This window comes from Streptomyces wedmorensis (assembly GCF_000716445.1).
Taxonomy (GTDB): domain Bacteria; phylum Actinomycetota; class Actinomycetes; order Streptomycetales; family Streptomycetaceae; genus Streptomyces; species Streptomyces wedmorensis.
Window position 1 is genome coordinate 1 of record NZ_JNWK01000025.1, and the last position, 56,867, is coordinate 56,867.

Below are 56,867 nucleotides of genomic sequence, written 5' to 3' on the forward strand. Positions count from 1 at the left end.
CCTCGGTCTGCCAGGCGTGGTACACGCCGTCGGCGCCGGCCGCGAAGGCCTCGAGACGGCCGTCCGACGACCGTGCGGAGACCACCCGGCCGGAGGCGTACGGGTGCTTCGGGCCCTTGGCAGCGCCCGCCCACAGCGCGTCGGCGATGACGGTCGCGTCCGCCGCCTCGACGCCGTACAGGTGGCGCAGGTCCTCCCGCGGCCGCTGCACGTTCCAGCACACGTCGCCGATCGCCTCGTCGTTCCACGAGCCGCCCGGGTACTGCCGTTCCACCTCGTCGAAGAAGGCGTTGGTGGCGTGGACCGGGTCCAGGCGCTCCTCGCGCGAACCCCACCAGTCCTGCTGCTGGAACAGTCCGAGGCTGGTGTAGTCGACGGCCTGGGAGTAGTTGTTCATGCTGCTCTCCACGATGATCGTGGCGATGGCGATGGCGGCGGCCCTCGGGTTGAGCCCCCGGTCCCTGACCGCCTGCGTGACCATCCGCGCGCACGACATCTTGTACGCGTCGAGATAGCCGGCCATCTTCGCGTGCAGCTGCGGGTTGAGCTGGTCGGCCATGACGCCGTCGGTCGCCGACGGCCCGGCCGGATCACAGGGAACGGTCGGAATGGCGAACCCCTCCGGGCCGCCGAAGTACCGGGAGACGCCCGACCGGTCCTTGCCCGGCCCCGGTACCGGCGTGCGCTGGGCCAGGGCGGCCGGGGCGGTCATGCCGACGACCACCGCCCACACACCGGCCACGACGGCCAGCCTGGTGAGCGCGCGGCGCAGGACATCTCTTGCCATGGCGAGCCTTTCTGTCGCGAATGCGGAGGAACCCGGGTGGTCGGTGCGGCGGACGCCGTCGACACGGTAGGGGCGGGCCCGCCGGCCGAGGCATCCGGAACGATCCGGAGTGACACGCGGGGCGGTCGTCCACGGACCGTCGGTGCTCCGTCGAAAAGAACTCCGGCCGGAGGCGAATCCTCTGCGGGCCCCGGCGCCTCTTATCCGCGTACCGGCCGAAAGGGCCGACGGAACCGGGAGGACCCACCCATGATGATCACCGGCATCGTAGTGATCGGAGCCCTGCTCGTGGGCGCGTGCAGCTGGCACCTGACGCGCCGCTACAGGAGCCGAAGCTGACGAGTACCCGCGCGCGGAGCCTTCCGGATACGAGGAACACATGAACCCACGCTTTCGCTGGCCGGACGAGCGGCTGATCAAGGCCGCCCAGGACGGCGACGTCACCTCGCTGACCACCGTCGTCATGGAGTCGCAGCCCCATGTGCGCAAGTTCGCGCTGTCGTTGTGCGCCTCTCCGCAGGACGCGGAGGACGCGGCGCAGGAAGCGCTGATCATCCTCTACCGGAAGATCGGCACCCTTCGGGCATCCGGCGCGCTCGCCTCGTGGATGTTCCGGATCGTGCGCAACGAATGCCTCCGGCAGGTACGGCTGCTCGTGTCACGGGACGGCGGGACGCCCGACGAGCCGGAGGCGTCCGCGGAACCGTCCGCGGAGGAGGCCGTACTGCGCAGGCTGGAGGCGGAACGGATCGCGGCCGCGGTCGGTGCCCTCCCGCGCGAGCAGCGGCAGGTCCTGATCATGCGGGACGTACAGGGGCTGCCCGGCAGGACCGTCGCCCACGCGCTCGGTCTGAGCAACGCGGCGATGAAGTCGCGGCTGCACAGGGCGCGCGGCACGCTGCGCCGCTCCCTGGCGACGGCCGAGCCCGCACCCGTCCGAACCACCGACCGGACCGTCGAAGGAGACCCGTCCTCATGGACACCCTGAACACCATGGAACCCGTGACACCCGCGCGGGGCGCGAAGGTCCGCGCCGTCGCGCCCCCGACGCCCGGCCCGGACTTCGCCAGCAAGTCCGTCCCCCGTCACCTGGCGCGCGGCGCCGTCGGCTTCGGGCTGATCATCGGATCGATCGCCCTGGTGCCCGTCGCCGGCCCGGTCACCCTGCTCGCGGCCCCGCTGGCCCTGATCGCCTTCCGCGGCTGCCCCACCTGCTGGATGGTCGGCCTGGCGCAGACCGTCTCGCGCGGCCGGCTGGAGCGCCAGTGCGTGGACGGCGTCTGCACGCTGTCCAAGGCGCCCGTGGACTGACGCGCACTCACCTCACGGGTGCGACGTCCGCCCACAGGGCGGCGGCGTCGGGCGAGAGCGGTGCGACCGCTCGGCCCGGCGCTTCGTCGTCCGCGTCCCACCACACGCCCTGCCCGCCGGTCATGAGGCGCCCGTCGGCGCCCGCCCGCCACCGGCCGCGCAGCACGTAGAGCACTCCGGCGTGGCCGGCGGCCGGCGTGACGGTGCCGGTGACCCGCTTCACCCGGGCCGTACGGCTACCGCGTCGGACCATCAGGTTGAGCACCCGGCAGGCGCCGCCCGGCAGTTCGGCGCTCAGCGCCAGGTCGCCGGAGAACCCGAAGGGCTCGCCGACCTGGTCCAGGAGCCGGTCGAACGCGCCGGGCGAGGTCAGCCGGACGCCGTCGCCGGCCAGGAGGGTGAGCGTCCGGTCGACGCCGGGGAACGCCGAGAACGGCCCGTCCCGGTCGATGTCGGCGACGCTCGCACGCCACGCGAACCCCTCGGCGCCCACCGGCCACGACACGATCTCCCGGGTGGCGCCCCCGCCGTTGCGCCAGCGGCCGGCCGTCAGGGTCTCGACGTCGAAGGGGTGCATGCGCGGGCTCCTGAACTGGGGAGGGCGGTCCGGGTGCGGAGTCTATGCGGCCCTCCCGGACGGCCCGGTGACCGCACCCGGACGCGGAGCCGTTCCCCTCGGGTCGGAATACGGCCAACAGGAGGGGGCCGCTCCGCCCGCGGGGCCGCCGACCCCCGGAATCCGGGCGGGGGCGGCCCGGAAGCGCCGTCCGGCCCGCCCCGCGTGCGGCGCTGTCGCGGAAGGATCGCCCCGGCATCGCGGTGCCGTCACACCGCCGTCGTCGTCCCATCACACTCCGGGCCGCCAAGTTGGCCGGAAACCAGGTGAGTCGGCGCCTCAGGTCCGGACCTGCGTTGATCACCCCCTTCCCGCCTCACATACTGCGCTGACCGGCGGCGGGCGCCCCCGCGCCATCGCCCCGGAATCGACCACTCGACCTCATCCCAAGCTCCTGGGGGAGACTTGCGCGCACATGTGAAGCGAACACGCGCCTTCACCGTCACAGCGGCCGTCTCGGTGGCCCTCGTCGCAGGCATGACCGGCCCCGCGACGGCGATCCACGCGAACGCGGCGACGACACCGGACACCATGCGCCTCGACGGCGACCGGCGGATCCCGCTCGTCACCGGCGACCACGTGACCGTGGACGCCGAGGGCCGGATGGTGGGCTTCGAGCCCGCCAAGGGCCGTGAGCGGATACCCGTACAGGTGCAGCGCACCGGGAACAGGACCCTCGTGGTCCCCGCCGACGCGCAGAACCTGATCGCGACCGGCCGCCTCGACGAGCGGCTCTTCGACCTCGACGTGCTCACCGACCCGCGCCTGCGCAAGAGCCACCGCGCCGGGCTCAAACTGATCGTGCAGTACGAAGGGGGTGCCGCCGCCGCACGCGCCGAGGTGCGGGCGGCCGGCGACACCCAGGTGCGGCGCACCTTCCCGACGCTCAACGCCGATGCCGTCCGTACGTCCCCGGACGATGTGGCCCGCGTGTGGGAGGCGCTGACCAACGGGCAGAACACCGGCGCGCGCGTCGCCGCCACCGGCATCGCCACGGTGTGGCTGGACGGGGTGCGCGGCGCGCGCCTCGACCGCAGCGTCCGGCAGATCGGCGCCGACAAGGCGTGGGAGTCCGGCTTCGACGGCACGGGCGTGAAGATCGCCGTCCTCGACACCGGCGTCGACAAGACCCACGAGGACCTCCGGACGCAGGTCGTCGGCGAGAGGAACTTCTCCGCCGCCGCCGACGCCGTGGACCGCGTCGGGCACGGCACGCACGTCGCGTCGATCGCCGTCGGCACCGGCGCCAAGTCCGGCGGCCGGTTCAAGGGCGTCGCCCCCGGCGCCAAGGTGATCAGCGGGAAGGTCCTGGACGACGAGGGGTTCGGGGACGACTCCGCCGTCATCGCGGGCATGGAGTGGGCCGCCGCCGAGGGCGCGGACGTCGTCAACCTCAGCCTCGGCGGCCCCGACAGCCCCGGCGTCGACCCGCTGGAGGAGACGGTCGACCGGCTGACCGCCGAGAAGGGCATCCTGTTCGCCATCGCGGCGGGCAACGAGGGCGAGACCGGCCCGTCGTCCGTGGGTTCCCCGGGCAGCGCGGACTCGGCGCTGACCGTCGGCGCCGTGGACAAGGACGACAAGCTGGCGCCCTTCTCCAGCACCGGCCCGCGCGTCGGCGACGGAGCCGTCAAGCCGGACGTGACCGCGCCCGGCGTCGCCATCACGGCGGCCGCCGCTCCCGGCAGCGCCATCGACACGCGCCCGGGCACGCCGCACCCCGCTCCGGGCTACCTCCAGATCGACGGCACCTCCATGGCCACCCCGCACGTCGCGGGCGCCGCCGCCATCCTGAAGCAGCGGCACCCCGACTGGAAGTCCGCCGAGCTCAAGGGCGCGCTGACCGGCTCCGCCAAGGGCGGCGCCTACACCGCCTTCCAGCAGGGCACGGGCCGCGTCCAGGTCGACCAGGCTCTGAAGGTGAACGTCGTCGCCGAGCCGGTGTCGCTGAACTACGGCACGGCGCTCTGGCCGCACAACGACGACAAGCCCGTGACCAAGAAGGTCGCGTACCGCAACCTCGGGGACACGAACGTCACCCTGGACCTGTCGGTGTCCGCCCTGGACCCGTCGGGCAAGCCCGCCCCGGCCGGGTTCTTCTCGCTCGGCGCCTCGAAGGTGACCGTGCCCGCCGGCGGCACCGCCGAGGTCGACCTCGTCGCCGACACCAGCGTCGGCGAGGCCGACGGCACCTACTCGGGCTACGTCACCGCCACCGGCGCGGGCCAGTCCGTCCGTACGGCCGCGGTGGCGGTACGGGAGGCGGAGTCGTACGACCTCACCGTCCGGACCCTCGGCCGTGACGGCTCCGACGCCCGGAACTTCGCCACCACGCTGACCGGTGTCGGCGGTCCCGCGGCGAACTTCCAGGCCCGTGTCGACAACGAGCCGGGCGCCCACACGATCCGGGTGCCCAAGGGGTCGTACACGCTGAACACGGCCGTCTACCAGGACCCGTCGGACTACACGGCGGGCACCGACTGGATCTCCCAGCCGAAGCTGGAGATCACCGGCGACACCACGGTCGTCTCCGACGCCCGCACCACCAAGCCGGTGGACCTGACCGTGCCCGGCATCGACAAGGCCGACTACGCGGGCACGTACTACGAGGTCGCGACCGGCATCGGCCGCATCGGCAACGGCTGGGTCCTGCGGGGCTTCACCGGCTTCCGCACCGCCCACATGGGGCCGGCCGTCACCGACGGCTCCCTCCTGCAGACCTGGGACGCGCACTTCGTGAAGGACGCCACCAGCCAGTACTCGGTGGCCTTCGGCGGAAAGACGAGCACGGTCGCGACCGGCTACACCAAGCACGTGAAGGCGACCGAGCTGGCCACCCTCAAGGTCGGTCTCGGCGCCTCCGCGCCCGGCAAGACGGCGCTCGCCTCCCCGTACGCCCATCTGCCGGGCGCGCCGGAGGGCAACGGCTTCTCCGCGCCGCAGCCGGCGCCGGGCACGCGCACCTTCTACGTCTCCACCGGCGACGGCGCCAGGTGGCTCACCCGGTACAACCAGCTGGGCGACAAGGACGAGTGGGGCTACCCGGCGTTCGAGGGCGCCTGGGAGATGGTCGCGCCGAAGCGCTACGAGGCCGGCCGGACGTACCGCGAGACCTTCGACACGGGTGTCATGGGCCCGCTCCTGGGTGAGGGCATGGGCGTCTTCCGTACGGTCGACCCGGTGACGGGCGTGCAGCAGATCGCCGGCGCCGTGCCGCTCGCCTCCGACGGCAAGGGGCACGCCGGGATCGTCCCGTACACCTCGTCCACCTCGACGCTGTACCGCGACGGGGTGAAGGTCGCCGAGAGCACCGACCCGCTGAGCGGCTCCGAGCCGTTCGCGGTCGACGCCGCCGACGCCGAGTACCGGCTGACGGCGTCCGTGGAGCGCCCGGCGAAGGCGAGCGCGGTCTCCACCCGGATCGAGACCGGCTTCACCTTCCGTTCGCGGCAGGTCGCGGCCACCACGTCGCTTCCGGTCTCCACCGTCCGCTTCGCGGCCCCCGTCGACCTGTCCACGCGCGCCCCGGCGGGCCGGACGGTCCTCGTCCCGGTGACCGTGCAGGGCTCGGCGGCCGGCAGGAACCTCAAGTCGCTGACGGTGTACGTGAGTTACGACGACGGGAAGACCTGGCAGCCGGTTCAGGTGACGAACGGCGCCGTCTCCGTGCGGAACCCGGCGAAGGACAGCGCCGTGTCGCTGTCCGCCGAGGTCACGGACAAGCAGGGCAACACGTCCACCCTGAAGATCCACAACGCGTGGTTCGGCAAGTGACGCGACCCGTGTGAGAACACGGCGATGTGCCGGGAGGCGTTCGAGGACGCCTCCCGGCACGTTCCGTTTGCCGGGAGGTGTCCTACCGGTCCGGCGTGCTGGCCCGTACGACCGGCTCGGCCGGGAGCAGGAGCCCCGCCGCCGGGGCGGTGGCGGTGCCCTCGACCGCGCTGATCAGCCGGTCGACGAGCGCGTGGGCGATGCCGGACAGCGGCAGGCGCACGCTGGTGAGGGCCGGCTGGAGCAGCGTACAGAGCGGCAGGTCGTTGAAGCCGGTGACGGCGACGTCGGTGCCGACCGTGAGCCCGGCCGCGCGGACGGCCTGGTAGGCGGAGAGGGCGAGCCAGTCACTCGCGCAGACCAGGGCGGTCGGACGGTCGGGTCCCGTGAGCAGGCGCTCGACGGCGTAGGAGAGCGCGGCGGGGTCGTCGCCGGGGACGCCGACCTCGAAGGCTCCGTCGGGTGCGGCGGCCCCGGCCTGGAGGAAGCCCGCCCTGCGGTCGGCGAGCCACGGCAGGGACGCGGCGGAGTTGACGTAGCAGATCCGGCGGTGGCCCTGTGCGAGCAGGTGGCCGACCAGCTCGGCGGTGGCCGCTGCGGAGTCGATGTCCACCCAGTTCTGCGGGCGGCCGGGGGCCGTGCGGCCGAAGGCGACGAACGGGAAGGCGGCCTCGGTGAGGGCGTCGACCCGGGGGTCGTCGTGCACGACGTCGGAGAGGACGAACCCGTCGACCTGGCGGGCGGCGATCAGTCCGTTGAAGGACTTGGCGACCGCCCCGGCACCCCGCTGCGGGTCGCAGCGGAACAGCAGCACGCGGTGGCCCACGGCGTCGGCGGCGCTGACCAGCGCCTGGAGGAAACCGCCCATCAGCGGGTTGGGGTCGGCGGGATTGTCGGCCGGGGCGGGATAGCCGATGACCCTGCGGGTGCCGGTGCGCAGACTGCGGGCGGACTGGTCGGGCTGGTAGCCGAGCTCCTCGATGGCGGCGGTGACCCGGGCGAGGGTGGTCGCGCGCAGCCGTTGGGGGGCGTTGAGGGCGTTCGAGACGGTCTGGCGGGAGACTCCCGCCGTCCGTGCGACGTCCTCGATGGTCACCTGTCGAGCGGTCATCGTTCCTCTGGGCGGTGGTCGGCGGGCTGTGGGCGGCGGACGGCCGCCCACGGCCCCCGTCGTTCAGTGCTCGCGCGTCAGGGTGAGCAGGCCGCCGGTCGGCACGGTCACCGGGTTCACGCCGGCGACGAGGTCGAGCACGGTCTCGGACAGGATCTCACCACGGCAGTCCTGGACGCGGGCGAGGGCCCGTTCCGGCCGGTCCGCGACGAGCAGCACCACGGGGTCGGCGTCCGCGTTGGCGACGAGGAGGGTCCGTGGGCCGCCCCCGTGCCCGCGGTCCGACTCGTCCCGGCCCGGGGGATCGCCGTCCGTGAGGGCGACGGGCAGCGGCGCGTAGCGGGCGACCACCGTGGTGCGGTGGTCGCGGGCGCGGATCAGGGGGTAGCCGAGGTCCGGGCGCGCGGGTTCCAGGGCGCCGAGCTGGAGGACGTCGGCGTAGCGGCGGAACACGCCGAGCCAGAAGCCCAGGGCGGCGAGCTGGTCGGGGGTCTGGGCGCCGAGGTCGACGGAGATCTGCGGCACCGAGAACAGGGCGTTGACCAGGTGGACGGCGACGGCCTCTGGGGTCTCGGCCGCGTTCCACATGATCATGTCGGCGTGGACGGCGAGCGGGCCCGCGACGAGCCGGCAGTCGACGGTGCGCTGGCGGTTCTCGGCGGGGCTGAGCGGGCAGTCGGTGGCGCGGACCATGGTGGCGTACGGCCAGAGCCCGGGGCTGACGTACGGCTGGCGGTGCTCGACGATCACGTCGGGCCGGGCGCGGCGCAGCCGGGCGTCGAGGTCGGCGAGGAGTCGGCGTACGCCGTCGTGGACCGTGGCGTGGTCGGCGCCGGGCGGCGCGGGCGGCGGGTCGGCGACGGCGAAGCGGTCGATGAAGTCGAGCTTCACGCCGTCCATGCCCCACTCCTCGACGGCGCGGGAGACCCGTTCGATCAGGTGGGCGCGCACGTCGGGGTGGCGGGGGTCGAGCACGGCCGCGTCAAGGTGGGGTTCCTCGCGCAGGGTCAGGCCCTTGAAGCGGTCCCAGGCCTCGTTCCGCCGGCCGATGAACGGCAGCGCGTACCAGAGGAGGTGGGCGAGGCCGAGGCGGTGGACCTCGGCGACGTGGGCCGCGGGGTCGGGGAAGGCCTCGGGGTTGGGCTCCCAGTCGCCGCAGTGCCCGTATCCCCGCGTGCGGTCGGCGGTCTGCCAGCCGTCGTCGACGATGACGCTCTCGCACCCGAGGGCCGCGGCCAGGGAGGCCTGGCGTTCGACGGCGGCGGCGTCGACGTTCTGGTGGAGGCTGTACCAGGTGGAGTACGCGGGCATCCGCGCGGCGGGGGCGACGCCGGGGTGGTCGGTGCCCTCGGCCCACCAGGCGGTGACGTCCCGCAGGGTGGTGGCGAAGTGGCGCCCGCTGACGTCGATCCGCAGCCGCAACGGCGGTCCGTCCGGGGCGAGTTCCTGCTCGACGGTGAAGGCGAACTCGCCGCTCTCCTCGACCACTCCGGCGCCGACGCGCACGGGTGCGGCCGTCTCGCCGGCCGCGGCGGTGCACACGGCGCGGTCGCGGGAGCCGACCAGGCTGGCGACGGGGGCGCCCAGGGCGAGCGAGACGGTCCGGGGGGCGGTCCAGGAGGGCGGCAGCCAGCGGGAGGCGTCGGTGTTCGGGGTCCAGTAGGCGGTGGCCCCGACGCAGGGGACGCGCCATTCGGCGCGGACGGTGACGGTGTCCGTCGCGGTGACCTCGACGAGCGCCACGCCGTCGGCGATCCGGGTGACGGTGGGCTCCCACCGCGCGCTGCCGAGGCCGGTGAGGTGGACGACGAGCGGGGCTCCGGTCGGGTGGTGCAGCTCGGTGCGGAGCTGCCGGTGGACGACGCTGCCGGGGGCGTCCCCGGCCGTGTTCGGCCGCCAGGCGGGGACGGGCTGCTCCGCGGCGGTGTCCGGTGCGGTGGTCACGTGGGTCACTCCTTGGTGGCCCCGGCCAACAGGCCGGAGATGAACTGGCGTTGCAGGACGAGGAAGAGGGCCATCACCGGGACGGCGGCGATCGCCCCGGCGAGCAGTACCTGTGCGTAGTTCGTGGTCGACAGGCCCTGCAGGGTCGCGGTGGCCACGGGCAGGGTGTACATCTCGGGGCTGCGCAGGGCGATCAGCGGCCAGACGAACTGGTTCCAGCCGCCGAGGAAGACGAACAGCGCGAGCGCGGCGATGATCGGCCGGTTGACCGGGATGACGATCCGCCACAGCACCCGCAGTTCGCCGGCGCCGTCGACGCGGGCCGCGTCCAGGAGTTCGTCCGGCATGGACCGCAGCGCCTGCCGCATGAGGAAGATGCCGAACGGGGTGACCAGGCCCGGCAGGATGACGGACTGGTAGGTGTCGATGAGGCCCAGTTCCGTCATCATCTGGAAGATCGGGATCAGCATGACCGTGTCGGGGATGACCAGGGTGCTGAGCAGCAGGACGAAGAACAGGTTGCGTCCGCGGAAGTCGAACTTCGCGAAGGCGTAGCCCGCCAGGACCGAGACGACGACGGCGCCGACGGTCTGGACGCCCGCCACCAGGACGCTGTTGAGGAGGACGCGGGTGAGTCCGATGGACTCCTGGAGCCCTTGGAGGTTCTCCATGAGGTGGCCGCCGGGGAGCAGTTTCGGCGGCCAGGAGAACACGTCCTTGTCGTCCTGCGTGGCGGCCATGGCGAGCCAGTAGAACGGGCCGACGCAGAGCCCGAAGGCGCCCGCGAGCAGCAGGGTGAGGAGGGGGCCGCGGGCCTTCATCGGCGCTCTCCCATCAGGCGGACCTGGAGGATGCCGAGGACGGACACGATCGTCGCGAGGGCGTAGGCGAGGGCCGAGGCGTAGCCGAAGTCGAAGTACGTGAAGCCGTTGTCGTAGAGGTACATGGTGACCGTGAGGGTGGCGTTGTCGGGGCCGCCGCCGGTGAGGACGTACGGCTCGTCGAAGAGCTGGAGGGTGCCGATGGTGGAGAGCACGACCGTGAGGAGGAGGATGGGCCGCAGCTGGGGCAGGGTGATGGCGAAGAAGCGGCGGACCGGCCCCGCGCCGTCGACCATCGCGGCCTCGTACAGCTCCTTCGGGATGCCCTGCAGACCGGCGAGGTACATGACCGCGTTGTAGCCGGTGTAGTGCCAGGTGATCACGAGGACGATGCCGACGCGGGCCCAGAAGGGGCTGCCGAGCCAGTTCACCGGGTCGATGCCGACCAGGGAGAGGACCCAGTTCAGCAGTCCCGCGTCGCGGTTGAGGATCACCGAGAACATCACGCCGGCGGCGACCAGGCCGGTCAGCGAGGGGACGAAGACGCCGAGTCGCCAGAGCGGGCGCAGCCACACCTTGGCGGAGTTCAGTCCGAGTGCCACGAGCAGGGCGAGGCCGAGCATCAGCGGCACCTGGACGACCAGGATCAGTCCCGTGTTCCTGAGCGCGGTCCAGAACAGCGGGTCCGCCAGGAGGCGCCGGTAGTTGGCGAGTCCGGCGAACCGCTGGGCGTCGCCGTTGCCGGTGTTGAGGCTGATCCAGAACGAGGCGGCGATGGGGTACGCCTTGAAGACGGCGAAGCCCAGGACGGCGGGCATGATCAGCAGGTACGGGACGGAGGTACGGGTCAGCAGCCGGCGCCGGCCCGGCCGGTCGGGGCCGGCGGGGCGGCGGGCGCCGCGACCGGCGGAACCGGCGGGTGCGGTCGCGGCCCCGGTGGCGGGCGCGCGTTCGGGCGGGGCGAGGGACATGGGTCAGCCCGCCTGCTTCCGGCCGGTCTGGCGGGCCAGCTGCTCGGCCGCGGCCTTCAGCACTTCGGCCGGATCGGCGCCCTTGATCAGGACCTGGCTCTGTGCGTCGCTCGCCAGCTTCAGGGCGCGGCTGTAGTCGCCGGTGAAGTTGGTCGCGTCCGCCCCGGAGCCGAGCGTGTCGACGAAGGAGCGCAGCACGGCCTGGCCGCCGTAGAAGGGGTGCGGCGCGCTGAACTTCGGGTCGGTGTAAGCCGCCTTGAGGGCGGGGAAGACGCCGCCGGAGGCGAACATCCGGTTGATCTCGGCCGGCTTGGTGAGCGCGTACTCGACGAAGCGCCAGGCCGCCTTGCGGCGCTTGCTGGTCGCGGAGACGGTCAGGTAGGTGGAGTTGACGATGGCGCTGCGCCCTCCGCCGGGCACGGCGGCGGGCGGCTGCATCACACGCCACTTTCCGCTCTGGGCGGGGAACTTGGTGGCCAGGTACTCGACGGCCCAGGCGGGGTACGGCGCGGTGGCCAGCTTCCCCTGGCCGACCAGGCGCTTCCAGGTGCCCTGGCCGGCGGTGTCGGCGACGAGGCCGGCGTCGTCGAGCCGCTTGATGACGGTGAGGGCCTGGACGGCCTGCGGCGAGCCGAGCGTGACCCTGCCCTCGCCGTCGAAGTAGAAGGCGCCCTGGAGCTGCATCAGGTTCTGGAAGAAGTCCATGTCCTGGGTGGTGCCGGGCTTGTCGAGTCCGAGCAGCTGGGCGCCGGTGGCGGCGCGGATCCTCGGCCCCGCGGCGATCAGGTCGTCCCAGCTGCCGAGGGAGGCGGGGTCGACACCGGCCTTCTCGAAGTAGTCGTGCCGGTAGAACAGGCCGAGGGGGTTGACCTCCCACGGCATCGCGTGGACCGCGCCGTCCTTGCCCGTGACGGTCGGCCACAGGCCTTGCACGAAGGCGTCCTCGTACCGGTCGGCCCCGAGTCTGGACAGGTCGGCGAGGCCCGCGGGGAACTTCTCCAGGTAGCCGGGGAGGTAGTCGACGCCTATGTGGAGGACGTCGGCGAGACCCTTGCCGCCCGAGGCGAGCCCGACGGTGATCTTGTCCCAGATCGCCGGGTTGCCGAGGTCCTGCACGTCGACCTCGATCCCCGGGTTGTCCCGCTCGAAGGACGGGACGACCCCGCGCAGCGCCTCGGCCGCGGTGGTCCAGCTCCAGACGGTGATCGGACCGCTGTCGCCGTCGGCGCCCGACGCCCCGGCGCCCGATCCGCCGCCGCCGCAAGCGGCGAGGCCGAACCCGGCGGCGGAGGCGGAGGCGAGGTGCAGGATCTGACGTCGGCTCAGGTGGTGGGACATGTCGACTCCTGGGTGTGGGTGTGGGTGTGAGTGCGGGTGGTCGTACGGGTACGGGTGCGGGACGCGCCCCGGGCGAGGGCCTCCAGCACACCGGTGAACAGGTCCGCGGCCGCGCCCGTGGTGGAGGCGTGGGGGGAGAGCCGGATCCACTCGCCGCGGTGCGTGGTGATCACCCCGCCCGCCTCCAGCGCGCGGTGCACGGCTGCGGGGTCGTGGCCGGGCAGGCGGAAGGCCCCGATGCCGGCCCGCTCCCGCCGCCCGAGCCCGTCGAGCAGGACCTCGGCCCCCGCCCGCCGCGCCCGGTCGAGCAACTCGGCGAGCACGTCCCGGATTCGGGCGCCGACCGCGGCGGGACCGCCCCCCGCGAGCAGTCCGTCGACGGCCGCGCCGAGGGCCGCGGCCGCCGGGAAGTCCGGATTGGTCGCGAGATGCGCGGCGGCCCCGGGCAACGACGGCGCCGGATGCCGCTCCGCGAACGGCGCCGTGACGCCGGCCCAGCCTCCGAGCCCGGGCTCCAGCCGCTCCGCGCACCGGTCCCGGACGAGCAGCAGCGCCGCTCCCCAACCGGCTCGCAGCCACTTCTGTCCCCCGCTGACCAGGACGTCCGCGGCATCGGTCTCCAACGGCACGGCGCCGAGCCCCTGGATGGCGTCGACGATGAGCAGCCGGTCCGGCCCCAGCACCTCCTTGAGCGCCGCCAGGGGCGCCACGTGCCCGGAGAGCGAGTCGACGGCGCTGACGGCAAGCGCCCTGACCTCCGGCGTCAGGTGACGGCGCAGCAGTTCCGGAGTGACGTGGCGCCCCCGGTCCGGGTCGAAGCGCCGCACCTCCGGCCCTCCCCTGCCCGCGAACCGGAGCCACGGATAGACGTTGGCGGGGAACTCGTCCCTCGGTACCAGCACGACTCCCGGCCCCCGCAGGCCCGCGGCCACGCTGAACAGGCCGTTGCTGGTGGAGGGCGCGAGCGCGACTTCGTCGGACCGCGCCCCGAGGAGCCGAGCCGCCGACCCCCGTGCCGCGTCGCTGAGCTCGAACAGCCTCCCCAACTCCCCCGGCCCGCACCGCGCGGCCAGCCCCACCGCACCGACGAGTGCCCGGGCCGCCTCCCCCGTCACCGGCCCGACCCTCGCGTGGTCGAGGTAGCCGGGCATCGGCCCCTGACAAATTTGATCGTTCAAAACACATCCCCAACGAAGCCAGGAACAAGGATCTCCTGGGATTTGAAGGTTCACATTAGAGAGGTGACCCCACCCCGGCAAGAGTTCGCACCACCCGCATCCGACCGACCGCGGCGGTCACCGTGGGCGCCCGGGATGCGACGGACGCCGAAATCGACGACGCTGGTTATGAGCCCTGGGCGGATCCGCCCACCACCGTCGAACGCGGCTGCGCCGGCACGCGCCAGCCCAGCGTACGGAGGAGGCGCTGTGACATCCCTGACCCGAATTCCCCTGGAAGGCGGGGGCTCCCTCCTGGTCGAGGACCCGTCCGCGACGGGCGGACCGGTGAAGGCCGGCCGCATCGGCGACGCCATGCGCGAGCTGCCGTCGACGCTGCAGACCTCCCTGGAACCCGTGGCCGACGCCGCCCGCGCGACGCTTCAACAGCTGCGCAGGGCAAGGCCGGACGCGATCACGGTCGAGTTCGGAGTGGACCTGGCGGTCGAGGCCGGGGCGGTGATCACGAAGAGCCGGGCCGACGGCCATCTGAAGGTGACCGTTTCCTGGGAGCGCGAGGCCATCTACACGCCTCCACCCGCGGACGAGGACTGATGCACGATGCCCGGCAGCACGAAAGGGCTTCCCGGCTCCGTGGCCCAGATCCTCGGACCGGACGGAAGGGTGGCGGGCGCGGGCTTCCTCGTGACCGAGGGACTCCTCGTCACCTGCGCGCACGTCGTCGAGGCGGCGGGGAGCGGCCCCGGCATGGAGGTCGCGGCCGCCTTCCCCCACGCGGAGGGTGCCCGTGAGAGCCGGTTCGAGGGCCGGGTCCTCGACGACGCGTGGCGCGGCCCCGAGTTCGAGGACGTGGCGGTCGTCCGGCTGCACCACCCGCCGGCCGGGGTCGACCCGCTACCGCTGGGGGCCGCGGCGGACTGCCGGGGGCACCGCGTCCGTTCCTTCGGGTTCCCCGCACAGGCTCCGCCGGAGGGGCACTTCGGCTACGGCGAGGCCGGCGACGTACTGCCGGACACCGGCGGCAGGGGGCCCCACCTGCAACTGACCGTCGCCAACGACCTCACCACCGGCTTCAGCGGCGGGCCCGTCCTCGACGAGGTGACCGGCCTCGTCGTCGGCATGCTCACCGAGATCACCGCGCCCGACGCCTTCGAGCGAGGCCAGGGCATCGCCTACGTCACCCCCACCGAGACCCTGCGGGAGATCCTCCCGGAACTGACCGCCCGGAGCATCTGCCCGTACCGGGGCCTGGAATCGTTCACGTTGGAACAGGCCCGGTGGTTCCAAGGCCGGAACGACGCCGTACAGCAGGTCATGGCGAGCCTGGCCCGGCAGCGGCGGCTGACGCTCCTCCTCGGGCCGTCGGGGTCGGGCAAGTCTTCCCTGGTCCAGGCGGGCGTGCTGCGCGCCCTCGCGGTGGGCGAGCTGCCGGGCAGCGACCGCTGGTCCCCCGTCCTCGCCCGCCCGCGGCAGGACCTGTCGGCCGAACTCGAGCGCGCCGGGCTCCCCGGAGCCGCCGCGGACGGGCTCGGCGCGGCGGTCGCCCGTCGGCTCGCGGCCGAGCCTGACGGCGGCCGCGTCGTGATCGTCGTCGACCAGTTCGAGGAGCTGTTCACACCCGCCCCGGACGACGGCCGGCCGCCGGACCGCGTCCCTCTCGCGCGACAGCTCGCGACGGCGGTCGACGAGAACGCCCGGCTCAGCGTGATCCTGGTCATGCGCGACGACTTCTACCCCCAACTCGCCGCACAGGCGCCCCTGTTGCTGGAAGCGGCCAAGCCGGGGCTGCTCAACGTCCCCAACACCCTGAGCAAGAAGGACCTGCACGACATCATCACCCTGCCCGCGGCCGATGTCGGAGCCCGCCTCCAGGCCGGACTGCCCGAACAGATCATCACCGACGTGCTGGCCACCACCCCCGACGGGCGCACGCTGGGCCAGGTGCCCGCCACGGTCCTCCCCCTGCTGGAGCTCACCCTCGAACAACTGTGGGACCGACGCGAGGACGGATTCCTCACCCACGACGCCTACCACCGCATCGGAGCGGTCAGCGGCAGCCTGACCTTGTGGTGCGACACCGCGCTCGAGCGGTTGTCCGACGGACAGCGCCCCGTCGCCCGGCGCATCCTGACGTCCCTGGTCCGTCCCGAGGACCCCCGGCGCCGGGCCCCCGCCGTCCGCGCCCAGGTCCCGCTCGACGAACTCCGCGACCTGGCGGGCGACCCGGACGGGGCACCCGACGGCCACCAGGACGCCGACGACGTGATCGCCGCCCTGGCCCGCCACCGGATCATCACCACCCAGACCCCCGCCACCTCGGAGGATTCGGACGGCCCTCCCCGCCGGCCCGTGGCCGAGCTGATCCACGACGCGCTCATCCGCGACTGGGGCACCCTGCACGACTGGCTCGCCCAGGACCGCCGCTTCCACGAGTGGCTCGACCGCACCCGTGAGCGCCGGGCCCGTTGGGCCGAGAAGAAGGACCCGGGCGACCTGCTGGCGGGCACGGCACTCGCGGAAGGCCTCGACTGGTCCCGCAAGCACCGCCTGCCGGGCGACATCACGGCCTTCCTCTCCGCCAGCAAGGACCGTCAGCACGCCGTCATCCGGCGCAGCAGGCGCCTCAACACGGTCCTCGCCACGCTGCTGGTCCTCGCCCTCGTCGCCGTCGGAGGCGCCCTGTGGCAATGGCGGACCGCGGTCACCGCCAGCGAGGCGGCTCAGTCACGCGAGCTCGCCGCGCAGTCCGCCGAACTCATCGGGACCAATCCCGAACTCGCCTCGCTGCTGGCCGTACGGGCGTACCGGACCAACCACAACGTGGAGTCCCGGGAAGCCCTGATGAACGCGGCGGCGCTGCCGAAGCACCAGCGGCTGGACGGGCACACCGAAGCCGTGCGCCAAGTGGCGTTCAGCCCCGACGGCAAGACACTCGCCACCGTGGGGAACGACCAGACCCTGCGGCTGTGGAACGCGGACGACGGCGCACTCCGCGCCACTCGGGAGGGGCACGAAGGCGAGGTGTACGCGTTGGCGTTCAGCCCGGACGGAAACATCATCGCCACGGGCGGCGAAGACAGGACCGTGCGACTGTGGAAAGTGGACGGCAGCGACCATATCGTCTTCGCCGAACCCTCCTCCGCGGTGGCCGCGTTGGCCTTCAGTCCCGACGGAAACACCATCGCGACCGCCAACGGAGACGGAAAGGTGCAGCTGTGGGACACGGCCACGGGCGCACTCCGCACGAATCTCGAGGGACACGAAGAGGTCGTCTACTCCGTGGCGTTCAGCCCCGACGGCCGCACCCTCGCCAGCGGCGGCGCGGACACGACCGTACGGCTGTGGGACGTCGGCCTCGGCAAGGAGGGCAGGAAGCTGGACGCGCTGCAAGGCGAAGTGTACGACGTGGCGTTCAGCCGCGACGGAACCCTCGCCAGCGTCAGCGCCGACGGCGTCCTGCGGCTGTGGGACCCGACCACCTGGGAAAGCCGCGACTCCCAGGCCGAGGGCACTCCGGAAGCGCTGGCGTTCAGCCCCGACGGCCGCACCGTGGCCACCGGGGACGACAACACCGTGCAGCTCTGGGACCCGGCAACAGGCGCGGCCCTCATGGGGTTCGCCGGTCACTCGAACAGCGTCAACGCGCTGGCGTTCAACCCCGACGGACACACGCTCGCTTCGGGCGGTCTCGACAGCACGGTGCGGCTGTGGGACACGACCGCCGGTACGGTACGGGCCCTCCGGGCCGGACACACCGGCGCCGTCATGTCCGTGGCCTTCACTCCGGACGGCCGCACCCTCGCCACCGGCAGTCTGGACACGACCGCCCACCTGTCGGATGTTCGCAGCGGAGCGGTCAGGGACACCTTGCACGGCGGCGGCGAGAGCTCGGTGAGTGCCCTGGCCGTCAGCCCGAACGGCAAGATCGTGGCGACGGGTGACTGGGCCGGGTCCGTCGAACTGTGGGACGCCGAAACGGGCAAGTTGATCAAGTCCTGGACCGAGCACGAGGACATAGTGAACGGGCTGACGTTCAGCTCTGACGGCCGCACCCTCGCGAGCGCCAGTTCCGACTACACCGTCCGGCTGTGGGACATGCGCACGCGCACGCCCGGCGCGGTCCTCGAGGGCCATACCGGCACGGTCGTCGGGGTTGCGTTCAGCCCCGACGACAAGACGGTCGCCACCGCGTCCGGCGACACGACGGTCGGCCTGTGGGACGCGGACACCGGTGCGAACCGCGTGTATTTGAAGGGACACACGGACCAGGTGAACGCGGTGGCGTTCAGCCCGGACGGATCCACCCTCGCGTCGGCGGGCAACGACCGCACCGCCCGGTTGTGGGACGTCGCGTCAGGCAACACCCGGACCACACTGATCGGACACACGGACCAGGTGCACGCGGTGGCGTTCAGCCCCGACGGCCACACCCTCGCCACCGGCGGCATCGATGCCTCCGTACGGCTCTGGAACGTCACGTCCGGCCGGACCCTCACCACCCTGCTCGGGCACTCGGGCGCCGTGTTCGACCTGACCTTCAGCCCCGACGGCCGCACCCTCGCCACCGGCAGCGGCGACTCCACCGTACGGCTCTGGAACATCGACCTCCCCCAGCCCGACGCCGCTCTCACCACCGTCTGCCACAACGCCGGCCGGGACCTGACCCCACAGGAACGGACGGCCTACCTGGCGGACCAGTCGACCGCCCCGGTGTGTCCGTCCCGTTGAAGAAATCAGGGGCCGTTTCGGATGTCTCCGAAACGGCCCCTCACTCCCGGCCCGAGGCGGGCACGGCCGAAGGACCCCGGGGATGCCCGGCCTTCCCGGGTACCCGCCGAGGGACGGACGTCAGCGCGCCCCTGTGGCGGCACGCGTGACGTACGCGTCGATGTGGGTCTGGGTGAGGGTGTTGCCGTGGGCGTCCGTCAGCTCCGCGCGCAGCGACACCGCCTTGCCGGGTTCCGGCGTCGTCACCGTGATCCGTCCGCCGGTCAGCGCCGCCCGCGTCCAGGTGGCGCCCCGGTCCGTGGACACGGACACGGTCAGCGACCGCACCCCCGAAAGCCGGGCGGCGCCCTCCACGGTCACCGCCACCCGGCTCGTGGTGTGCGCGGGGGCGGTGCCGTCGAGCGCGAGGTCGGGGCCGAAGCGTACGGCGCTCAGCGGGAGGTCGATGGCGGTGGCCGTCGCGGCGGAGGTGAACGTCCACGTCGCCGTGACGCTCCCGCGCGGCCGTGTCGCGCTCGCCGTCAGCCGGTAGGCGGCCCTCCCCGCCGACACCGTGAACGAGGCGTGCCCCGGCTTCTCGCCGCGGCGGGTCGCGACCAGCCTGCCGTCGCGGTGCAGCGTGACGGTCGACGCGGTGAACAGGGGCGAGGACGGCACGTGGCCGTCGCCGTCGGCGAGCAGCGGCACCGTCAGGTCCAGGGTGTCGCCGGTGCGCTGCGCGACGGGCCGGGCGCCGGGCGAGGAGTCGATGGCCGGGCCGAAGACCGGGGTGTCGAAGGTGTGCACCGTGGTGGAGCCGGGCGTGAACGAGCGGCCGAGGACGAAGTGGTTGTTGGCCGGCCCCTCCCGCTCCGGCTGCGCGCCGTACACGAGGTCCCAGGTGCCGCGCTCGGGCGTGAGGAGGAACGTCCCGGTGCCCCCCGACGGCACCGCCAGCGCCAGCGCCGGCGAGGGGCCCTCCGACGGTGAGAAGTCGACGAGGGCCGTTCCCCCGCCGGACGCGGGAACCCCCGCGCGCACCACCAGCGTGGCCAGGTCGCCGGGCGTCGGGTGCCGGACCAGACCGGTCAGCGCCCGCTCGCCCCGGAAGACGTAACCGAGGGCGCAGACGCCGCCCGGCCGGCTCCAGTACGAGTCCACCCAGGTCCGTACGGCCCCGCGCTCGGCGGCCGGCCCCAGGTGCGCGACACGCAGGTCCAGCGACATCGTCAGCAGGTGCGCGAGGCCGGTGACCCCCTCGTACGTCACCTCGGCGAACACCCCGGCCTGCTCGAACCTGGCGTCGGCGACCGGCGGCCTGATGTCCACCGGGCGCGCGACCCGGGCGTCGAGCACGAGGGTCATGTCACGGTCGACGTCCAGCCGGGGCTGCACGAGCCAGTCGTTCCCCCAGTTGCCCTCCCCCACCGGCCTGGTGGCGATGGTGGAGTCGAGCAGGTACCGCCCGGCGGCCACCTGGACGGTGACGGTGCTGGGTGATTCCTTCAGCTCCCGCCCGCTGCCCGCGTCGGGCCCGGACAGCGCGGTCAGCAGGGTGCGGTAGTCGGTGGTCGGCGCGCCGTCGCGGCCCAGGTGGACAAGGGTCAACGCGTACGTGCCGGAGGCCCCGCCCGTCCGCCGCCCGGCGGGCACGGCGTGGGCCGCGGCGGCCGGAAGGCAGACCGCCGCGGTGCCCACGGCCGTCGCGACGCCGAGCCCACGCAGCACGGACCGGCGCGTCGCCGCCCGGACGGGGGCGGACGGGACGGGCGAGGAAGAGTGCTTCGAGTAGACGTTCATGATCTGCACTGGACCGGCCCGCCCCCGGGTTCCCGTGACCCCCGTCACATCACCCTCGCGTCACCGCCGGCCGGTTCCGCCGGTCGTCACGGCTGCGACCGCCAGGCGACCACCACGCCTCCGGACCCCATGCCCAGACCCACCGGCCCCGCGCCTGCTCCGTCCGCGGCCCAGGAGATGACCGCCGCCCTGACATCGCACCGGCGCCCGCTCCGCTGACGGTCCGGCCGGCGTACAGCCGGTCCCTCCCCTGGTTTCGAACCAGTCGGTTCCTGCAGACGGAATACCGAACAGCAGTGGACAGGTGGGCAATTGAAACAATCCACAGACCATCGTGGATGCCTTCCGCACAGCGGCCGTGTTCGGCGGCCGGTTCGACACGAGGCATGAGGACAACTGCCTCCGGCCGGTGTCGGCGGAACCGCGTGGGAGATGGGCCTGGTCGCCAGGGTCGTGCGGCCGCACGACGGGGACGCGGCCTGGGGAGAGCCGGACGAGGAGCGTCTCGGCCGCCCCTGGGAGGAGATCCACTGGTACTCGAACAATGAGAGGATCGAGGCCCCCAAGCCGGACATCCCGGAAATCAAGCCCGACCTTTCGAAGCTTCCGAAGCACATGAGGTGAGAGCGAGGAGATGACGGGCGACGCCGACGCGCGAAGTGCCGCGGACATCGTGGCCGAGGAATGGCGGTTCCTCCTCGGCGGCGGTCACGACTTGGTCGACACGGAGACCGTCCGCGGGGCTTACGCACAGCCGCGGTTGCGACAGCTCTTCCCTCTGGTCGGTCACGGGGTCGTGTACTTCAGTGGCCGCACCGGAACGCCCGCCGCCCACGTCGGCGGGCAGGTCCAACCGCGGGGTAGCGATGGACGCTTCCGGGTGCGCGGCCCCAAGGGCGTGGGGATCCTCGGCAGGACGGAGACCCTGGAGGAGGCGTTCGCGCTGGTCGTCGCCAACCTCCCGGAGGAGTGCGGGCCGGCCGTGCTCGGAGGCGCGGGACGAGTCTGACCGCGGAGCGAGGTGACACGACACCACCATCGGCGGCGCTCGCCGTCCGCGGCCGGCCGCGACCCGCTCGCGGAGCCATGCCTGCGTCAAGGCGACGTTTCACCCCGGCCAAGTGCGCTGGCCCCCAAGTGGTCCCCAAGTGGTCCCCAAATCCATTGCGCTAGTGCCGCATCAGAGAACCTTCGCCCTGTTTCTCGGTGACCAGGAAGTCGGCCAGTTTCGCCGGACTCCAGGTCGAAAACGGCAGGCCGTGCTCGGCCGGCCTGGACTTCGCGGTCTTCTTGATCTCCCGGCGCTCGGGCAGCGTGAGCGTCCTGGGCCGGCCGCCCTTGGACTTCGGGTGGAGCGGCTCGAAGCCGTCGGCGTTGAAGTTGTGGATCACGTCCCGGACCCGGTCCGCGCTGGTGAACGTCACCTCGGCGATCTTCACCACCGGCATGCCCTGCGCGGACAGCAGCACCATCTGGTCCCGCCGCCAGGTCACCACCGAACCGGTGCCCCTACGGATGGTCCGCAACAGGCGCTGCCCCTCGTCGCCATCGATCTCGGCCATCGATCTCGCGAACGCGTACCCGCTCCGCCATCCGCACATGGTCTCGTTCAGTGCACGATCATGCGGATATCCCAGGCGGCGCGTAGTGGCGCAAGTAGTCACGCACCTGAGGCTCGAGTCCGGACAAATCATTGCCGTTGAGGGCATGCCAGAGACGGTTCTCGATCCAGAACCGATGGGCGAACTCCTCGAAGGAAGATGCACACCAGAGGATTGCGGCCCTTTGCTCCTCCGGATCGTCGAGATCGGTCTCCGTCTCTTCCCCGTCGCGCCGCGCCTCGTACTCGTATTCGTAGTCGAGATAGGAGTGCACCACGAAGGCCTCACCCGACGGACGGAGGTAGAGGTACCAGATGACGCAGTCCTGCTGATCCCGCAGGAATCGCACAAGGAAGGCACCAGGCTCGACCGGACTGGGCAGGGGCTCTGAGATATCGGTCCAGCAGCACGTCACCGAGACCTCATCAAGCGAGCAGTGCAGCTTCGAGTCAGCCTGGAAGGTGACGAAGTCCCGAGGCAGCGTCAAGCCCTTGGCCGCCAGGCTCTCCGCCAAGCGATTGAGCACTGTGACCTGTTCGGGAACAGGTCCGCCAGTACCACCGAGCCATTGAAAGGCGCCCGTGAACTCGGTGGAGTCGAGAGGCGGCAGGCTCTCGTAGGGGTAGTACTCATAGGTGTAGCGGCAGGGGCGGTATTCACCCAGGTCGGTGGCACACCAAGCAGAGTCGAAGCCGACCGAGGACAAGTCGGACCCTGATCGTTCACCAAACATCGGCCCCCCATTGATCACCGTGAGCGGAGTTGTCGGCGTCAGCATCGCACTGCCTACTGACACTCCCCCGCCCCGCCGCTCTGCCCTCCCTGAGCAGCAACGATGATGGCCTCGTGGTGACAGACCTTGAGCTCTTTGCGGACTACTTCCAGATCCACCTCCTGGACGACGAGTCCGAGGGCGACCTGAGCGACGTGTGGACCGAACAAGCCGTCCGGGACGGGCTCGGCGTCACTGAAGATGCCCTGGCCATCGGCACCGACGTCAACATGACCGTGGCAGTCAGCGTCCACGTCCTCGCGCAGCAGCCGGACGACGACCGCGACGACTTCGATCATGTCGTCGAAGCAAGCCTCAATCTGGCCTCGGGACGGCTGGTCGTGCTGAGCTGCACCGACCACCTCCCCGATGCGGCACGCTTCGACATGCCCACCGGCTGGACCCGCATCCGCGCTTCTCGACGGAACCTCGCTGCCGCCGCTTTCCCCGACCCCGATGACGAGGACGAGCCGGAGGACACCGAGGAGATCCGACTGCAGGCCTGGCCGGCCCCGTACTCCCAGCCTCACATCATCAAGCGCTGGACACGCCCCGCCGCGTAGTCGCTGTCGCGAGCCGCTCTACATGTTCCTGGGCCGACTTCCTCGCCTGGGCGCGGCGGATCGACCAGCCGTTCTACCACCCCGTCTCGACCCGCGCCGTCGACGCGGTGGTCGTCCCCGAGCCGGGCGTGTACGACACGCACGGGCTGCGGGTCGCCGACGGTAACAGGAGAACATGGCCGACCATGGGCACCGCCCGCCTCGTCCAGTTCCGACAGGCCTCATGCGCTGACCCCCGACTGGTCCCCAAAACGAGTCAGGGGCCGTTTCAGATTGCTCTGAAACGGCCCCTGACCTGCGACTCTTTCGAGTCGGGACGACAGGATTTGAACCTGCGCCCCCTTGACCCCCAGATCGATGGGTCGGAGGAAAAATCACGACATAAGGCAGACTTTGAGGGCGCGCAGCGTGCACATCCGTACATGCTGTGCGCCCATCGACGTGGGCGCTGGTCCCCAACTGGTCCCCAAGGGGCGCCACCTGACCCTCAGGCCTGCCCGCCGTCACAGACGGCACCAGGGGAAAGGGGCTCGGACGCAATCTTCACCACGCCCTCCAGAGCGTTGACCGCCAAGCCGACGGCCTGTTTGTCGTTGCCGGCCTTCTGCGCGGCGAGGCTCTGGGTTCGCCAGCCCGGTGCTGCTGGTCCATGGAGGGGGTGGCAGGATGCCCGGTCATGGCAACGAGAGATGGCAGCGATGAGGCGTATGTCGTTGGGTTGTGCGAGCGGATCCTCGGGGAGAACGCCCTGCCGCAGCACAGGTTCGACTGGCTGCTCGGGGATCCCGGATCAGGCGGCCGACGAGTCCAACTGCCGGTCGACGCCTTCTGGCCGGGCCATCAGCTGGTGGTCGAGTACCGCGAACTGCAGCACGACCAGCCGATGCCTCACTTTGACAAGCCGAACCGCCTCACCGTCAGCGGTGTCCACCGCGGCGAGCAGCGCGCCCTGTACGACGCCCGGCGCGATGAGCAGATCCCCGCGCACGGGCTGCGCCTGGTCCTCATCCGCCCCGCCGACCTGGATGCGGACGGCCGCGGACGACTGCGCCGCAACGAAGCGGCCGACCTGGCGGCACTGAAGAAGATCCTGGCCCGCGCCAGTGACGAGGACTGGGTTACCGACACCTTCCGCACCTGGCTGCTGGCCGAAGGCTGGACACCCGTCGATCCCACGGACCGGTGGACCGACCTGGAAGCCGTACGCGGCTGGGAACGGCTGATCTGCGAGGCCAAGGGCCGCACCAGCGAGAAAGGCATCGACGCCGACATCGCCTATGGCCAACTGCTGCGCCGCATGACGAGCCAGGACCCGCACACGCGCTACGCCCTCGTCGTGCCGTCCTCCTCCCTCAAGGCCGCCGCACGCGTCCCGGCCCACGTCCGACAGCTCCTGCGCATCGACGTCTACGAGGTGACGGATGACGACAGGGTGTGCCGGCTGACCGACTGATCGGTGCCGGGTACTGCGTCGGTTTCGGCTTCACCACCAAGGTGTCCTCCGAAGCCCACGCGCCGTGCGTTGCCACCTCGTTGCACGAACCGGACACCAGGCGTTGCGGCGCGGAGTTGCCCTCCAGGCCTGTGAAGTCGAGATCCGCCGGCGTGCCGGAGACCGCACCCCGCCTGCCCTGTCTGAATGCGAGAATGCAGCTCTTGGCCGGTGAGTGCATTGGCTCAGAGTGAGCCCCCGCCAACTTGAAGTAGCAGGTCAAAGGGCTGGTGTGATCGGCGCTCAGGGTGCTCACGCTGGTCATGGGCGGCTGTCTGCGCAGTAGATCGTCCGTCAGCGGTTGGTTGCCGGTTTTTCGGTGCTCGAAATCGGTGGCGGACGTGCGCTTTCCGACCAGTGACAGGCGTGACTCCGACGCCGTGGTGTTCGGCCGCAGAGCCTCCTCAAAAACCCGTTGGCGGAACCACGGCAGCCACTGCTACGTTTCCGGAGGCCGTGCAAGAGAGTGAGGAGGTGGTACCCGTGAACGTATCGACATGGGTGCTCCCCTCCAGGGTCACGGTCGGGCGGTAGGTCGTCCGGGAGCGCCGTTCCATGGCACTCCCGAAAGGCATGACCATGCAATTCACTTCTGAACAGCGTCTCGACGACGCTGTCCTTGAGCGCGAATTCACCCTCGGCGAGATCCCCGGCATCCTGTGGACGCCCGGATCTGCATCCACATCCGCACCGGCGCCGCTGATCCTGCTCAGCCCCCCTCCTCTCGGGCTGCGCAAGATGTACCCCCGGCTGCTGGCCCGGGCCCGGCACTCCGCGGCGGACGGCTTCGCCACGGCCACCATCGAGCTCCCCGGAAGCGGCGACCGGCCCCGTTTGCCCGCAGCCGAGCAGGCCGTCGCCGACCTGCGCCGGGCTATGGAGGCCGGCGAGCCGGTCAGCGACGAGATCATCGACGCCCTTATCCTCCCCCTGGTCGACAAGGCGGTCCCGGAATGGCAGGTCGCCCTGGACGCCCTCCTGTCGCTGCCCGAGATCGGCGGCCCGGTCGGGTACTCGGGGGGAGTGATCTCCATCGGGACCCGGCTGGCGGTGGTCGAGCCGCGTATCTCGGCCGCTGTTCTGTTCGCCGGGAGTTTCGTCCCTCGCGCCATGTTCGAGGAGGCCCGCCAGGTCACCATCCCTCTGCACGTCCTGCTGCAGTGGGACGACGAAGGGAACGACCGGCAGGCGGCCCTGGACCTGTTCGACGCCTTCGGCTCCAAGGAGAAGACGCTGCACGCCAATATGGGCGGGCACACCGGCGTCCCGCAGTTCGCGGGGGACGCCGCGGCCCAGTTCTTCACCCGACACCTGAAGTGACGCCGGGCCGTCAGGCCACCAGCAGACGGTAGCCGTGTTGGCCAGGATGCTGCTCATCTAGGGACGGGTCCCAGCCCCCCCTCGGCTCCCTACACCACGGGCCCCTGCCAGACTCTTGGCAGGGACCCGTGCTGCCCGAAGCCATGAATTGCTCGACGTCTGCAGAGCTTCGAGTGCTGCCCAAACCCGTGTACAGGTGCTGTCAGCTCGTGGGTTCTGGCTCAGCTTTCGTGCAGTGGCCACGGTGAGTGACGGCTGAGCGTCTCCGGACGGTATGCGAAGGCACCCGAAAATGGACGGTGGTCAGTGCCGCTGGGCTGACAGTCCGGGCCATGGAAGACGTTGCACTCCAGCTGAAGGCGCTGTTGTTCCCGGCGATCGCGGACATCGCGGTGCGGTCGGTGCACGTGAATATCGAGAACGTGCGCCTTGACGCGCAGGGCACCACGGCCGGCGCCGCCTGCCCGGGATGCGGCGTCGGCTCGACCCGGGTTCACAGCTCCTACCTGCGGTTTCTCGCTGATGCCCCGAGCGCCGGACGTAGCGTTGTACTCCGGCTGCGGGTCCGGCGATTCCGGTGCGGGAATTCCAAGTGCCCACGTCAGACGTTCGTGGAGCAGATATGCGGTCTCACCCGCAGGCACGGCCAGCGCACCGAACGGCTGCGTTCCATCCTGACCACAGTCGGCCTCGCCCTGGCTGGTCGAGCCGGCGCCCGCCTGGCTGCCATGCTCGGCATGTCCATCAGCCGGAGCACGGTCCTGCGCCTGGTCGAGGCGCTGCCCGAGCCGGAGGTGCCGACGCCTCGGGTGGTCGGCGTTGATGAGTACGCCACCCGCAAGGGCCGCCGCTACGGCACTGTCCTGGTGGACGTCGAGACCCGCCGGCCGATTGATCTCCTGCCTGATCGAGAAGCATCAAGCCTGGCCGCCTGGCTCGCACAGCGGCCCGGGATCGAGGTCGTCTGCCGGGACCGCGCACCGTTCTTCGCGGAAGGCGCCACCGCCGGGGCACCCCAGGCGACGCAGGTCGCGGACCGCTGGCACTTATGGCACAACCTGGGGGAAGCCGCTGAGCGGGCGGTGGCCCGCCACCGCCAGTGCCTTCGGGTTCTGGTCCCCGATCCCGAGGCGAAGGCCGACGAACCGGCGCCGCCCGAGGAGAAGACGGACTCTCCCTGGCGGAGCGAGCGGTTCGCCAACCGCGTCCTAGCCCGGCACGCCACGGTCCACGCGCTGCTGGAAGCCGGCCACAGCCGACGCTCCATCGGGCGCCAGCTCCAGATGACCCACCGCACCGTCAAGAGCCTCGCTGACGCTGCGAAGCCGGAAGACCTCTTTCGCGGCCAGTGGCAGCACAACCGAACCTCCGTCCTTGACGAGTACAAGCCCTACCTGGACGAACGCTGGGACGAGGGCTGCACCAACGCCTGGAAGCTCTGGGAAGAGATCGTTCCCTTGGGCTATCGCGGCAGCTACGGCCGGGTCAGCGCCTACCTGCGAGAGAAACGGACCTCGCCACGACCGGTCACGGCGCAACCGCCGGCACCCCGCGTGGTGACGAGATGGATTCTCAGCCGTCCCGAGACGCTGACCGAGACCGAACAGCTCCGGCTCAAAGCCGTCCTGGCCAACTGCCCTGAACTCGATGCCCTGACCGGTCACGTTCGGTCCTTCGCCCAGATGCTCACCGAGCGCCAGGGCGAGCGGCTCCCGCAGTGGCTCGACGCCGTCCGCCAGGACGACCTGCCCAGCCTCCACACTCTCGCGGCCGGCATCGACCGAGACCGCGACGCCGTCATCGCCGGTCTGACGCTGCCCTGGAACTCCGGAGTCGTCGAAGGTCACGTAAACCGGATCAAGATGCTCAAGCGCCAGATGTTCGGCCGCGCAGGCTTTGACCTGCTTCGCAAACGGGTCCTGCTCGCCCCGTAGTCGTGTTGTCAGCGCCTCATGCGAGGATCCGGGCGACCATACGCAAGGAGATCAGCATGGGCACCTGGGATACCGGTCCCTTCGACAACGACACAGCCGCGGACTTCGCCAACGCCCTCGACGAAGCCGAGCCCGAGGCGCGCGAAGCCCTGATCCGAGGCGTCCTCATCCGGACGATCGATGCAACCGGCTATCTCACGGAAGCAGAAGAGGCGGTGGCCGCCGCCGCCTTGATCGCGGCGCAATGCCCAGGAGGCGAGCCCGTCGACATGTCCTACGGTCCGGAAACACCAATGCCCCTGTTCCCTTCCGACCTTCGGGCACTCGCCGACGAAGCCCTCGCCCGCATCGTCGGCGACGAGGATGGGCCAGCCTCAAACTGGGTCGACCCGGAGGACTGGAAGCAGTGGCGAGCCATACTGACGCGCCTTCGCGCAGTGCTTGCCCCGCCACCCCCTTCCATTGCTCTCTTCGATGTTCAGCCGTAACGGGGCGTCACTCAGCACGGAAGTTGTGCCAGAACCGGCTCGTGAACAATGCCACTCGATCGCACCCTTTTCCGGAAAACCCCATCAATGGGCTTCTACCTTCCGCGGCCTGGACAACGACATCCGCGACCCCGTGATCGTCACCGGCTACACCGCCAGCCGCACCCACAAACTCACCGCCGGTCAGAAGGAAGCCAACCGCGTCCTCGCCGTCGGACGCGCACCGGTCGAGCACGGCTTCGCCCACCTCAAGAACTGGCGGATCCTCACCAAACTCCGTACCGATCCCGCCCACGCCACCCAACTCCTGCGTGCTCTGCTCGTCCTGACGAACCTCGAAGTCGACCGCTGACGGACGATCTTGTCCGCAGACTTCCGCCCGCGACCAGCACGAGCACCACGAGAGCCGATCACACTAGCCCTTTGACCTGCGACTTAAAGTTGGCGGGAGCTCAGTGGGGCACAAGCACCGACGAAGCGGGGGGTTGCCATGGCGTTGGCCATGTGTCCACTGTGCAGCGACGATGAGGACATCGTGGTGGTCCGCACGTTCGACGGCGGACGTCGGCTCGTGAAGCACCGGTACGGTTATGAATCGGAGCACAGGGAGCCCATCGTCCCGCATAGGGAGCCGCTCCGCTCCTTCCAAGACCTCAAGGCAAGGGCAGGCCCCTCCTGAGGCTCGGCGCGCCGGACCGCAATCTCCCACCCCGTGGACTCCAGGACCTGCGCGGTCTCGTGCTGCTTCCGGAGCGCTTCGAGGGCCGCCTGCTTCTGAGTGAGGACTTGTTGCAGCCCCGTCAGGCCGTCAAGGGCCCCACCTTCCCGCAGAGACTTGATCGTCGCGGTGAGCTTCGCCCCCAGCCGCTCGCGCTCCCGTGCCCGCTCCGCAAGACGCTTTTCGTCTCGGGGATCTCGTCGGCGAGATAGCGCCGCTGGTTGTGGACGACCGACGCGTGAAAGCCACGAACGTCGTCGAAGGTCCCGTCCACCTTGCCGGGAAGCACCACACCGAGCTCGCGGAAGGCGGCATCCAGGTTTACGAGGAGCGGGACACTGGCCGGAGCGGGCTGCTGGACTGCATGTACGCGCTGTTGGGTGATCGACACACCGAGGAGGACACTCCCCACTCCGGGAATCGCCCGGGCGGTAGGGTTCGACAGCCCTGTACAAGCGAACCCCATGGAGTCAGTGGTGAGTTGGACGCCCAGGTCAATCTTCCAGACTCTGCTATCGGCGTATCCCTCCGTCCCAGAGGGGAGACCGAGAAGCGTCCACGAAGGCTTCGCCGTCCTCGATTTCGAGATGCGCTTTCTTACCCTGCTCTCAACCGCGGCCATCCGTGCCACAGGCTCCCAAGCGCCCAAAATCGGCCGATCGCCGGGCCTCGGAGAATGGATCTCACTGCTCCGCGCAAACGGCCGTAAGCTCAAAGACTGCCCGGGATCGCCTCAGGCGCTGGTGGCGCGTGCGGTGTTCCGTTCCCTCGATCTCTTCGATCGCGGGGATCCCAGCGCGCCTCCAGAGTTCCGCAATGTCAAGCGCCTCCGGGACCACATCAGTCACGGCGGTCCGCTGCCGACCGGCCATGCGGAATCAGCAACCCTCGACAGCCTGGTCCACGGCATCGCCGAAGCCATTGCAGAGTGCCTGGACGGTGCCGACCTCCGCATCGAGGCCGCCAGCAGCGCCGAACAGCGGCCAGTCTTCGCCTGGGGCGGGGAAGAAGTGCTGCTATGGCCGCTCATGTATGTGACACAAGCTGACACCTGGCACCTGTACTCGCGATCCGCCAAGAGCGGGGGCCCAGGCTACATGTGCTTCGACACGCGAGATGCCATCCGGGTTCCCTCTGACGAACTCCTCATCGTGGCGCTCAACCCTCTTCTGAAGCCGCTGCGGACTGATCGGACTCTGCGGGATTTCATCGAAGACGCAGGCAGGGACCTCAAGGGCTTTGCCGAAGAGGACACCGAACCTTTGTACGCGGATCGCGAGCACGGGTTCGAATACTACTGGGACAAGGCGACCTCCGACGGCACCATGCCACGCCGCGATTACTTCCGGCTCGGTCCCGATAACGCAAGGGAATGGCAGGACGCGGACCGCTGGGTCCCGTACTCTCAGTACCTCCGCGACCTTGCCAACTGGCATGTCGTAGCCACCCGGTTCCGCCAGCGCATGGAGCAGATGGAGACTCGCCTGGCGCAGGACGAGCGCGAGACTCTGGGGTGGCCGACGCAGCCTCAGCACAGCACCCGGATGGCCCGCGTCGTCGTGTCCGACATGGATGGCAGCCACAAGCAGCCTGAGTGCTCCTTCGCGGACCTGGTCGGCTCCGTCGACAAAGACCTGCAGGCAAATCGAGGCCAGACCCAGGTGGTCTTCATCAACGGCGAGGCCGGGATCGGCAAGACGCGTGCCATGGTCGACGCCGCCCGGTCACGAGCACGACAGGTCGAGCAGGAGCTGCTCGAGAAGGGCGCTTGCGACCTTCCGCTGTTCCTCTACGTCCGCTCAACGGGGCACGTTCTGGACAGCCTCACGACCGTGGTCAACGGAGCTGTCACCGCCACGCGCAACCTCACCGACGGAGGGGTCAAGGCACTCTGCCGGAACGGTCTGATGATCCTGCTCATCGACGGATTCGACGAGCTACTCGGAGGCGCCGGCTACAGCGACGCCCTCGGTTCTCTGCGTCCTTGGCTCAGCGAGCTCGGGGGCCGAGGTGTTGTCGTGGTGTCCGCGCGTTCCTCGTATTACATGGGGCAGTACCGGGCCAGCGCGGAACGAGCCACGGATCAGGGAATGCCGTTCGTGCAGCACCGCATCGCGGAGGTACAGCGCTGGCGCCAAGCGGAGACTGCGTCCTTCCTCGCGGACTACAGCGTCCCGGCTTCAGCCATAGAGACTTTGTCGCGGCAAGACCGCGAGCTGCTCGGGCTCCCGTTCTTCGCCCGCGCCTTCGCCGAGATCCATCGCAGCCCCGATGCACGGACAAGCCTCCAGAACAATTCACTGACGCAACAACTCCTTAGCCAGTACGTGGCCCGAGAGGAGCGGAAGCTCGCTGCCGAGGACGGAAATGCCGCGCTCCTCAACCGAGATGAACTGAATCGCGTGTTCGAACTCGTGGCGGAGACCATGGCCGGCAACGAGGAGCGTGAAGCGGCCGTGAGCGACCTTGAGGACGCTGCGGAGCAGGCCATAGTCGCAGAGCTGAGCTCCCGGAAGGGACTGCAGAAGCGACTGCCAGTGCTGTGCGGCCTGACCGGCGTCTCGGGGGACGCTTCGTCCAGCCGGTTTCAGTTCCAACACGAACTGTTCTTCGACCAGTTCCTCGCTGGCGCCATCGGGCATTACCTGCGTGAGGGACAGATCAGTCAGTTCGAGCGGATGTTGAAGGAGTCTCACTGGCGGTCGGCCACCGTCGTTCGCATCGTTGCCGCGGCCGGCCCGGCCACCACAGCCGCAGCCCTCGCCGAACTGCGAACGACTGCGGATCAGGCGGAGGGCACGACGGTGGCCTCCACGAACTTGGGGGCCCTGTGGGCAGCCGTCATCCGCGCCACGGGCCGCATGCCCAACACCGCCATTGCCGGCGCGGTCTTCTCCGAGGAGCTCGACCTCAGCGCCATCGATTGCCCCGGCGGCCGACTGATCGACTGCGAAGTCGACTCGTTGGTCTTGCCATCCGGCAAGGGTTGGCAGCTGTCCATGCAGTCCACCCCGATCAAGCGCATACGGTCCGAACTCGTCTCGCCGGACTTGTCGGGTCTCCGTGGGGTGCAGCACAAGTATCTGACACAGCTCCTCCTTAAGCCTGACACATTCGCAGACCGCAGTGACGAGGTTCTTGAGGCACTGCGCGCGCATGGAGTGCAAGTGGTCGACGCGGATCCCGAAGTCCAACCCAAACCGTCTGCCCTGACGCAGGCCAGCCTGTATTTTCTCGGGTGCTTGTCCCGAAGGGCAGAGCACGCCGTCGTGCTGCGACAGGACCACACGCCGGAGGACACACGCCTGACCTGGGCCCTGACGTACGGTGCCGCCTCGTGGCGCAAGTTCGTCAAGGCTCTTAACGAGGCGTCCCTGGCCCTGGTCGAGCCCTTCTCCGCAAGCGGTGAACGGAAGCTGCGCCTGCGCCTGAAGACCAATGCCAGCACGATCCTCGCTAACGACGGGACTCGCACGGACATCGAAGGCTTCTGGCGGAGCTTGGAAGGACGGAAGTGAGCTGCCGTACCGCCTGCGCTCCGTAGGTCCTGGGCTTGCCGGCCTCATTGCACCCGGTCAGGCATCCACACGACCAGGCAACTCCAGTGCACATGTGGCGCGCCTTGACCGAGTCAAGGTGCGCCACAAACCTTCTCAGCTAGGACTGGTCCCCGACTGGTCCCCAAAAACGATCAAGAGGCCGTTTTGGATTGCTCCAAAACGGCCTCTGACCTGCGACTCTTTCGAGTCGGGACGACAGGATTTGAACCTGCGACCCCTTGACCCCCAGTCAAGTGCGCTACCAAGCTGCGCCACGTCCCGGTGCCCGTCTGACCTGGGGTTCCCCCTGGCCGAACGCGCATGAGAACAATACCGCACTTTCTCGGGTGGTCACGAACGGCTTTCTCGGCGTGCGTGGGCGGGGGTACGCGGGCGAGGGGGTGCTCACCCTGTGTGACGCTCTGGTGCGCCGGGGCGTGCGCTCGTGCGCCCCTTGGCCGGGGGACGGGAGGGGGGAATGGGAGGGTCCGGGGGCCCGTCACCTGGGCGGGAAGGAAGGCGGAGGGGATCCGGAATGTCGCCTCTTTGGTGATGAAGGTGCTGATGTGGTGAGGCAGGGGAGGCCGGGGCCATATGCCCGGGACTTCGTTGCCTTTGGCATGTGGCAGAAACCTGCCCACGGGGAAGGGACCCGGGATCGGACCGAGCAGGCCAAGACCATGCGAAACACAGTCGGAAACAAACGTCAACCATTCCGGTTTCGGCCAAAAATCGTGGCGATATTGCTCCACCCCGGAAAGATCAACACCATGAAGTGGTCGGCCTGTTCGGGACGGGGCCACTGCCGATGCACCACCTGCTCGGTCGACTTGCCGATCAGGAGCTTCGCGGGAGGGACTCGGATGGACAGCTATTTCAGCAGCCGCCTGCATCATCAGCTCAGGGAGACGGTCCGCGACTTCGCAGAGCGTGAGGTTCGGCCACGGATAGCCGAGATGGAGGCGACCCGGACGGTCCACCACGAACTGTCCCGGCGCATCGCGGAGCAGGGCTGGCTGGGCGCGACAATCAGCCAGGAGTACGGCGGCATGGGAGCCGGCCACCTGGCCAAGACGATCATCATCGAGGAGCTCTCGCGGGTGAGCGGCGCCATGGGCGCCATGGTGCAGGCCTCGCAGCTGGGGACGGCGAAGATCGTTCACTTCGGCAGCGACGAGCAGCGCAAGACCTGGCTGCCGATCATCGCCGCCGGTGAGTGCCTGCCGACCATCGCGGTCACCGAGCCCGAGTCCGGCGGTCACGTGCTCGGCATGAGCGCCAGCGCGGTGCGGGACGGCGACGACTACATCCTGAACGGCAGCAAGGTCTTCGTCGGCAACAGTCACGTGGGCGATCTGCACGGCGTCGTGGTCAGAACCGGTCCAGGATCGAAGGGGCTCACCGCTTTCCTGGTCGAATCCGATCGCCCAGGGTTCAGGACCGGTCCGCAGCAGACGGCGATGGGACTCCACGGTTTCAGCTTCGGCGAGCTGATCTTCGAGAACTGCCGGGTCCCGGCAGGCAATCGGCTCGGGGACGAGGGCGACGGCCTCGCCGTCGCGTACTCCTCCAGCGTGCTGTACGGCAGGGCCAACCTCACCGCCGTCTCGCTCGGCATCCACCAGGCGATCCTGGAGGAGACCACCCGGTTCGCCTCCGAGCGCATCCGTTACGGCAAGCCGCTGCACGACCTCCCGACGGTCAAGCTGAAGCTCGGCCAGATGCAGTCCCGGCTGATGACCGCCCGGCTGGCCGCGTACCACGCCGTGCACCTGCTCGACCAGGGCCGATCCTGCGACACCGAGCTGATGAACGCCAAGCTCGTCAACGTCGAGTCGGCGATCGACTCCGGCCGCAACGCCATGGAGATCCACGCGGCCGCCGGCCTCTTCACGGACCGCGCCATCGAGCGCTACCTCCGGGACGCGCACCACATCTTCGCCCCGGCGGGCACCTCCGACATCCAGCTCCTGCGACTGGCCGAGGTCGCCCTCGGTCAGGACAAGGGCAGCTGGTCCGAGCGGCTGTCCGATCTGGTCCGGACGCCGGACCTGGAGCCGGTGCACGCCTGATCCGCTTGCGGACGGCACGGCGGAGGCGTCCCTCTTCCGCACGCCGGACGTGTCGGAGCCCGGTACGGCCATGGCCGTACCGGGCTCCGACACGTCACTGAGCGGCGGTCAGAACATGCCGTCCTCACGCCGGTTGATCTGCTCCATCAGCTCGGCCGCCATCGCCTTGATCGTCTCGAGACCGGCGCGCCCCCACGGCCGGACGTCGGTGTCGACCACGCAGATGGTGCCCAGCGCGACGCCGGTACGGTCGATCAGCGGCGCGCCCATGTACGAGCGGATGCCGATCTCGTCGACGACCGGGTTCCCCGCGAAGCGCGGGTAGTCGCAGACGTCCTCCAGGACGAGGGCCTTGCGCCGGACCACCACGTGCGGGCAGTAGCCATGGTCGCGGGCCATGTAGCGGCCGACACCGCCGCCACCCGCGGCGGCGGCGCCGAGGTCGCTGCCCGAGTGGGTGCCCTCGGGCGTGTGCAGACCGGCGAAGAACTGCCGGTTCTCGTCGATGAAGTTGACCATCGAGAAGGGAGCGCCGGTCACGTCCGCGAGCCGGTGGGCGAACTCGTCGAACGCCGGGTCCGGACGTTCCCCGAGCCCGAGTTCACGCAGCCGCTGGACACGGGCCGGCGCCTCCTTGTCGATGGGGGTCAGCAGGAGGTGACCCGTCGGGTCGTAGGTCATGGCGTGGCTCCGTAGCTCGGCACGGTGTCCGGGATGGTGGTGAGCAGGTGCTGCACCAGGGTCAGCAGGGTGCGGATGCCGGAGCTGGAGATCCGGGCGTCGGTGAGGACGACCGGCACCTCCGGCTTGAGGTCGAGCGCTGCCCGTACCTCGTCCGGCTCGTAGCGGTAGGCGCCGTCGAACTCGTTCACCGCCACGACGAACCGGATGCCCCGCCGCTCGAAGAAGTCCACGGCGGAGAAGCACTCCTGGAGCCGGCGGGTGTCGGCGAGGACGACCGCGCCGAGCGCTCCTTCGGAGAGCTCGTCCCACATGAACCAGAAGCGCTCCTGCCCCGGCGTGCCGAACAGGTACAGCACGTGGCGGTCGTCGAGCGTGATGCGGCCGAAGTCCATGGCGACGGTGGTCGTGGTCTTGGACTCCACGCCCTCCAGGCTGTCGGTGGCCGCGCTGACCGAGGTCAGCAGCTCCTCGGTGCTCAGCGGTTCGATCTCGCTGACCGCGCCCACGAGGGTCGTCTTGCCCACGCCGAATCCGCCCGCCACCAGGATCTTGAGTGCGGTGGGGAAGGGATCGGCAGCGGAACTGTCGTGGCGCTCAGAGCCGTTGTCGTAGGCCATCGAGCACTGCCTCCAGCAAGGAACGGTCGGTTGGGGTGGCGTGGAACCGGGGCGCCCTGGCGGTGAGCGCCCCGCAGTCCACGAGGTCGGAGAGGAGGACCTTGGTGACCACGGCCGGGAGCCGTAAGTGCGCCGCGATCTCGGCCACCGAGGTGGGCCCGTCGCACAGCCCGAGGGCCAGGCTGTGCTCGGGCCCCATGTGCGTCTGGGGTGACGATCCGGTCGCCATCACCATCGACAGCAGGTCGAGGGCGGTGGTCGGCTTGGTCCGGCCACCGCTGACGGTGTAGGGGCGGATCAGCCGGCCGGCCGCGTCGTCGAGCCAGGGCCCTTCCTGTGCGGACGTCACGTTCACTGTCCGAGGCCACCCACCAGGCCGGCCGCTTGCCGGGCGGGGGTGACCAGGTACGGCCGGACGCTCTTGACGAGCATCGCCATCTCGTAGCCGAGGACGGCGGCGTCCGCCTCGCGCCCGGCCAGGACGGCCAGGCACGTGCCGGAGCCCGCGGTGGAGACGAACAGGAGGGTGGAGTCGAGCTCCACGACCACCTGACGTACCTCGCCGCCGTCGCCGAACCGCGCGCCGGCGCTGCGGCCGAGCGAGTACAGCCCGGAGGCGAGGGCCGCCATGTGGTCGGCGGCGTCGGGGTCGAGGCCGTGCACGGACTTCACGAGGCCGTCGGAGGAGAGCAGAACGGCGTTGCGGGTGTACGGAACCCGCTGGACCAGTCCGCTCAGCAGCCAGTCGAGGTCCGAGGAATGGCCGGTCGGCGCATTGCTCGCCATGGTGCATCTACTCCTTGTGCGCGTCGCCTGGACGCAGCGCTTCTTGGGGGGCGGGCTGGGACTCGGCGAGGCCGATTCCGCGCTGGAACGCGGCCATCAGACCGGGGTCGTGCAGGGCGTGCTCCTCGGACCTCCGGGCCACGGGTTCGTCACGCAGCTGCGGGACGATGTGTTCCTGGGCGCGCCGCTTGGGGAGCAGCGGACGGCCGTGGGCCTCGGCACCGGGGGCCGGGGGGAGCGGTGACATCAGGGAGGCGGGCGGGGCCGTGTGGTCGGCGCCGCCCGGCTGTCCCGGTATCGCGGGGGCGTGGCCGAAGTCCGCGTACCCGTTGGACTGCGCACTCGTACGGGGGTACGCGTGCGAGTCCGGCCCATGGGTCTCCTCGTGGCGGGCGCCGGCCCGCTCCGGGGCGGGCGAGGAGTGCGGTGCGGGGGCGGCGGGGGCCGTCCCGTTCATGGCCGCGGGCGCCGGGCGGTGGGCCGGAGCGTGGGCCGGTGCCGGGGAGTGCGCCGCCACCGAGCCCGGCAGGGGTGCCGTCAGGGGGTTGGGCGTCGGTGCCGCGACCGGGTGCGGCGCCGGGGCCGGCTGCGGCGCGGCGACGGCCGGCTGGGACGGCGCCGGGGGCTGCGGCTGCATCTGGACCTGGCCGGGCGGGACGGCCGAGGAGCCGGCGGTCGCGGCGGCCTGCCGCTCGTGCTGCGCGAGCCCCTCGGGGTCGGCGCCGAGGAGGCCCTGCGGGAGCACCAGGACGGCCTGGACGCCTCCGTAGATGTTGGACTGGAGGCGTACGGCGATGCCGTGCCGCCGGGCCAGCGCCGAGACGACGAAGAGTCCGATGCGCCCGTCCTGGAGCAGGTGGGCGACGTTGACCTGGTCGGGGTCGGCGAGCAGGGCGTTCATCTTGTTCTGCTCGGTGACGGGCATGCCGAGTCCGCGGTCCTCGACCTCGATCGCGAGGCCCGCGGTGACGTACTGGGCGCGCAGCAGCACCGTGGTGTGCGGCGCGGAGAACAGCGTCGCGTTCTCGACGAGTTCGGCGAGGAGGTGGATGACGTCGGCCACGGCATGGCCCCGGAGCGTACCGTCGATCGGAGGTACGAGTTTCACCCGCGGGTACTGCTCGACCTCGGCGATGGAGGAGCGCAGGACCTCGGTCATGGTGACGGGGTTCGACCACTGGCGGCGCGAGATGGCGCCGCCGAGCACGGCGAGGTTCTCGGCGTGCCGGCGGATGCGGGTGGCCAGGTGGTCGACGTGGAACAGGCCCTTGAGCAGCTCCGGGTCCTCGACCTCGTTCTCCAGCTCGTCGAGGAGCTGGATCTCGCGGTGGACCAGGGACTGCAGGCGCCGGGCGAGGTTGACGAAGACCTCGACCTTCTGTTCGTTGCCGACGCTGCTGGAGAGCCGGGACGCCTGTACGACGGCGGCCACGGCGGCCTCGTGAGAGCGGGTCAGTTCCTGCGAGAGCAGGTCGAACTCGTCGCCCGTGGCGCCGCCCGTCGGCAGCGCGGGGCGGGGCGGGAGATTCTCTCCCCTGCGCAACTGTTCGACGACCGTGCGCAGTTCGCTCTGGCCGCGCGCGCTGGTGCGCCGCAGGGCGTTACAGCGGTCGAGGACCGCCTTTGCGGCCCGGTCGGCGCCGAGCGCGGCGGCCGTCACGGAGGCGACGGTGAGGGCCGCGGCGCCGGTGAGCGCGGCCCAGAGGCCGGGCGTGGGGCTGGCGCCGGTGGAGCGGATGGTGAAGATGACGGCCGCCGCCCCGCCGAGTGCCACCGCGACGGCGGGGAGCACGGAGGTGCGCAGGAGTTGGGGGCGTATGCGGGCTTCCGTCGGGTGCGGCGTGGGGGGCTGTGCCGGCGGGGTGCTGCTGATGCCGGAGGCGGAGCGGGCGCCTGACCGGCCGTGCCGCCCGCCCTCGCGACGGTCGGACCGCGAGGCGGGTGCGCGAAGTTGAGACATGAGTGTCCTTGGTACGTGCCCGGAAATCGGCGTACTGCGGGAGTTTTCTGCGGGGTCTACGGGGGTGGTCTGAAGGGGGACGCGATGAGCCTGTCGATGATCATCGACCACACACTGTAGTCGTCAACCGTTCATGTGCGGTGCGCAGTTGGCAAACTTACCCGTACTGCGACCCGGTCTGGTATCGCCCCTCGTACGACAGGCCGAGAAGCATCGGCCGAAAGGCGACGACTCGGCCCCGGCGAGCCTCGCTGAGCAGGAACGGAAGAGGGCGGAGGCGTTCTCACGCCTCCGCCCTCTGCGGAAATCGTTCCTGACCGGAATCCCCCGGAGGGGGTGCGGACCGGCCGGTCGGGGTGCTTTTCAGGGAGTGCGCGCCGCCTCGGGTGCTCCGCGGCCGCTGCCCTCGCCCGGTTCTCCGGACGACGGTCCGGTGACCGGCTCCGCGTTCGCCTCCGCGGCGGCCTCGGGCGTCCCGTGACCGTCGGTGAGACCGGAACCTCCCCAGCCACCTGCGGGGACCCGGGCCACCGCGCGCCACCAGGGCGCGTCGGGGAGCCGCTCGGCGCCCGGCTCGAAGGGCTGGCCGGGGATGGGCAGGGCGATCCGCTGGGCGGCACCCTCGGCAGCCTCCACGGTGCCCTCGCCGGGCTCCGCCCACGGGTGCGGGGCCAGGTTGAAGGTGCCCCAGTGGATCGGCAGCATCACACCGCCGGGCCCGCCGCCCTGGAGGTCCAGGTGGGCCCGCATGCCCTCGGCCGGGGTCATGTGGATGTCGGTCCAGAACTCCGAGTAGGCGCCGATCTGGATCATGGTGGCGTCGAAGGGGCCATGGGCCGCTCCGATGTCCTTGAAGCCGGAGAAGTAGCCGGTGTCGCCGCTGTGGAAGATCCGGTGGGCGGGTCCGGTGACGGCCCAGGAGGCCCAGAGGGTCATCTGCCGGTTGCGCAGGCCGCGGCCACAGAAGTGGCGGGCGGGGGTCGCCGTGAGCGTCAGCTCGCCGATCTCGGTGGACTCGTTCCAGTCGAGCTCGCGCAGGCGGGAGGCGGCCACGCCCCAGCGCTCCAGGTGCGCGCCGACGCCGAGGGGCACCGCGAAGACGGTGTCGGTGGTGGCGAGCGCCTTGATCGTGGGCAGGTCCAGGTGGTCGTAGTGGTCGTGCGAGATCACCACGACGTCGACCGGGCCGAGCGCGGCGAGGGGCAGCGGCACCGGGTGGAGCCGCTTGGGGCCGGCGAAGGGGAACGGTGAGCAGCGCTCGCCCCAGACCGGGTCGAAGAGGACCCGGTGGCCGTCGATCTCCGCGAGGACGCCGGAGTGCCCCATCCACGTGAGGCGCAGCCCGGTGGCCGGGGGCCTGGCCAGGTCGGCCACGGTGGTCGGATGGACGGGGATCGTGCCGGTGGGGGCGCGGCGCGTGCGTCCTTCCTTGTCGAAGTAGATCTTGGCGAACTCGACGCTGGAGCCGGAGGGGCCGCGGCGGGCCGGTTCGGGGTTCTGGAAGATCCCGTCCGCGAAGTTCGGCGAGCGGCGGATACGGGCGAGACGCGCTCCCGTGGGATCCGCGCCGAAGGACTCGGGGCGCAGCGCGCGCAGCCGGGCCCGAGGCGAACGGTCGGAGCCGGTACCGGTCACAGGACCTCCTGATCTCTGGGGGTCGTTCCATTATGGGCGGCCCGCGCCGCGAACGGCCCGGACGGTCGGCCATACTGAATCGCGGTTCAGTACGGCCGACCGGCCCGCCGCCCCTCCCTAGGAGCCTCACGATGAGTACCGCCCCCCTGCTTTCCGTCGGCTGGACCGACCACGTGACCGGGCGACGGGGCCACCTGGTGGTCGACCGGCTGGTGCGCGGCGTGGCGAGCGGGGGCCTGCGGATGCGGGAGGGGTGCACGGCGGAGGAGGTCGCCGGGCTGGCCCGCGGGATGACCATGAAGGAGGCCCTGCACTACGACCCGACCGCCCGGTACGTCCCGCTGGGCGGCGCGAAGGGCGGCATCGACTGCGACCCCCGCTCCCCGGAGGCGTACGGCGTCCTGGTGCGCTACCTGCGCGCGATGCGGCCGTACGTCGAGCGGTTCTGGACCACCGGAGAGGACCTGGGGCTCACCCAGGACCTGGTGGACCGCGCGGTGGCCGAGGCGGGCCTTGAGTCCTCGGTGCAGGCCGTGTACCCGCTCCTGGACGACGAGGCGGCGGCCCGGAAGCGGCTCGCGGACGCGTTCGCGATCGAGGTGGACGGCATCGGCCTCGACGAGCTCGTCGGCGGCCTCGGGGTCGCCGAGTCCGTGCTCGTCGCCCTCGACCGGGCCGGCCGGGGGCACGCCGGGACCCGGGTGTCGCTGCAGGGTCTCGGCACCATGGGCGGCGCGACGGCCCGGTTCCTGGCGCGGGCCGGGCTGCGGGTGGTCGCCGTGGCCGACGTCCGGGGCACGATCGTGAACCCCGACGGGCTCGACGTGGAGGCGCTCCTCGCCGCCCGCGACGCCCACGGCACCGTCGACCGCTCGGCGCTGCGGCCCGGGGACCGGGAGGAGGCCGGGGACGCCTGGCTGTCGGCCGACGCGGAGGTCCTCGTCCCCGCGGCCGTCTCGTACGCGATCGACGCCGGGAACCAGGCGCGCGTCACCGCCCGCTGGATCGCCGAGGCGGCCAACATGCCGGTCCTGCCGGACGCCGAGGAGGCCCTTTCCGCGCGCGGGGTGACCGTGCTCCCGGACGTGGTCGTGAACTCGTGCACCAACGCCTGGTGGTGGTGGACTCTCTTCGGCGACATCGAGGCCGACGCCGAGCAGGCCTTCGACCGGGTGCGCGGGGCCATGCGGACCCTCGTCGCCGGGATGCTCGACCGGGCGGCGGCGGACGACACGACTCCGCGCGCCGCGGCGCACGCGCTGGTGGCGGAACGGCTGCCGGTGATCGCCGAACGCTACGGCTGGTACTGAGCCGGCCACGCCCCGGCGCCGTTGATGATCATGCCCTTGTCATGTGCTGTGTAGGCTGCACGGCGTGGCGAGAGTGCGGTTGAGCGTGACGGAGCGGCGGGACGAGCTGCTGCGGGCGGCCGTCGAGCAGATCGAGGCCCGCGGTGTCGCGGCCGTCCGGATCTCCGACGTCGCCTCCGCGCTCGGCGTCAGCAACGCCCTGGTGCTCTACCACTTCTCCACCAAGGAACAGCTGGTCGCGGCCGCCTTCGCGCACGCGGCCGAGGCCGACCTCGCCCAGCTGCGACGGGTCCTCGGACGCCGCTCCTCGGCGGTACGGCGACTCCGGGCGGCGGTCCGCTGGTACGCCCCGACCGGGCAGGCCAAGGGCTGGCGGCTGTGGATCGAGGGCTGGGCCGCCTCGCTCCGCGACCCCGGACTGCGCCGGGTCGCCACCTCCCTCGACCAGGAGTGGAAGGCCGCGCTGACCCGGGTGATCGCCGAGGGCGCCGCCGCCGGGGAGTTCCGCTGCCAGGACCCGGCGGCCGCCGCCTGGCGCCTCACCGCCTTCCTCGACGGCCTCGCCGTACAGACCACCGCCTACGCGGGATCCCTCTCCCGCACCGCCATGCTCCGCTGGGCCGACGCCGCCCTCGACCGCGAACTGGGCCTGCCGGACACCGACCCGACACCGGGCGGAGAACCGGGCGAGGAGACCCGCCCGGCACCGGAAGAGGCGCCGGACGAGGACACCGACCCGGCACCGGACCAGGACTCCGCTCCGGCACCGGAAGAGGCACCGGACCAGGACTCCGCTCCGGCAGGAAGCGGACGCCCGGACGAGGACTCCTGGCCAAGGCCGGAAGCGCCGACCGGGCGGCCCGGCGCGCGATAGGAACGGCACCGGGCGGCGAAGGTCACGCGGGCCGGGCAGGACCGTCCCCTCCCCCGTCAGAGGAGTTCGAAGACGGCCGAGACCGTGACCTGCTCCTCGATCTCGCCGGGAGCGAGGGGAACGGTGGGCTCGTCCGCGGGCATGCCGGGGGCCGCGCCGATGCCGGGCCGCACGGACTCGCCCTCGCTGAGCGAGACCAGCCGCCCGAGCCGGTGCCCGCTGAGCCGGGCGTGCTGCGCCGCCTTGTCGTACGCGTCCTGGTACGCGGCCTCACGGGCCTTCGCCCGCAGCGCCGACGGGTCGGCGACGTCGAAGACGACGCCGTTGATCCGGCCCGAGTCCCCGGTGGCCTCGTTGACGGCGCCGATGACCTGCCCCGTCCGGTCGATGTCTCGGACCTTCACGGAGAACGACTGCCCGGCCTGATAGCCGGTCACCTTGTTCTCTCCGTCGGCGTTCTGGGTGTACGCCGGTGACAGGGAGAGGCTGTCGGTACGGATGTCCCGGTCGGCGATCTCCTGCCGGTGCAGCACCTCCAGGAGCGCCTTGGCTGCGGCGCTCTGCGCCGCCATCGCCTCCTTCGCCGTCTTGCGGGTGGCCTCGACGCCGACGGAGAGGATCGCCAGATCCGGTGCGGAGGACGCGCGGCCCTGCCCGGTGACGGTGACCGTCGCGGGCGCGGGCTCCTCGACGGCCGCGCGGAGGGCCTGCCGCGCGGGCGCGGTGGCCAGGGCGGGGGCCGCGGTGCCGACGAGGAGGCCGCCGAGCACTGCGGTGGCGGCGAGCAGACGGGCGGTGCGGGCGGCGCTGGGCCGGCGGGTCGTCACAGGCGGTCCCTTCGGGAGTGGGTGCCGGGGCTCCGGCGGGCACATCCCAGCACCCTGCGACGCCGCCTCCCGCGCGCCACTCCTGACCAGCGGCTCCCTTCACCTCTCCGTACCATCCGGGCCCCGCTTCCCCCGCGCGGGCCGCTCAGGTCTGCACGAGCGGTGCGTACGCCTCCGGGCGCAGCCCGAACGTCCAGGCGACGCCCTCCCGGGCGGTGCGCGTCCCGGGCGGCACCCGGAGCCAGTACGTGCGGTGGGTGCCGTCCGGCTCGGGCGTGGAGTTGACCACCTCGACCATCACCACGTCCTCGTCGTCGTCCGACTCGATCCGCCAGAGGACCCCCGTCTCGTCCCGGTGCCCGGGGCGGGCGCCCGAATCGGCGAGGTAGCGGTCGTAGCCGTAGTACTCCAGCATCACGCGGCGCAGTTCGGCGTTGTCCTCCCCCCGTATCCGCTCGGGGGTGAGGTCCGGGAGGCCGGCCAGGAAGGCGGCGGGCACCGGCATGCCCCGCCACACGTGCAGCGCGAACCCGTCGGGGAAGGCGAGCGCGGGCCCGTCGCCCCGGTCGAGCCGCCCGGCCTCGTCCCGGTGCAGCTCGACCGGCCGCTCGCACACCACGGCGACGTTCTCGTACGGCCACCACCAGCCCGCGTGTCCGGCGACCGCGGCGAGCCCCGCCAGGCGCTCGCCGTGCCCGTCGAACGCGGCCAGCCACGCGGCGTCGTGCTGCCCGAGCACCGCATCGAGCAGCAGCAGCCGCACGGCGGTCTCCACACGGGCGGATCCGGCCGGAACTCCGGCGCCGTCCGGGTCTGCCGTGTCGGCCCGGACGCCTGACGCGGCCGGCTCGGCGGCCCCCTCGGCGGCCCGTACGACGGCGTCCGTCACCCCGGCCCGGATCCGGTCGGCGAGGGCGCGGGTCGGATCCCAGAGGGCCGCGCCCGTGGTCTGCCAGTGGTCCGCCCAGCCGGCGGGGCCGAGCGCGTCGTGGACGCGGCGCCGCTCCTCGGCCCACGGCCGGGTGCGCACCTCGTCGCGCACCGAGCGGCCCAGGCCGGTCAGGCCCCGCAGGAGGACGACGGCCGCGAGCGGCGAGCCGGCCCAGAGCACGCGCCGCGGCTCCGCGAGGCCCGCCGCGCGGTACGCGAGCCGGACGCCCGCCTCGGCGGCGGTGCGGTCGGCGGGCCCGGTGGCCGCGGCGACGGCCCGCCACCTGTCCCGGGCGGTGGTGTCGTTCATGTCGTTCTCCCCCACGTCCTTCGCTCCTGTCCGGCGGACGTCAGTCCGCGATGATCCGGTACGCCCCGGGCACGTACTCCCGCTGGCGCACCACCCGGTACCAGCCCTTGGGCAGCGGGATCGGCGCGTGCTCCTCGTGCACCACCCGGCCGCCCTCGGGCAGTTCGAGCAGGAACGGGCCGAACGGCCCCTGTTCCCGCACGAGCCGGCCGGGCCCGGGGATCGCGTGGGCGTGCCCGGTGACCTCGCCGAGCGCGAGGAGCAGGCGGCCCCGGGCGTCTCTCGGCTCCCCCTGCGCCGTCCTCGCCCTCACCGGAACGGCCGTCTCCTCCACGGGCACGATGAGCACGTCTCCCTGCCGGTACATGGCTCTCCCCTCCCCGTTCGGCGCGATCCGCCGAACACGGGAACGACGCTAGGGGCCACCACTGACAACCGGGTTCGGAGGCGGTCGAGGGCGACCCGGCACGGGCGCTGTCGGTGGCGCTTGGTAGAACTCTTCCCGTCAGCCGACCCGCTCGTCCGTTCTCTGGAGCACCGCCATGACCGTTGGCCACTACCTGCAGGAATTCCACGGCCTGCCCGTGTTCGACTTCCCTGCCGAGGACGCGCGGGTCGAGCTGCCCGAGGCGGACCGGGTCGCCTGGCGGATCTCCGCCCCGACGTACTCCGACCCCGGGGACGAGCTGTGGGGACCGCAGTTCGAGCGGTTCCTGAAGACGGTCGACGCGCGGCGGGTGCGCGCGCTGGTCGTCGGCGGCTGGGACGAGGCGTACGAGACCTCGTCGGCCGACATCGTCACCGCCCTGATCGGCGCCAACAACCGGCTGACGGGCCTGGCGGCGGTGTTCATCGGGGACATGACCGGCGAGGACTGCGAGATCTCCTGGATCGTCCAGTCCGACGTGACGCCGCTGCTCGCCGCCTACCCCGCGCTGCGCGGGCTCGGCGTGCGCGGGGGCTCCGGGCTGGCCTTCCCGCCGGTCCGGCACACCGGTCTCGAGACCCTGGTGGTGGAGACGGGCGGCCTGGGCGCCGAGGTGGTGCGCGGCATCGTCGGCAGCGACCTGCCCGCCCTGGAGAACCTGGAACTCTGGCTCGGCACCGACGAGTACGGCGGCGACAGCACCCCGGACGACCTCGCGCCGCTGCTCGACGGGACGGCCTTCCCCGCCCTGCGGCGGCTGGGCCTGCGCAACAGCGTGATCCAGGACGCCGTCGCGGCCGCCGTGGCGGGTGCGCCCGTCGTCGCGCGGATCGAGCGCCTCGACCTGTCCATGGGCGTGCTCACCGACGAGGGCGCGGCGGCCCTCCTCGACGGCCAGCCCCTGACCCATCTCGCCCACCTCGACCTGTCCCACCACTACCTGTCGGAGGCCATGGGGGAGCGGGTCCGCGCGGCCCTCGTCCCGCACGGTGTGACCGTCGTCCTCGACGACCCGCAGGTCCCGGAGGACGACGGCGACGGCGAGGTCTACCGGTACGTCGCGGTCGCCGAATGACCGCACGCCCGCGCCCCGTCGCCACACGTCCGCGTCCCGTCACCGGCGGCCCGCGGCTCGTGGTCGTCGGCGATCCGGCGGGCCGCCGCGTCGCGTTCTTCCAGGACGCGCTGCGGACCGCCGGGCTGCCCGGGGCGCGGGTGGTGTCCTGGCCCGACGTGCTGCGCGGCCGGGCCCGGTTCGCCGCTGGCGAGACCGTGCGGCTGGACTCGCCCGGCGAGGACGCGGAGGCCGACCGGCTGCTGCGGGACGTCGACGATCCGGCCCGGGTCGAGGGCAGCGGCCTGTGGTACGAGCGGTTCACCGCCGCCGTGGCGGGACTCGCCGTCTCCGTGACGGATGCGGGGGCGACCCTGGTCGACGATCCCGGCGAGCTCGCCGTCCTCTTCGACAAGCGGCTGAGTCACGGCCGGCTGCGGGCCGCCGGAGTCCCGGTGCCCGAGTCGCCCACGTCGGGTGCCGCCGCCCCGGTCGTGCGCGGCTGGGCGGACGTCCGGTCGCTGACCGGGCGGCCCGGCATGCGCCGGGTGTTCGTGAAGCTCGCGCACGGCTCCTCCGCCTCGGGGGTCCTCGCGGTGGAGACGAACGGCGCGGGCCGGATCCAGGCGACCACCTCGGTGGAGCGCGGGCCCGGCGGACGGCTCTTCAACTCCCTGCGGGTGCGGCGCTACACGAGCGAGCCCGAGGTCGCCGCGATCGTGGACGCCCTGGCGCCCGACGGCCTGCACGTGGAGCGCTGGCTGCCGAAGGCCACTCAGGGCGGACGGGCCGCCGACCTGCGGGTCGTGGTCGTCGACGGACGGGCCACCCATGCCGTGCTCCGCACCGGCCGCTCCCCCATGACCAATCTGCACCTGGGCGGCGCCCGGGGCGATCTGACGGCCGCCCGGGCCGCGATCACCGCCGCCGGCGGGCGTTGGGAGGACGCGCTGGGCGTGTGCGAGCGGGCCGCCGCCGCGTTCCCCGGCACCCGCTGCGTGGGGGTCGACCTGCTGCCGGCCGCCGGGTGGCGCCGCTTCGCCGTGGGCGAGGTCAACGCCTTCGGCGATCTGCTGCCCGGGCTCACGGGCCTGCCCGGCAGCGGCTGCGAGGGCCTCGACACCTACGCGGCGCAGGTCGCGTCGCAGTTCCCGCACCACCGTCGAGCCCCGCGCGGGCGCGGCCCGATCGGCGTGACACCCCCGAGCACGACACCCCCGGGCGCGGCACCTCTCAGCACGGCACCCCCGGGCACGGCACCCCCGAGCACGACACCCCCGGGCGCGGCGCCCCTGAGCACGACACCCCCGAGCACCACAGGAACGAGCACCACGTGAACCAGCCCGACATGAACGCGATCGTCGGCAGCCACGACCTGCTCCTGGTCACCCTCGACACGCTGCGGTACGACGTGGCCGTCGAGCTGGCGGCCGAGGGGCGCCTCCCGAACCTGGCCCGGCACCTGCCCGGCGGCGGCTGGGAGCGCAGGCACGCGCCCGGGAGCTTCACGTACGCCTCGCACCAGGCGATCTTCGCCGGGTTCCTGCCGACCCCGGCCGCCCCGGGTCCGCACCCCCGGCTCTTCGCGGCCCGGTTCGCGGGGAGCGAGACGACCACCGACGGGACGTACGTGCACGACACCCCCGACCTGGTGTCCGCGCTCGCCGACGAGGGCTACCGGACGGTCTGCGTCGGCGGGGTGGGCTTCTTCAACAAGCAGCCGCCGCTGGGCGCGGTGCTGCCCGGCCTCTTCCAGGAGAGCCACTGGGAGCCGTCCTTCGGCGTCGCCTCGCCGACCTCGTTCGAGTCCCAGGTCACGCGTGCCGAGGAGGTCGTCGCCGGGCTCCCCCGCGAGCGACGTCTCTTCCTCTTCGTCAACGTGTCCGCGCTGCACCAGCCCAACTGGTTCCACCTGCCCGGGGCGACCCGCGAGGCCGGCGACTCCCGGGCCACGCACGCGGCCGCCCTGGAGTACGTCGACCGGCACATCGGGCGGCTCTTCGCCGCGATGAGCAGCCGCCGGTCTTGTTTCACGATCGTCTGCTCGGACCACGGCACGGCGTACGGCGAGGACGGTCACACCGGGCACCGGCTCGGCCACGAGGTCGTGTGGACGGTGCCGTACGCCCAGTTCGTCCTGCCCGGACCCGACCGGGAGGCCGTCGCGTGAGCGCCCCCGCCCCCCGCCCGTACCGGAGCTACGTCTACGCCTACCCGCACAAGACGGCGTACCGTCCGCTCACCGGGCGTCCGGAGCTGGCCGCCCTCTGGGCCGGCGAGCCGAAGGACGCGCTGTCGCTGTACGCGCACATACCCTTCTGCGAGGTCCGCTGCGGCTTCTGCAACCTCTTCACCCGCGTCGGCGCCCCGGACGAGCTGACGACCCGCTACCTGGACGCGCTCGACCACCAGGCCACGGCCGTGCGCGAGGCCCTCGGCGACCGCGACCCGGTGCGGTTCGCCACGGCCGCCTTCGGCGGCGGCACGCCCACCTTCCTCACCGCCGCCGAGCTGGAGCGGCTGTGCGACATCGCCGAGAAGCGGATGGGGGTGGACCTGCGGGCGGTGCCGCTGTCCGTGGAGACCTCGCCCGCGACCGCTACCGCCGACCGGCTCGCCCTCCTCGCCGACCGGGGCGCGACCCGGCTGAGCATCGGGGTGCAGAGCTTCGTGGAGACCGAGGCGCGGGCGGCCGTGCGGCCGCAGCGCCGTGCCGACGTGGAGGCGGCGCTCGGCCGGATCCGGGACACCGGCGTCCCCGTGCTGAACATCGACCTGATCTACGGGATCGACGGGCAGACCGAGCGGTCCTGGCGGGTCTCCCTGGACGCGGCCCTCGCCTGGCGGCCCGAGGAGCTGTACCTCTATCCGCTGTACGTGCGCCCGCTCACCGGCCTCGGCCGGATCAAGGACCCCGCCGCCGCCGACCGCGCCTGGGACGAGCAGCGGCTGCGCCTCTACCGGTACGGCCGGGACCACCTCGTCGCGCACGGCTACGAGCAGGTGTCGATGCGCATGTTCCGCCGTGCGGACGCCGGTCCCGCCGGGCCGGACGACTACGCCTGCCAGACGGACGGCATGATCGGTCTGGGCTGCGGGGCCCGCTCGTACACCTCCGCCCTGCACTACTCCTTCGACTACGCCGTCGACATGCGCGAGGTCCGGTCGATCATCGACGTCTACACGGAGACGGAGGACTTCTCCCGCGCCGAGCACGGCTACGGGATGACCGGTCCCGAGGCCCGGCGCCGTCACCTCCTCCAGTCGCTGCTCCAGGCGGAGGGCATGCCCGTCGCCGGGTACGAGGAGCGGTTCGGCTCCTCTCCCTTCGCCGACTTCGGCCCGGACCTCGCCCGGTTCGAGGGGTACGGCTGGCTGGACGCGGACGCCCCGTCGGGGCTGCTGCGCCTGTCGCCGGAGGGCCTGGCCCACTCGGACGGGCTCGGCCCCGAGCTCTTCTCCCCCGCCGTGCGGGCCGCGATGGCCGCGTACGAGGCGAAGTAGCGGGGCCCGGCATGAACCTGACCCCGCCCGTCGGCGCGGGCCCCGTCCCGCCCTCGGCGATGGACCTGACCGTGCTCTACCGGGGCCCGCTCTCCTCCTGCGACTTCGACTGCCCGTACTGCCCGTTCGCCAAGCGGCGGGACACCCCGGAGCTGCTGCGCGCGGACCGGGCGGCGCTCGAACGGTTCACCGGATGGGCCGCCACGCAGACCGGTGACCGGCTGCGGATCCTCTTCACTCCGTGGGGCGAGGGCCTGGTGCGGTCCTGGTACCGGCGGGCGCTGGTCGGGCTGTCCCGGCTGCCGCACGTGGAGCGGGTGGCGATCCAGACCAATCTGAGCTGCCGCACCGGATGGCTCGCGGAGGCGGACCCGGAGAGCGTGGCGCTCTGGTGCACGTACCACCCCGGGCAGACCCCGTACGAGCGTTTCCTCGGCAAGTGCCGGGAGCTCGCGGAGCGGGGCGTCCGGTTCAGCGTCGGCGTGGTCGGTCTTCCCGAGCACGCCGAGGACGCCCGGCGGCTGCGCGCCGCGCTGCCGTCGCACGTCTACCTCTGGGTGAACGCGGCGGAGGGGCACGCGTACACCGACGCGGAGGCGGCGGAGTGGACGCGGATCGACCCGCTCTTCCCGTACAGCCGTCATCCGCACCGCTCGGCAGGGCTGCCCTGCCGCACAGGCGAGTCGGTGATCTCGGTGGACGGCGAGGGGACGGTGCGGCGCTGCCACTTCGTCAGGGCCGAACTGGGGAACCTGTACGACGGCTCGTACCGCGCCGCCCTGCGCCCCCGCGCCTGCCCCCTCGCCGTCTGCGACTGTCACATCGGCTACGTCCACCTGGAGACGCTGCCGCTGTACGACGTGTTCGCCGGCGGGGTCCTGGAGCGGATCCCCGCCGCCGTTCCCCCGCCGGTCCTCCCCGTGACTAGAGGGGCATGAGGTCGGGGCGCTTCGCCTCGACGTGGTCGCCGGAGCTCTCGCCCCGGAGCCGGCGGCCGATCCACGGGACCAGGTACTCCTTCGCCCAGTGGATGTCGTCCTTGCGGACCTCCAGGGGCCCCCGGGGCTGCTGCGGCGGCCACGGCTGGTCCGGGTCGGCCGGCACCGGCAGGCCGAGGACCTGGGCGGCGCGCAGGGCGACCCGGGTGTGGCCGTCGGGCGAGAGGTGCAGCCGGTCGTCGTCCCAGGCGCGCCGGTCCTGGACGGACTTCAGCGACCAGAGGTCGAGGACCGGGCAGCCGTAGCGGTCGGCGATGGCGCGGACGTGTCCGTTGTACGTGGCGATCTTGCCGCGCAGGTGCTTGAGGAGGATCACGTCGCGGGTGTCGAAGCCGGTGGTCACCATGACGGTGCCGACGGCGGAGGTCAGTTCGGCGACGGCGCGCTCGAAGCGCTCGGCCACGTCGTCGGGGTCCGTGCCGGGGCGGATGATGTCGTTCCCGCCGGCGCAGAAGGTCACCAGGTCGGGGGCGAGTTCCTTCGCCCGGGGGACCTGTTCCGCCACGATCTGGTCGAGGAGGCGCCCGCGTACGGCCAGGTTGGCGTAGCGGAAGGCGTCGTGCTCCGGCAGCTGGTCGGCGAGCAGCACCGCGAAGCGGTCCGCCCAGCCGACGTACGTCCCGCCGGGCCCGGGGTCTCCGACGCCCTCGGTGAAGCTGTCACCGATCGCCGCGTACGACCCGAATGCGTTCTTGTCTGTTGATCTCGAATCGTCTGCCACGGGAGCACATCCTTCCCGTTGGGATGTGACCTACGCGACCGTAAGGAGGGGTTGACGCCGGGTGAGATATGCCACCGATAAAGATTCTCCCAAGCCGGAATACGCCGACGGCCCGGCACGGGAGTGCCGGGCCGCCGGAAGGCGTCCGCGTCAGACGGAGACGCCGTGCTGGCGCAGGTACGCCAGCGGGTCGACGTCGGAGCCGTAGTTCGGCGAGGTCCGGATCTCGAAGTGCAGGTGCGGGCCGGTGGAGTTGCCGGTCGAGCCGGAGAGGCCGATCTGCTGGCCGCCGGTGACGGTCTGGCCGGACGAGACGGAGAGGGAGGAGAGGTGGGCGTACTGCGAGTAGTTGCCGTCGGCGTGCTGGATGACGACCTCGTTGCCGTAGGCGCCGCTCCAGCCGGCGGAGACGACCGTGCCGGCGCCGACGGCGCGGACGGTGGTGCCGGAGGAGGCGATGAAGTCGACACCGGTGTGGTAGCCGGAGGACCACATGGAGCCGGAGGCGCGGTACGGGGTGGAGAAGCCGCCGCCGGCGACGGGCGTGACCCAGCCGGAGGCGGAGGACTGCGACGACTGCGAGGTCGAGGTCTCCGAGGTGGAGGTCTCCGAGGTGGCGGCGGCCGGGGCGGAGGCGCGGGCGTCACCGCGGGAGGCGCGCTGGGTGTCGCCGTTCTTCTCCGAGTCCTGCGAGCTCTTGCCGCTCTTGGGAGCGGCGGCCTTGGGGGCGGCGCTCTTCGGGGCGGCGGGCGCGGTGCTCTTGGCGCCGAGGGTGAGCTTCATGCCGGGGAGGATCAGCGAGGGGTCGTCGCCGACGACCTGGCGGTTGTCCGCGTACAGCTTCTGCCAGCCGCCCGCGAGGTGGTGGTCGGCGGCGATCTTCGACAGGTAGTCGCCCGGGACGACGGAGTACGTCTTGGGCGCGGCCTTGGCGGCGGCGGGGGCCGCGGGGGCCTTCACCTGGGCGGCGGCGGTGACGGCCTGGCTCGGGACGGCGGCCGGGGCGGACTGCTCGGCGGCGTGGGCCCCGGTCGCGCCGAGGAGCGGGAGGGCGACGACGGCGCCACCGGTGCCGGCGACGACGAATCCACGCGTGATGGGGTTGGTCCTGGGACGGCGGTGCTTACCCTTCGCGGGCATGGCGAATTCCTCTCCGGCGCCTGCGAGGTGAGCTGTCGGGTTCGGACTGGAGATGCCCGGCCGCGTTCTCACGCGGCTTCACCCCTAGCCGTCCTGCGTCGGCGGGACCGGCGTACTTCCCGGGTCCCCCGCTCCTGCCACACATGGGTGAGTGAATTCCGGACGGTGGCAGGATTCGGCGGTCCGACCGGATTGACGGTGACGCTAGACGAGGGGGTCGGCGCGAACAAGCCACTGTTTTTCGATCACTTTCCACCGGATGTCATTCGGTTCGAATTCCGGTCACCCTGAGTGGATGACGGTCCTTCGATTTCCTTTTTGCGCACGGCAATTGCTCCGGGCCGTCGGCCACGATCCGTCACTTTTATGACGCTGCTCACGCAGCAGGGGCCATCTCGCCTTCAAACAGGGCGCGTTATGCCCAACACCTCAAATCGGACACATCGCCCATTACCGTCCGAGGGGGTGCGCCTTCACCGTCCCGCCTGGATGATTGGCCCAGGAACCGATCTCGCGTCGGGCACCCGAACGACGACACCCAGGAGCATCCGTGACGCAGCAGCTTCCGCAGGTCCCGCCCACCGAAGCGAACGAGCCCGAGCTGGCCGGGGTCCGCAACTTCCGGGATGTGGGCGGTCTGCCGACGACGGACGGGCGCGCCGTGCGCGCCGGCCGCCTGTTCCGCAGTGGCCACCTCGCCCACGCGACCGAGAGCGACGCCGCCTTCCTCGCCACGCTGGGACTGCACACCGTCTTCGACTTCCGCAACGAGGCCGACCGGAAGGTGGAGGGCGCGGACGTCGAGCTGCCCGGCGTACGGAACGTGAACATTCCGCTCAACGACCCGGCGGACGGCAAGGAGTTCTGGAAGCTGGTGCGCGACGGCGAGACCGCTCAGCTGCGGGAGATCCTCGGCGAGGGCAAGGCTGCCGCCCGAATGTCCGAGTCGTACCGGAAAATGGTGATACAGCGGACACCGGAGCACAGTCGGATCCTGCACTCGATGGCGGAGGAGAGCGTCCCCGCCCTGATGCACTGCGCGGCCGGCAAGGACCGCGCCGGGCTCTCGATCGCGATCACCCTGCTCGCCGTCGGGGTCGAGCGGGAGGCGATCGAGGCCGACTACGTGAAGTCGAACGATCCGCACCGCCGCTACAAGGTGCGCCGCAGCTCCACCTCCCCCGACGCGATGTCGCCCGAGGTGATGGAGCTGCTGAGCCCGCTGTTCGACGCGCGGGTGGAGTACCTGCGGGCCGCGTTCGAGACGATCGAGGCGACCTGGGGCACGGTGGACGCCTATCTCGCGGAGGGTCTGAAACTGGCCCCGGAGACCCGCGAGCGGCTCCGGGAGCGGCTGCTCGCGGAGGGGTGAGCCCCGGCCGCGAGTCCTACTGGTTCTGCCCGCCCAGCATGAAGAGCAGGTAGAGGAACCCGGCGAAGAGGTGGCCTGCGACCAGGTAGGCGAAGAGGCGGAGCACGAGGCCCTTGGGGAACTTGCCCTCTCCGCGCTCCTCGCCGGTGACCGGTACGGACTTCTCGGACATGTCGATCCTTTCCAGGGGAAACGTCGTGCGGGATCAGCGCAGGTGCGGGGTTCCGTCGCCGAGGCACAGATCGGCCGCGGGACTCTGCATCAGCGTGTGGACGAAGAGCAGCTCCGCGCCGCCCCGGGTGGCGGCGCCGATCCGGTGCGGGGTCAGCGAGTCGAAGTGCGCGCTGTCCCCGGGGTCGAGGACGTGGACGGCCTCGCCGAGCGCGAGCCGCACCCGCCCCTCCAGGACGTGGATCCACTCCTCGCCGGGGTGGACCCGCACGATGTCGGCCCGGGTGGCGTACGGCACGTGGACGCGCAGGCACTGGAGGGCGCGTCCGGCGCCGCCCGCCTGGCGGTAGATCCAGCCGCCGGCCTCGACGGGATCGGAGCGGTCGGCCCGGACGACGGGGTCGCGCTCGGGAGGTGCCTCGCCCAGCAGCTCGGAGACCGTCGTACCGTAGATACGGGCGAGGGCGAGCAGCATCGGCAGCGAGGGCTGCCGGTTCCCCGTCTCCAGCCGTGAGAGGTGGGCCGGCGAGAGGCCCGCGCGCTGGGCGGCGGCCTCCAGGGTCAGCCCCCGGCGGCGGCGCAGGGCCCGCAGCTGCGGGGCGACGTCGGGCAGGACGCCGGCGGTGGCGGGGTCCGGGGAGGTCTCCCCGGGGACGTGGTCCATGCGTCCATTCCGCCAGGAACGTGCCTCTGAGGCAAGTTTCTTGCCTCAGAGACAAAAGCCGGGCGATCGGCGCGCGTCAGCGCTGGGCGACCGCCTGCTTGACCAGCGTCTTCCCGAAGTCCCACATCAGCCCGCCGCCGCCGTGTGCCTCGTCCATGACCGCCGTGAAGGCGGTGACGAACCGGTCCACGTCGGCCTCGTCGATGACCAGCGGCGGGATCAGTTTGATCACCTCCAGATGGTCGCCGGAGACCTGGGTGAGGATCCGGTGCCGCTGGAGCAGCGGGACGACGACCATCTGGGCGAAGAGGCCCTTGCGGGCCGCCTGGAGCATCGTCCAGCGGCCGCGCAGCCCGAGGGAGGACGGCCGGCCGAACTCGATCCCGATCATCAGACCGCGCCCGCGGATCTCGTGCAGCAGCTCGTACCGTGGCACGAGCTCCTTCAGCCGGCCGGACAGCAGGTCGCCGGTCCTGCGGGCGTGGGCGACCGTGCCCTCGCTCTCCATGACCGACAGGACGGCGAGCCCGGCCGCCATGGCCTGCGCGTTCGACCCGAAGCTCGCCGAGTGGACCAGGACCCGGTCCATCGATGAGTACACCTTCTTGAAGATCCAGTCCTTGCCGAGGGTGGCGCCGACCGGCACGTAGCCGCCGGAGAGCGCCTTGGCGACGCAGACCAGGTCCGGCTCGACGCCCTCCTCGTGCTGGTAGGCGTAGAAGTCGCCGGTCCTGCCGAGGCCGGTCTGCACCTCGTCCGCGATGAGCAGGGCTCCGTGCCGGTGCAGCAGCTCCTGGGCGGACCTCAGGAAGCCCGGCGGCGCCTCGTGGACGCCCTTGCCCTGGATGGGCTCGACGACGAAGGCGGCCACGTCGCCACGGCGCAGCTCCCGCTCCAGGGCGTCGAGGTCACCGAGGGCGATCGCGGTGTCCGGCAGGAGCGGGTCGAAGCCCTCCCGGAAGCCCCGCTCTCCGTTGACGGAGAGGGAGCCGGTGGTGAGCCCGTGGAAGGCGTGGGAGCAGTAGAGGACCCTGGGCCGCCCGGTGGCGTACCGGGCGAACTTCAGGGCGGTCTCCACGGCCTCCGTGCCGCTGTTGCCGAAGAAGACCCGGTCGAGGTGCGGGCTGTGCGCGAGCAGCCGCTCGGCGAGCAGACCGGGGAGCGGCTGGCAGTCGAAGCGGGTGAGGTCGGCGAGCTGGGCGTCCAGGACGTCGTGGAGGGCCTTGCGGACGACGGGGTGGTGCCGCCCGAGGCCCATCACGCCGAAGCCGGCGAGCATGTCGAGGTGGTCGACGCCGTCGGCGTCCCAGAAGTGGGCGCCCTCGGCCCGCTCGTACACCTTGTCGAAGCCGATGGTGTGCAGCATGCGCGGCAGCTGGTGGTTGAGGTACTTGGCGTGCAGCTCGTAGCGCTCGCCGCCGCGCTCGTCGAGCAGCGCCCGGAGGTCGAACTCCCCGCTCATGCCGGCCGCCTCACCCGTTGTTCCCGGAGACCGTCTCCCTGACCGCGCGCAGGGACTCCTTGAGGGAGCCCATGGTGGCGAGGACGGCGGTGGGTTCGTAGCCGCAGTGCGCCATGCAGTTGGCGCAGCGCGGGTCCTTGCCCCGGCCGTACTTGTCCCAGTCGGTCTCCTCGACGAGTTCGCGGTACGTGGGGACGTAGCCGTCGCTCATCAGATAGCAGGGGCGCTGCCAGCCGAAGAGGGAGTAGTTGGGAATGGCCCAGGCGGTGCAGGGGAAGTCGGCCTTTCCTTCCAGGAAGTCCAGGAAGAGCGGCGAGTGGTTGAGCCGCCAGCGGCGCCTGTTCCCTCCGGCGAAGGCCTTCTTGAAGAGTTCCCTGGTCTGCTCGACGCCGAGGAAGTGCTCCTGGTCGGGAGCCTTCTCGTAGGCATAGGCGGGCGAGATCATCATTTCGTCGACCTGGAGGTCGTCGTTGAGGAAATTGAGCACCTCGATGATGGTCTGCGGGGTGTCGGTGTTGAAGAAGGTCGAATTGGTGGTGACCCGGAAGCCGCGCCGCTTGGCCT

At 71.5% G+C, this 56,867-nt stretch carries 47 protein-coding genes, 1 tRNA gene, 3 pseudogenes and 1 riboswitch (1 of these 52 running past the window's edge); of the genes and pseudogenes, 23 read left to right on the plus strand and 28 right to left on the minus strand.

Features of this window, described 5'->3' with window-relative positions:
- Positions 1 to 787, minus strand: a pseudogene (locus tag OO54_RS20595) (peptidase M23); the annotation flags it as partial.
- 379 nt (positions 788 to 1,166) lie between these two features.
- Here OO54_RS20595 and OO54_RS20600 point away from each other — a divergent pair.
- The gene (locus OO54_RS20600) at positions 1,167 to 1,775 is read left to right on the plus strand and encodes an RNA polymerase sigma factor (RefSeq protein WP_200146638.1); all 609 of its coding nucleotides are present in this window, start codon (positions 1,167 to 1,169) and stop codon (positions 1,773 to 1,775) included.
- Positions 1,763 to 2,098: a hypothetical protein gene (locus OO54_RS20605; RefSeq protein ID WP_033205052.1), complete on the plus strand. Its 336-nt coding sequence runs from the start codon at positions 1,763 to 1,765 to the stop codon at positions 2,096 to 2,098. Before OO54_RS20600 ends, OO54_RS20605 begins: the two co-directional genes overlap by 13 nt.
- Before the next feature lie 7 nt (positions 2,099 to 2,105).
- Here the strand turns inward: OO54_RS20605 and OO54_RS20610 are convergent, their stop codons facing one another.
- Positions 2,106 to 2,675, minus strand: coding sequence for a HutD/Ves family protein (locus OO54_RS20610; protein ID WP_033205053.1), 570 nt, complete (start codon positions 2,673 to 2,675; stop codon positions 2,106 to 2,108).
- A 456-nt stretch (positions 2,676 to 3,131) separates the two neighbouring features.
- Here OO54_RS20610 and OO54_RS20615 point away from each other — a divergent pair, with 456 nt between their 5' ends.
- Positions 3,132 to 6,488 carry a S8 family peptidase gene (locus OO54_RS20615; protein ID WP_033205055.1) on the plus strand — a complete coding sequence of 1,119 codons (3,357 nt, stop codon included), beginning with the start codon at positions 3,132 to 3,134 and terminating at the stop codon, positions 6,486 to 6,488.
- A gap of 82 nt (positions 6,489 to 6,570) precedes the next feature.
- On the opposite strand, the gene OO54_RS20620 is transcribed toward OO54_RS20615, so the two are convergent.
- The 6 genes from OO54_RS20620 to OO54_RS20645 all read right to left on the minus strand — a co-directional run bounded on the left by OO54_RS20620 (position 6,571) and on the right by OO54_RS20645 (position 13,851).
- Complete coding sequence (locus OO54_RS20620) at positions 6,571 to 7,599, minus strand: LacI family DNA-binding transcriptional regulator (RefSeq protein WP_033205056.1); 1,029 nt, start codon at positions 7,597 to 7,599, stop codon at positions 6,571 to 6,573.
- A 63-nt stretch (positions 7,600 to 7,662) separates the two neighbouring features.
- Positions 7,663 to 9,543: a glycoside hydrolase family 36 protein gene (locus tag OO54_RS20625; protein WP_033205058.1), complete on the minus strand. Its 1,881-nt coding sequence runs from the start codon at positions 9,541 to 9,543 to the stop codon at positions 7,663 to 7,665.
- Positions 9,544 to 9,548: 5 nt separating this feature from the next.
- Complete coding sequence (locus OO54_RS20630; RefSeq protein WP_017236622.1) at positions 9,549 to 10,364, minus strand: carbohydrate ABC transporter permease; 816 nt, start codon at positions 10,362 to 10,364, stop codon at positions 9,549 to 9,551.
- Positions 10,361 to 11,335, minus strand: coding sequence for a carbohydrate ABC transporter permease (locus OO54_RS20635; RefSeq protein WP_033205061.1), 975 nt, complete (start codon positions 11,333 to 11,335; stop codon positions 10,361 to 10,363). The genes OO54_RS20630 and OO54_RS20635 overlap by 4 nt, the downstream gene beginning before the upstream one ends.
- Positions 11,336 to 11,338: 3 nt before the next feature.
- Entirely contained in the window at positions 11,339 to 12,673 is a 1,335-nt protein-coding gene (locus OO54_RS20640) for an extracellular solute-binding protein (protein WP_033205062.1), read from the minus strand.
- Positions 12,658 to 13,851, minus strand: a complete 1,194-nt coding sequence (locus tag OO54_RS20645) for an aminotransferase class V-fold PLP-dependent enzyme (RefSeq protein WP_234439345.1) — start codon at positions 13,849 to 13,851, stop codon at positions 12,658 to 12,660. The genes OO54_RS20640 and OO54_RS20645 overlap by 16 nt, the downstream gene beginning before the upstream one ends.
- A 249-nt stretch (positions 13,852 to 14,100) precedes the next feature.
- On the opposite strand from OO54_RS20645, the gene OO54_RS20650 reads away from it, so the two are divergent.
- A complete protein-coding gene (locus tag OO54_RS20650) occupies positions 14,101 to 14,445 on the plus strand; it encodes a CU044_2847 family protein (RefSeq protein ID WP_033205067.1) in 345 nt (114 codons plus the stop codon).
- Positions 14,446 to 14,451: 6 nt separating this feature from the next.
- Entirely contained in the window at positions 14,452 to 18,579 is a 4,128-nt protein-coding gene (locus OO54_RS20655; RefSeq protein WP_033205069.1) for an nSTAND1 domain-containing NTPase, read from the plus strand.
- Positions 18,580 to 18,699: 120 nt separating this feature from the next.
- Here OO54_RS20655 and OO54_RS20660 read toward each other — a convergent pair whose 3' ends face one another.
- On the minus strand, positions 18,700 to 20,358 hold the full coding sequence (locus tag OO54_RS20660; RefSeq protein WP_157856494.1) for a serine protease: 1,659 nt from the start codon (positions 20,356 to 20,358) through the stop codon (positions 18,700 to 18,702).
- Positions 20,359 to 20,790: 432 nt separating this feature from the next.
- Between OO54_RS20660 and OO54_RS20665 the strand changes: the two genes are divergently transcribed.
- Together OO54_RS20665 and OO54_RS20670 are read left to right on the plus strand one after the other, a co-directional pair.
- The gene (locus tag OO54_RS20665) at positions 20,791 to 20,982 is read left to right on the plus strand and encodes a hypothetical protein (RefSeq protein ID WP_033205070.1); all 192 of its coding nucleotides are present in this window, start codon (positions 20,791 to 20,793) and stop codon (positions 20,980 to 20,982) included.
- A 10-nt stretch (positions 20,983 to 20,992) separates the two neighbouring features.
- Complete coding sequence (locus tag OO54_RS20670; protein WP_051787050.1) at positions 20,993 to 21,367, plus strand: DUF6193 family natural product biosynthesis protein; 375 nt, start codon at positions 20,993 to 20,995, stop codon at positions 21,365 to 21,367.
- A gap of 193 nt (positions 21,368 to 21,560) precedes the next feature.
- Here OO54_RS20670 and OO54_RS48800 read toward each other — a convergent pair.
- Together OO54_RS48800 and OO54_RS20680 are read right to left on the minus strand one after the other, a co-directional pair.
- A pseudogene (locus OO54_RS48800) lies at positions 21,561 to 21,951 on the minus strand (helix-turn-helix domain-containing protein); the annotation flags it as partial.
- 27 nt (positions 21,952 to 21,978) lie between these two features.
- Entirely contained in the window at positions 21,979 to 22,737 is a 759-nt protein-coding gene (locus OO54_RS20680) for a hypothetical protein (RefSeq protein ID WP_234439344.1), read from the minus strand.
- A 68-nt stretch (positions 22,738 to 22,805) separates the two neighbouring features.
- Here OO54_RS20680 and OO54_RS20685 point away from each other — a divergent pair, with 68 nt between their 5' ends.
- The 6 genes from OO54_RS20685 (at position 22,806) to OO54_RS20710 (ending at position 28,880) form a co-directional block, all read left to right on the plus strand.
- A complete protein-coding gene (locus OO54_RS20685; RefSeq protein ID WP_200146637.1) occupies positions 22,806 to 23,294 on the plus strand; it encodes a hypothetical protein in 489 nt (162 codons plus the stop codon).
- 676 nt (positions 23,295 to 23,970) lie between these two features.
- A complete protein-coding gene (locus OO54_RS20690; protein ID WP_033205074.1) occupies positions 23,971 to 24,747 on the plus strand; it encodes a hypothetical protein in 777 nt (258 codons plus the stop codon).
- A gap of 618 nt (positions 24,748 to 25,365) precedes the next feature.
- Positions 25,366 to 26,106: a dienelactone hydrolase family protein gene (locus OO54_RS20695; RefSeq protein WP_033205147.1), complete on the plus strand. Its 741-nt coding sequence runs from the start codon at positions 25,366 to 25,368 to the stop codon at positions 26,104 to 26,106.
- A gap of 332 nt (positions 26,107 to 26,438) precedes the next feature.
- A complete protein-coding gene (locus OO54_RS20700; RefSeq protein WP_033205075.1) occupies positions 26,439 to 28,040 on the plus strand; it encodes an ISL3 family transposase in 1,602 nt (533 codons plus the stop codon).
- A gap of 56 nt (positions 28,041 to 28,096) precedes the next feature.
- Positions 28,097 to 28,528, plus strand: coding sequence for a DUF4259 domain-containing protein (locus tag OO54_RS20705; RefSeq protein ID WP_033205077.1), 432 nt, complete (start codon positions 28,097 to 28,099; stop codon positions 28,526 to 28,528).
- A 133-nt stretch (positions 28,529 to 28,661) separates the two neighbouring features.
- Entirely contained in the window at positions 28,662 to 28,880 is a 219-nt protein-coding gene (locus OO54_RS20710) for a transposase family protein (protein WP_033205078.1), read from the plus strand.
- A gap of 448 nt (positions 28,881 to 29,328) precedes the next feature.
- Here the strand turns inward: OO54_RS20710 and OO54_RS45900 are convergent, their stop codons facing one another.
- Positions 29,329 to 29,868 carry a hypothetical protein gene (locus OO54_RS45900; RefSeq protein WP_157856496.1) on the minus strand — a complete coding sequence of 180 codons (540 nt, stop codon included), beginning with the start codon at positions 29,866 to 29,868 and terminating at the stop codon, positions 29,329 to 29,331.
- Here OO54_RS45900 and OO54_RS20725 point away from each other — a divergent pair.
- Positions 29,834 to 32,764, plus strand: a complete 2,931-nt coding sequence (locus OO54_RS20725; RefSeq protein WP_157856497.1) for an NACHT domain-containing protein — start codon at positions 29,834 to 29,836, stop codon at positions 32,762 to 32,764. The two genes, OO54_RS45900 and OO54_RS20725, sit on opposite strands and share 35 nt — an antisense overlap.
- 229 nt (positions 32,765 to 32,993) lie before the next feature.
- Here OO54_RS20725 and OO54_RS20730 read toward each other — a convergent pair.
- Positions 32,994 to 33,067 (minus strand) — tRNA-Pro (locus OO54_RS20730).
- Between the two features lie 581 nt (positions 33,068 to 33,648).
- Between OO54_RS20730 and OO54_RS20735 the strand changes: the two genes are divergently transcribed.
- Entirely contained in the window at positions 33,649 to 34,857 is a 1,209-nt protein-coding gene (locus OO54_RS20735; protein WP_033205083.1) for an acyl-CoA dehydrogenase family protein, read from the plus strand.
- 108 nt (positions 34,858 to 34,965) lie between these two features.
- Here OO54_RS20735 and OO54_RS20740 read toward each other — a convergent pair whose 3' ends face one another.
- The 6 genes from OO54_RS20740 to OO54_RS20765 all read right to left on the minus strand — a co-directional run bounded on the left by OO54_RS20740 (position 34,966) and on the right by OO54_RS20765 (position 40,539).
- The gene (locus OO54_RS20740; RefSeq protein ID WP_017236635.1) at positions 34,966 to 35,538 is read right to left on the minus strand and encodes a GAF domain-containing protein; all 573 of its coding nucleotides are present in this window, start codon (positions 35,536 to 35,538) and stop codon (positions 34,966 to 34,968) included.
- The gene (locus OO54_RS20745; protein ID WP_017236636.1) at positions 35,535 to 36,158 is read right to left on the minus strand and encodes a GTP-binding protein; all 624 of its coding nucleotides are present in this window, start codon (positions 36,156 to 36,158) and stop codon (positions 35,535 to 35,537) included. The genes OO54_RS20740 and OO54_RS20745 overlap by 4 nt, the downstream gene beginning before the upstream one ends.
- Complete coding sequence (locus OO54_RS20750; RefSeq protein WP_376489529.1) at positions 36,136 to 36,513, minus strand: DUF742 domain-containing protein; 378 nt, start codon at positions 36,511 to 36,513, stop codon at positions 36,136 to 36,138. Before OO54_RS20750 ends, OO54_RS20745 begins: the two co-directional genes overlap by 23 nt.
- Complete coding sequence (locus tag OO54_RS20755) at positions 36,510 to 36,944, minus strand: roadblock/LC7 domain-containing protein (RefSeq protein WP_017236638.1); 435 nt, start codon at positions 36,942 to 36,944, stop codon at positions 36,510 to 36,512. The genes OO54_RS20750 and OO54_RS20755 overlap by 4 nt, the downstream gene beginning before the upstream one ends.
- A gap of 7 nt (positions 36,945 to 36,951) precedes the next feature.
- Positions 36,952 to 38,904, minus strand: coding sequence for a sensor histidine kinase (locus OO54_RS20760; RefSeq protein WP_033205087.1), 1,953 nt, complete (start codon positions 38,902 to 38,904; stop codon positions 36,952 to 36,954).
- A 363-nt stretch (positions 38,905 to 39,267) separates the two neighbouring features.
- Positions 39,268 to 40,539 (minus strand): MBL fold metallo-hydrolase, encoded by a 1,272-nt coding sequence (locus OO54_RS20765; RefSeq protein ID WP_033205089.1) that lies wholly within the window; start codon positions 40,537 to 40,539, stop codon positions 39,268 to 39,270.
- Between the two features lie 131 nt (positions 40,540 to 40,670).
- Here OO54_RS20765 and OO54_RS20770 point away from each other — a divergent pair, with 131 nt between their 5' ends.
- Together OO54_RS20770 and OO54_RS20775 are read left to right on the plus strand one after the other, a co-directional pair.
- The gene (locus OO54_RS20770; protein WP_033205091.1) at positions 40,671 to 41,849 is read left to right on the plus strand and encodes a Glu/Leu/Phe/Val dehydrogenase dimerization domain-containing protein; all 1,179 of its coding nucleotides are present in this window, start codon (positions 40,671 to 40,673) and stop codon (positions 41,847 to 41,849) included.
- Positions 41,850 to 41,913: 64 nt separating this feature from the next.
- Positions 41,914 to 42,501 (plus strand): annotated as a pseudogene (locus tag OO54_RS20775) (TetR/AcrR family transcriptional regulator); the annotation flags it as partial.
- A 278-nt stretch (positions 42,502 to 42,779) separates the two neighbouring features.
- Here the strand turns inward: OO54_RS20775 and OO54_RS20780 are convergent.
- The 3 genes from OO54_RS20780 to OO54_RS20790 all read right to left on the minus strand — a co-directional run bounded on the left by OO54_RS20780 (position 42,780) and on the right by OO54_RS20790 (position 45,157).
- A complete protein-coding gene (locus tag OO54_RS20780; protein ID WP_033205094.1) occupies positions 42,780 to 43,550 on the minus strand; it encodes an SIMPL domain-containing protein in 771 nt (256 codons plus the stop codon).
- A gap of 145 nt (positions 43,551 to 43,695) precedes the next feature.
- The gene (locus tag OO54_RS20785) at positions 43,696 to 44,790 is read right to left on the minus strand and encodes a DUF6745 domain-containing protein (protein WP_033205148.1); all 1,095 of its coding nucleotides are present in this window, start codon (positions 44,788 to 44,790) and stop codon (positions 43,696 to 43,698) included.
- 40 nt (positions 44,791 to 44,830) lie between these two features.
- The gene (locus tag OO54_RS20790) at positions 44,831 to 45,157 is read right to left on the minus strand and encodes a hypothetical protein (protein WP_033205096.1); all 327 of its coding nucleotides are present in this window, start codon (positions 45,155 to 45,157) and stop codon (positions 44,831 to 44,833) included.
- A gap of 175 nt (positions 45,158 to 45,332) precedes the next feature.
- On the opposite strand from OO54_RS20790, the gene OO54_RS20795 reads away from it, so the two are divergent.
- The 5 genes from OO54_RS20795 to OO54_RS20815 are packed head-to-tail and all read left to right on the plus strand — an operon-like array spanning position 45,333 to position 50,713.
- Entirely contained in the window at positions 45,333 to 46,292 is a 960-nt protein-coding gene (locus OO54_RS20795) for an STM4015 family protein (RefSeq protein ID WP_033205098.1), read from the plus strand.
- Positions 46,289 to 47,608 carry an STM4014 family protein gene (locus OO54_RS20800; protein ID WP_051787052.1) on the plus strand — a complete coding sequence of 440 codons (1,320 nt, stop codon included), beginning with the start codon at positions 46,289 to 46,291 and terminating at the stop codon, positions 47,606 to 47,608. The genes OO54_RS20795 and OO54_RS20800 overlap by 4 nt, the downstream gene beginning before the upstream one ends.
- Positions 47,609 to 47,619: 11 nt before the next feature.
- Positions 47,620 to 48,441 (plus strand): STM4013/SEN3800 family hydrolase, encoded by an 822-nt coding sequence (locus OO54_RS20805; protein WP_033205151.1) that lies wholly within the window; start codon positions 47,620 to 47,622, stop codon positions 48,439 to 48,441.
- On the plus strand, positions 48,438 to 49,775 hold the full coding sequence (locus tag OO54_RS20810) for an STM4012 family radical SAM protein (protein ID WP_033205100.1): 1,338 nt from the start codon (positions 48,438 to 48,440) through the stop codon (positions 49,773 to 49,775). The genes OO54_RS20805 and OO54_RS20810 overlap by 4 nt, the downstream gene beginning before the upstream one ends.
- A 59-nt stretch (positions 49,776 to 49,834) precedes the next feature.
- Positions 49,835 to 50,713, plus strand: coding sequence for an STM4011 family radical SAM protein (locus OO54_RS20815; RefSeq protein ID WP_033205152.1), 879 nt, complete (start codon positions 49,835 to 49,837; stop codon positions 50,711 to 50,713).
- Here OO54_RS20815 and OO54_RS20820 read toward each other — a convergent pair.
- Both OO54_RS20820 and OO54_RS20825 read right to left on the minus strand, forming a co-directional pair.
- Positions 50,700 to 51,494 (minus strand): SGNH/GDSL hydrolase family protein, encoded by a 795-nt coding sequence (locus OO54_RS20820; protein WP_033205102.1) that lies wholly within the window; start codon positions 51,492 to 51,494, stop codon positions 50,700 to 50,702. The genes OO54_RS20815 and OO54_RS20820 overlap by 14 nt on opposite strands.
- Before the next feature lie 150 nt (positions 51,495 to 51,644).
- Positions 51,645 to 52,634: a M23 family metallopeptidase gene (locus OO54_RS20825; RefSeq protein WP_033205103.1), complete on the minus strand. Its 990-nt coding sequence runs from the start codon at positions 52,632 to 52,634 to the stop codon at positions 51,645 to 51,647.
- 4 nt (positions 52,635 to 52,638) lie between these two features.
- A riboswitch (cyclic di-AMP (ydaO/yuaA leader) is annotated at positions 52,639 to 52,794 on the minus strand.
- Positions 52,795 to 53,184: 390 nt separating this feature from the next.
- Here OO54_RS20825 and OO54_RS20830 point away from each other — a divergent pair.
- Positions 53,185 to 54,006 (plus strand): tyrosine-protein phosphatase, encoded by an 822-nt coding sequence (locus OO54_RS20830; RefSeq protein WP_033205105.1) that lies wholly within the window; start codon positions 53,185 to 53,187, stop codon positions 54,004 to 54,006.
- 16 nt (positions 54,007 to 54,022) lie between these two features.
- Here OO54_RS20830 and OO54_RS46440 read toward each other — a convergent pair whose 3' ends face one another.
- The 4 genes from OO54_RS46440 to hpnH all read right to left on the minus strand — a co-directional run.
- On the minus strand, positions 54,023 to 54,178 hold the full coding sequence (locus tag OO54_RS46440) for a DUF6126 family protein (RefSeq protein WP_017236655.1): 156 nt from the start codon (positions 54,176 to 54,178) through the stop codon (positions 54,023 to 54,025).
- A 33-nt stretch (positions 54,179 to 54,211) separates the two neighbouring features.
- Positions 54,212 to 54,841 carry a helix-turn-helix domain-containing protein gene (locus tag OO54_RS20835; RefSeq protein ID WP_051787053.1) on the minus strand — a complete coding sequence of 210 codons (630 nt, stop codon included), beginning with the start codon at positions 54,839 to 54,841 and terminating at the stop codon, positions 54,212 to 54,214.
- 76 nt (positions 54,842 to 54,917) lie between these two features.
- Positions 54,918 to 56,303, minus strand: a complete 1,386-nt coding sequence (locus OO54_RS20840) for an aspartate aminotransferase family protein (RefSeq protein WP_033205107.1) — start codon at positions 56,301 to 56,303, stop codon at positions 54,918 to 54,920.
- A 10-nt stretch (positions 56,304 to 56,313) separates the two neighbouring features.
- On the minus strand, positions 56,314 to 56,867 hold the 3' portion of the coding sequence (gene hpnH, locus OO54_RS20845; protein ID WP_033205108.1) for an adenosyl-hopene transferase HpnH. Its footprint extends 469 nt past the window's final position; only the last 554 of its 1,023 coding nucleotides appear in the window; its start codon lies beyond the right edge, outside the window; it ends in the stop codon at positions 56,314 to 56,316.

Coding starts and splice junctions, on each gene's coding strand:
- OO54_RS20760 (WP_033205087.1), bottom strand. CDS start 38,904: ATGTCTCAACTTCGCGCACCCGCCTCGCGGTCCGACCGTCGCGAGGGC.
- OO54_RS20610 (WP_033205053.1), bottom strand. CDS start 2,675: ATGCACCCCTTCGACGTCGAGACCCTGACGGCCGGCCGCTGGCGCAAC.
- OO54_RS20735 (WP_033205083.1), top strand. CDS start 33,649: ATGGACAGCTATTTCAGCAGCCGCCTGCATCATCAGCTCAGGGAGACG.
- OO54_RS20835 (WP_051787053.1), bottom strand. CDS start 54,841: ATGGACCACGTCCCCGGGGAGACCTCCCCGGACCCCGCCACCGCCGGC.
- OO54_RS20605 (WP_033205052.1), top strand. CDS start 1,763: ATGGACACCCTGAACACCATGGAACCCGTGACACCCGCGCGGGGCGCG.
- OO54_RS20800 (WP_051787052.1), top strand. CDS start 46,289: ATGACCGCACGCCCGCGCCCCGTCGCCACACGTCCGCGTCCCGTCACC.
- OO54_RS20815 (WP_033205152.1), top strand. CDS start 49,835: ATGGACCTGACCGTGCTCTACCGGGGCCCGCTCTCCTCCTGCGACTTC.
- OO54_RS20640 (WP_033205062.1), bottom strand. CDS start 12,673: ATGTCCCACCACCTGAGCCGACGTCAGATCCTGCACCTCGCCTCCGCC.
- OO54_RS46440 (WP_017236655.1), bottom strand. CDS start 54,178: ATGTCCGAGAAGTCCGTACCGGTCACCGGCGAGGAGCGCGGAGAGGGC.
- OO54_RS20670 (WP_051787050.1), top strand. CDS start 20,993: ATGACGGGCGACGCCGACGCGCGAAGTGCCGCGGACATCGTGGCCGAG.
- OO54_RS20635 (WP_033205061.1), bottom strand. CDS start 11,335: ATGTCCCTCGCCCCGCCCGAACGCGCGCCCGCCACCGGGGCCGCGACC.
- OO54_RS20840 (WP_033205107.1), bottom strand. CDS start 56,303: ATGAGCGGGGAGTTCGACCTCCGGGCGCTGCTCGACGAGCGCGGCGGC.
- OO54_RS20665 (WP_033205070.1), top strand. CDS start 20,791: ATGGGCCTGGTCGCCAGGGTCGTGCGGCCGCACGACGGGGACGCGGCC.
- OO54_RS20740 (WP_017236635.1), bottom strand. CDS start 35,538: ATGACCTACGACCCGACGGGTCACCTCCTGCTGACCCCCATCGACAAG.
- OO54_RS20770 (WP_033205091.1), top strand. CDS start 40,671: ATGAGTACCGCCCCCCTGCTTTCCGTCGGCTGGACCGACCACGTGACC.
- OO54_RS20620 (WP_033205056.1), bottom strand. CDS start 7,599: ATGACCGCTCGACAGGTGACCATCGAGGACGTCGCACGGACGGCGGGA.
- OO54_RS20825 (WP_033205103.1), bottom strand. CDS start 52,634: ATGCCCGCGAAGGGTAAGCACCGCCGTCCCAGGACCAACCCCATCACG.
- OO54_RS20630 (WP_017236622.1), bottom strand. CDS start 10,364: ATGAAGGCCCGCGGCCCCCTCCTCACCCTGCTGCTCGCGGGCGCCTTC.
- OO54_RS20660 (WP_157856494.1), bottom strand. CDS start 20,358: ATGAACGTCTACTCGAAGCACTCTTCCTCGCCCGTCCCGTCCGCCCCC.
- OO54_RS20805 (WP_033205151.1), top strand. CDS start 47,620: ATGAACGCGATCGTCGGCAGCCACGACCTGCTCCTGGTCACCCTCGAC.
- OO54_RS45900 (WP_157856496.1), bottom strand. CDS start 29,868: ATGGCCGCGGTTGAGAGCAGGGTAAGAAAGCGCATCTCGAAATCGAGG.
- OO54_RS20795 (WP_033205098.1), top strand. CDS start 45,333: ATGACCGTTGGCCACTACCTGCAGGAATTCCACGGCCTGCCCGTGTTC.
- OO54_RS20745 (WP_017236636.1), bottom strand. CDS start 36,158: ATGGCCTACGACAACGGCTCTGAGCGCCACGACAGTTCCGCTGCCGAT.
- OO54_RS20600 (WP_200146638.1), top strand. CDS start 1,167: ATGAACCCACGCTTTCGCTGGCCGGACGAGCGGCTGATCAAGGCCGCC.
- OO54_RS20725 (WP_157856497.1), top strand. CDS start 29,834: ATGCGCTTTCTTACCCTGCTCTCAACCGCGGCCATCCGTGCCACAGGC.
- OO54_RS20680 (WP_234439344.1), bottom strand. CDS start 22,737: ATGCTGACGCCGACAACTCCGCTCACGGTGATCAATGGGGGGCCGATG.
- OO54_RS20705 (WP_033205077.1), top strand. CDS start 28,097: ATGGGCACCTGGGATACCGGTCCCTTCGACAACGACACAGCCGCGGAC.
- OO54_RS20700 (WP_033205075.1), top strand. CDS start 26,439: ATGGAAGACGTTGCACTCCAGCTGAAGGCGCTGTTGTTCCCGGCGATC.
- OO54_RS20695 (WP_033205147.1), top strand. CDS start 25,366: ATGCAATTCACTTCTGAACAGCGTCTCGACGACGCTGTCCTTGAGCGC.
- OO54_RS20755 (WP_017236638.1), bottom strand. CDS start 36,944: ATGGCGAGCAATGCGCCGACCGGCCATTCCTCGGACCTCGACTGGCTG.
- OO54_RS20785 (WP_033205148.1), bottom strand. CDS start 44,790: ATGAACGACACCACCGCCCGGGACAGGTGGCGGGCCGTCGCCGCGGCC.
- OO54_RS20690 (WP_033205074.1), top strand. CDS start 23,971: ATGGCAACGAGAGATGGCAGCGATGAGGCGTATGTCGTTGGGTTGTGC.
- OO54_RS20655 (WP_033205069.1), top strand. CDS start 14,452: ATGCCCGGCAGCACGAAAGGGCTTCCCGGCTCCGTGGCCCAGATCCTC.
- OO54_RS20790 (WP_033205096.1), bottom strand. CDS start 45,157: ATGTACCGGCAGGGAGACGTGCTCATCGTGCCCGTGGAGGAGACGGCC.